Raw genomic sequence first — 57,183 nt, 5'->3', positions numbered from 1 at the left:
GGACGGATTCGGAAAGCCCGGCATCGACATACCGGCGCGCGCCGATCCGCACCGGCCGTCCGGCCAGGATCGGCAGGCAGGTCGAGGCCCGCAGCGCCGTCTGCACCGAGCGCACATCGCTGAGCTCCGGATGCAGATCGACGGCCGCGCCGGTGTCGGCGTCGGTGGCGATGGGGTGGAAGGTGATCGAATTGGCCAGGATCGCAGGGAAATCCATGGGCACGATGCGCTCGTACACGGTGTGCACCAGGTACTCGGTATCGACCACGCGGCCGCCGCGCAGGGCGCGCGCCGGATTGATCACGCGGTTGATCACCTCGGGATTCCAGGCCCGCCGCGAATCCACCGCGCGCCCGCACAGCAGCCAGGCGGCGTTCAGCGCGCCCGCCGACGCCCCGTACACCGCGTCGAAGCAGGGCAGGATGCCCAATTCCTCGATGGCCATGGCCATGCCGTGCGAGTACGCGCCGCGCGAGGAGCCGCCCTCGATGACGAGGGCCAGCCGATGTGAGTCCGTGCGCTGCCCGGGCGCGCTGCCCTCGCGATGCCGGTGGGCGATGAGCTCGCCGACGCCGAGTGTGCGGTCGTGGTCGGGCACGGAGGGCTCCCTGGGATGTCGGTGGTGTGCGCGGCCGTTCGAGTATACGACCCTATTTGAGACAATGGTGTCTCTGTGTATCATATCCGGCGATGGCGTGGGTAGCCATGAACCTGGAGGTCAACGCATGCAACTAGCGCTCACCGACGACGAGCTCGCCTTCCGCGACGAGCTGCGCGCGTTCTATCGGAGCGAGATCCCGGCCGACATCCGCAACCGGCAGCGGCACGGCCAGGAACTGAGCAAGGACGACATCGTCACCACCCAGCGCATCCTCAACGCGCACGGGCTGGCCACCCCGAACTGGCCGGTGGAATGGGGCGGCAAGGACTGGACCCCCATCCAGCGTCATATCTGGCACGACGAGATGCAGCTGGCCTCGGTGCCCGAACCGCTCACCTTCAATGCCAATATGATCGGCCCGGTCATCGCGCACTTCGGCTCCCAGGAGCTCAAGGAGCGCTTCCTGCCGCCCACCGCCAATCTCGACATCTGGTGGTGCCAGGGCTTTTCCGAGCCCGAGGCGGGCTCGGACCTGGCCTCGCTGCGCACCGTCGCGGTCCGCGACGGCGACAGCTACGTGATCAACGGCCAGAAGACCTGGACCACCGCCGCCCAGTCCGCGGACTGGATGTTCTGCCTGGCGCGCACCAACCCGGACGCGCCCAAGAAGCAGGCCGGCATCTCCATGCTGCTGTTCCCGCTCGACACCCCCGGCGTGACCGTGCGGCCGATCAAGCTCATCGACGGCGGCCACGAGGTCAACGAGGTGTTCCTGGAGAACGTCCGGGTGCCCGCGAATCAGCTTGTCGGCGAGGAGAATCAGGGCTGGACCTACGCCAAGTTCCTGCTCGGCAACGAGCGCACCGGCATCGCCGCGGTCGGCCAGACCAAGGTGAAACTGTGGCTGGCCAAGGAGCACGCCAAGCAGACCCGCCTGGGCGAGAAGACCCTGCTCGAGGACCAGCTCTTCGCGACCCGCCTCGCAGAGCTCGAAAACGAGCTGCTGGCACTGGAACTGGTGCAGCTGCGGGTGGCGGCGGGCTCGGCCGACGGCAAGCCCAATCCGGTCTCCTCGATTCTCAAGCTGCGCGGCACCGAACTCCAGCAGGCCGTCACCGAACTGCTGGTCGACATCGCCGGACCGGATTCCGTTGCGCGCGAGGACGAGTCGGATCCCGACTGGGCACGCCGCAGCACGGCCACCTACCTGAACTACCGCAAGACATCGATCTACGGAGGATCCAACGAGGTGCAGCGCGGCATCATCGCCTCGACGATCCTCGGACTGTGAGGCAGCACCATGGATTTCGATCTCACCCCCGAACAGGACATGCTGCGCGACACCGTGCGTGACGTGCTGTCCCGCGGCTACACACCCGAGCGCCGCAACGACATCGTCGGCACCGAACTCGGCTGGGATACCGGGATCTGGGCCACCTTCGCCGAAATCGGCCTGCTCGGACTGACTTTCGCCGAGGAGGACGGCGGCATGGGCGCCGGGCCCATCGAGGCCATGCTGGTCATGACCGAGATCGGCCGCGCCCTGGCCCCCGAACCCGTGCTGGACTGCGCACTGCTGCCGGGCGGGCTCGTCTCCGCCGTCGGCGCCGACGCACAGCGCAAGGACCTGCTGCCGCGCATCGCCGAGGGGGAGCTCAAGCTCGCCTTCGCGCACGACGAGCCGGGGCTGCGCTGGCCCGCCACCGAGACCGCCACCCAAGCGGTGCGGCAGCCGGACGGCTGGCGCATCACCGGCCGCAAACACCCGGTCTCCCACGGTGATTGCGCCGATCTGCTCATCGTGAGCGCGGCACTCGACGACGGTATCGGGCTGTTTCTCGTCGATCCCGCCGACCCGGGCGTGCGGCGCACCGCCTACGCCACCCACGACGGGCAGCGCGGCGCGGACATCGCATTCGACGGTGCGGTGGCCGAACCGCTCGGCGAGCCGGTCGATGCCGCCGCCGCCATCCAGGCCGCCCTGGCCGGGGCGCAGGCCGCGCTGTGCGCCGAGGCCATCGGCGCGATGGAGGAGTCCCTGCGGCTCACCGCGGAATACCTGAAGACGCGCAAGCAGTTCGGGGTGCCGCTGCGCACCTTCCAGACGCTGACCCAGCGCGCCGCCGACATGTACGTGTCGCTGGAACTGGCCCGCGGCATGAGCATGTACGCGTCCATGTCGCTGGCCGACGGCATCGTCGATCCGGTCGTCGCCTCCCGCGCCAAACTGCGGATCGGGCGCTCCGCCCGGCACATCGGGCAGGAGGCCATCCAGATGCACGGGGGCATCGGCATGACCGACGAATACCCCGTCGGCCACTACACCGCGCGGCTCACCGCCATCGAGCACACCCTCGGTGACTCCACCGACCACCTGCGCTACCTCGGCGGGTACGTGGCCGATTACCAGATGGTCGAAATCTGATGCACATTCGCGGCGCGGTCCTCGAGGAGATCGGACGCGAGCGGCCCTACGCGCAGTCGCGGCCGATCAGCGTGTGCCGGCTCGAACTCGGCGATCCCGGGCCCACCGAGGTGCTGGTCGCCATCGAGGCGGCCGGGCTGTGCCACTCGGATCTGAGTGTGGTGGACGGCAATCGGCCCCGCCCGCTGCCCATGCTGCTCGGCCACGAGGCCGCGGGCACCGTGCTGGCGGTCGGCGAGCGGGTCGCCGATCTGCTCATCGGACAGCGAGTGGTCATGTCCTTCCTGCCGCGCTGCGAAGAGTGCGACGCGTGCGCGCGGGACGGGCAGCTGCCCTGCACCGCGGGCACCCGCGCCAATACCGCCGGTGAACTGCTGCACCATGCCGGGCACCTGTCGCGCGGCGGCGACCGGGTACGGCATCACCTGGGCGTCTCCGGCTTCGCCACACACGCCGTGGTGGACCGGGCCTCCCTGGTGCCGGTCGGCAACTCGGTGCCGCCGGAGATCGCGGCACTGTTCGGGTGCGCGGTGCTGACCGGCGGCGGGGCGGTACTGAACGTGGCCGATCCGCGTCCGCAGGACAGCCTCATGGTGGTCGGGCTCGGCGGCGTCGGGATGGCCGCCCTGCTGACCGCGAAAGCCATTGGCGTGGAACGGCTCATCGCGGTGGATCGGCTGGCGGACAAACTCGCCATGGCGAAAGAGCTCGGGGCCACCGAGACGTACACGCCGGAGCAGATCGCCGACCAGGGGATCCGGGCGCGGTACGTGGTGGAGTGCGCCGGGCATCCGGCCGCATTCGAAACCGCCTATACGGCAACCGAACCCGGCGGCATGACCATCACGGTCGGGCTGCCCGGGCCCAATTCGACGGTGACCCTGCCGCCGCTGAGCATCACCGCCGAGGCCCGCACCATCGTCGGCAGCTACCTGGGTTCCGCGGTACCGGCCCGGGATATTCCGCGCTACGAACAGATGTGGCGGGAAGGGCGGCTGCCGGTGGAGAAATTGATCACCTCTCGAATCGGGCTGGAGGAGATCAATGAAGCGTTGGATCTGCTGGCCGACGGAGCAGCGGTTCGCCAGATCATCGTGTTCGACCATTCCTGAATCGAGAGTGGCTGCACCGCAGTGAAAGACAGCGAAGACCCGGCGAGCCAACCTCTCGCCGGGTCTTCGCCCGGTTCCCACGTCGAATTCAGTTGGTCCGGGTCACGGCCGGCGGATTCCAGCTGCCGTCGACGATCTTCTGATCGGGCCAAGCCGATTGGCTTCCTTTTCCGGGCCCGGGTTCTCGCGCTGAACATAGATGTCGACCGACCCATCCGAGCTCTTGGTCAGGCGTTCGCCGCGCACCGCGTAGCGGTTCAACGGGTTGTCGACGAAGAAGCCACGCTGGTCGTACATGGTCAGCGACCAGAAGCCTTTCACCGGTGGGATCTGGTCGGCGGCGAAGTGCAGAACATAGGTGCTGTCCGCGTTCAACTGGGTCTTCTTGTCGTCGACGGTACTGGACGGGTGGATAGCGTCCTGGGGCAGAGTGGCGCCCAGACCTGCGTAGGCGATCATGGCGCGGGTGGCGTAATCGGTGCCGTAGTCGCCGATATCGCTGCGCGTGATCTTCCAGCCGTTGACCTCGTTCTTGCCGGGGACGGCTTCGATCTGTGAAAGCGCCTTGTGCCAGGCCTGCTCCCAGCGGGTGCGCTCGGTGTCGGACAAGGTGGTCAGGTCGAGCTTCTTGTCCGGCGTCCAGCCGATCCCTGCCGGCTTGTCGAGCAGGGCCTTGTCATCGGGGCGAGTCTCGTTGTGCGACAAGGCCGAGTAGTACAGGTCCCAATACTGCTGAGGAGTCAGGTTGTGAATGTATTGGGCGACCTGTCGATCCTTGGGCCAGTCCGGGTGCGGATCGGTGTTCTGCGGCGGGGTGTACGCGGTGCTGTGGGCACTGAGCGGGACTGCCGTCATCTGGTTCTGGATGGCGATCACATGGGGAACGTCCTCGGGGCCGTCGACTTCGATGCGGCCGAGCCGACACCGGTCCGCTTGGCGTAGTCGGTTACCCGGGTGACGCGATCGGTCCTGGGCCTGGCGTGGGGTTCTCGACAGAATGGCAGAGGTTCGAAACCGAAGAGAGAAAAGGGATTCGACTGATGTCGCAAGTCATCCGGGACCTCGAGGGCAAGGTCGCTCTGATCATCGGCGGCACTCGCAATCAGGGTGCGGAATTCGCCAAGAACATCGCTGGGCGCGGTGCCACCACGATCGTCACCTATCAGGGGGACGAGCAGGCCGCCAAGGCAACGCTCACGACGCTCGAGGCATTCGGCGCGACAGCGGAAGCGGTCCGCTCCGACGCCACCTCGGCCGCGGAGGTCGATGCACTGTTCGCGGATATCGTTGCGCGCCACGGCAAGCTGGATATCGTCGTGCACGTGCCGGGCCGGGTCATCAAGAAGCCGATCGCGGACACCACCGACGACGACTTCGATCAGCTGATCGTGCGCAATACCCGGACCGCGTTCAATACGCTGCGCGCCACGGCCCGGCACATTGCCGACAATGGTCGCTATGTCGTGTTGTCCACCACCCTCACCTCGATCATGACCGGCACCTACGGGCTGTATTCGGGATCGAAGGCGGCTGTCGAGCGGATGGTGGTCGCCGCGGCCAAGGAGCTGGGTGAGCGCGGTATCACGGTCAATGCCGTCGCGCCCGGTCCGGTCGACGACGACTTCTTCCGCGGCGCGGAGACGCCCGAATCCATTGCGGCCGCGGCACTGCACAATCCGCACGGGCGTCTCGGTCTCCCCACCGACACCGCACCGTTGGTCGGGTGGCTGGTCAGCGCCGAGGCGGGCTGGGTCTCCGGACAGACGATCCGGGCCAACGGCGCGATGTTCTGAGCGTGCCCACCTCAACTGTGGACACCGGCCGGGTGCGGTCGAATCGCACCTGGCTGCCATGGGCCACCGCGGTCTGCTGGTTGCTCACGCTGTCGTACTTTCCCGTATCGCTGGTGGTGGCTCACGGTTGGCCGGCGGGATACAGCATGTCGGGCAACTACATCAGCGACCTGGGCATCACGCGGTGTGGCGAATACACCGATCGCGATGGGGCCTCGCGATGGGTGTGCTCGCCCGATCACGCGGTGCAGAACGTGATGTTCGTGTCGACCGGCCTGCTGACCTTCGCCGGGGCACTGGGTTGGGCGCGGATGTGGCGCGGTCGTCGATTCCGGGCTGGGTGCGCGCTGGTGGCTGTCGCCGGTCTCGGGATCACGGGAATCGGGCTGGCGCCCTGGGATATTCGGCCGCAGGCACACGACACCATCGCATTGGCACAGTGGTTCGCGCAGTTGGCGGGTATGGTCCTGATCATGGCGGAGGTGGCGCGCAGGCGGCGCGGCCTGGCCGTCGGCACCATGCTGGCCGTGGCGATCTCGGTGATCGGCGGTGTGTTCCTGTTCGCCAGAAACCATTTCGGTCTCGGTGCGGGCGTGTCGGAACGCATCGCGTTCGACACGCTCACCGTGTGGAGCGGGCAGGTCGGATGCGTCCTGTTGCTCACCCCCGAAGGCGGTCGGCGCGGCGGTAGGCATCCGGAGACAGGCCGGTCCAACCGTCGAAGGCACGGCTGAGCGCGCGAGCATCGCTGTAGCCGACGCGCAGCGCGATGGCCTGCACGGTGAGCGTGGTGTGACGCAGCAGTCGGGTGGCCTGCGCACAGCGCACCGCGGCCAGCTCTTCGCTCCAGGAGGTGCCCGCCTCGGACAACCGCCGCTGCAGGGTGCGGTCACTGATCCGCAGCCGCGCGGCCACGGCGGCGACCCGCGGGCCCCGTTTCGGTGAGCTGTCCGTCGGCCCGGTGCTCTGCGTCAGTTCCGAATGTAGTGCCGCGCGGAAGGATTCGATCCATCCGGGAATCGGACGCGCCCCGTCGATGGCATGCTGGGCGGCGGTGTGCAGGATCCGGCGCAGTTCGGAATCATACGGCCGCGCCTCGGTTCGATTTCCAGAGATCCGATAGTGGATCAGGTCTGCCGGTTGGCCGAAATGAATCACCGTGGTGCCCAGGGCATCTTCGAGATATCGATGATGCCGGGGCGCAGGGTGTGCGAAGTCGACTCGCACGGGCACCGCTGCGTGGCCGAAGGCATCGCGGGCGCGCCGGACGGCCACGGTCACCGCGAACTCGTTGATGATGCCGCGGGTCTCGCCATAGGTGGTGCCGCGATAGCCGACCGTGAGCGCGGACCCGTTGTCGGTGACCTCCAACTGCGCCGCCGGATCGCAGATCACGACGCTGAACCGGGATGCGTCGTGGAATCCTTCGGCCAGTGTCGGAGCACTGCTGAACAGATAGTCCCAGATATGCAACCGCCCGCGATCGGCCATATCCGCGGCCCGCACGCCCGCCTCGTTGCCGACGACGTGCTCCATCAACGCCCACAGCCGATACTGGCTCTCCGAGGGAATGCGAATCCGGTCATCGGCCAGCAACTTCCGATCGAAGCTCCCGATTCGCGTGGCCTCCACCTCGTCGATACCGGACCTGACCGCGGTGTCCAGCACAATACGCACCACGTGCCCCGACACGGTCCGCTCGAGCGCGGGATTCGCGATATCCATCACCATCTCGATTCTGCGCCATGGTGAGGTTCGGTCGAATCAGTGTTCGCAGAGGGAGAATTCGCGCTCGTACAGCGAGTCCGACACGCCGCCGAACCCCGTCTCCGAGTTCCGCTCGACCCCCCGAGCGGCCCGCGCGACGGTCACTGGATATATAGGACGGGTCAGTGCGCCGTGGACAGTAGGCGGGCTCGCTGACGAGCCTCGTCCTCGGCGCAGGTGGTGGCCAGGGCGCGGCGGCGGTTGGTGCGGACGGCCGCGCTGAAGAGCTGGTATTCGGCCGAGGGGACGCAGACCTCGCGATAGGGATGTCGGTGCCCGACCCGGCGCTGCGGGCCCGGAATGACCACGCCGCGACGGGGATCGGGGCCGTCCTCCTGGGAGCGCACCCACTTCTGCAAGGTGCGGGAATCGATACTGGGCAGGTATTCCACCGCACGATCCCATTCCAGGCCCTCCACCTGCATCGGATCGGCGACCGCGGTGACGACAACGGCGTATGCCGTACCGACGGTGTTGTCCGCCATTGGATCTACCCCCTGTCCATGCTCGAGATCTCCGGCGTTGCGCGGGGAATGTTCAGGATACGTCGAAAGATCTTGCACTACTGAGTCTTTCGCTGTACCCACAGGTTGTTTGCGGGTACTCCACAGTCTCCGGTAGGCCGAATCGGCCAGGTGTCGGCGGAATTCCGGCGTTGTGGCTCCGGTTGCTCCGCGGGTGCGGTAGTGGCGCGAATCACGCCCCGCTTACACCCCGGAATACCCCCGCCACCCCCTATGTTCAAGTGGTTGCCATATCCACCAAAAATGGCAGCGACCCGAGGAGGACCCGTGCAGTTCGGAATTTTCAGCGTCGGTGACGTGACGATGGACCCCACCACCGGCCGTACCCCGACCGAGGCCGAGCGCATCCAGGCCATGGTCCGCATCGCCCTCAAGGCGGAAGAGGTCGGCCTCGACGTCTTCGCCACCGGCGAGCACCACAACCCGCCGTTCGTGCCGTCCTCGCCGACCACCATGCTCGGCTACATCGCGGCACAGACCGAGAAGCTCGTACTGTCCACCTCCACCACCCTCATCACCACCAACGACCCGGTGAAGATCGCCGAGGACTTCGCCATGCTGCAGCATCTGGCCGGCGGCCGGGTGGACCTCATGATGGGCCGCGGCAACACCGGACCCGTCTACCCGTGGTTCGGCAAGGACATTCGCGACGGCCTCCCGCTCGCGGTGGAGAACTACCACCTGCTGCGCCGGCTGTGGCGCGAACAGCGCGTGGACTGGGAAGGCAAGTTCCGCACCCCGCTGCAGGGCTTCACCGCCACCCCCGCCCCGCTCGACGGCACCCCGCCGTTCGTGTGGCACGGCTCCATCCGCTCGCCCGAAATCGCCGAGCAGGCCGCCTATTACGGTGACGGCTTCTTCCACAACAACATCTTCTGGGACCAGCAGCACACCCGGCAGATGGTGAACCTGTACCGCCGCCGCTTCGAGCACTACGGGCACGGCGCCGCCGAACAGGCCATCGTCGGACTCGGCGGCCAGGTCTTCATGGCCGAGACCGAGGCCGAGGCCAAGCGGATCTTCCGCCCCTACTTCGACAATGCGCCCGTGTACGGGCACGGCCCGTCGATGGAGGACTTCACCGAACTGACCCCGCTCACCGTCGGCACTCCCGAGCAGGTCATCGAGCGCACCCTGGGCTTCGCCGACAATATCGGCGACTACCAGCGGCAGCTGTTCCTCATGGACCACGCCGGCCTCCCGCTGGACCTGGTCCTCGAACAGCTCGAGATCCTCGGCAAGGAGGTCGTCCCGGTGCTGCGCAAGGAATTCGAGGCGCGCCGCCCCGCCGGAGTGCCCAGCGATCCGCCCACCCACGCGTCGCTGGTCGCCGCCGGACCGGACGCCCCGCACCACCTGGTCGAGCCCGCCCGCGAGCGCGTGCTCGCCGAAAAGAACTGAGGACGAGCATGAGTCGCAAACTCGTAGTGCTGACCGCCGGGCTCTCACAGCCCTCCTCCACCCGGCTGCTCGCCGACCAGCTCGCCGCCGCGGTCACCGCGGCGGTGGGCGGGCGCGGGGAGAGCCTCGAGGTCGAGATCATCGAACTGCGGGAACTGGCAAGCGATCTCGCCACCACCATGACCACCGGCGGGCTGCCCACGCCCGCGGTGGCCGCGGCCCGGCAGCAGGTCTCCGACGCCGACGGCATCATCGCGGTGACACCGGTGTTCACGGCCAGCTACAGCGGCCTGTTCAAGATGTTCATCGACGTGCTCGACACCGATGCGCTCAATGGCATGCCGGTCCTGATCGCCGCCACCGCGGGCACCGCCCGGCATTCGCTGGTGCTCGATCACGCCATGCGTCCGCTGTTCACCTACCTGCGGTCCGTGGTGGTACCGACCGGCGTCTTCGCCGCCACCGAGGACTTCGGCTCCACCGGACTGGCCGAGCGCATCCACCGCGCGGCCGCCGAACTGGCCCAGCTCATGGTCGCCGAACCCACAGGTGTCCAGGGCTTTCTGCAGGACGAGCCGGTCCACCGTCGCAGCTCGGGCAACGGCGTCGGTGCGGTGCGCCCGTTCAGCGAGCTGCTGGCCGGGCACGCCGGAGACGGGCGGTAGCTGATCGGCCGCTGGGTAGCATGAGCGCATGGCCGAGGAAATACTGCCCGCCATCCCGCTCGACTCGTGGCGGCCCACCAAGGAACTCCTGCACCGCTACGCCCAGGTCATCGGAAAGGTGGCGCTGGCCAAGGGCATCAGACGCAACCACTGGTGGCACCTGACCTACCGGCTGACCGCCCGCGGCTGGACCACCGTCCCGCTCGGCACCGCCACCGAGGGCCCGGTCTTCACCTGCTCCTTCGACTTCTTCGACCACGTGCTGCGGATCTGCAACGACCGCGGCACGGAGGAGGAGGTCCCGCTCGCGGGCCAGTCGGTGGCGAGCTTCTACGTCGAGGCCAGGAACGCGCTGCGCAACCTCGGCGTCGAGGTGGTCCTGGCCCACCCCACCCCCTTCGACCTGCCCGACCACGGCCGGCCCTTCGACGAGGACGAAGAACACCGCACCTACGACCCGGACGCCGCCCGGCACGCGTTCCACGTACACAGCCAGGTCGGGCGCATCCTGGAAGAATTCAGCGCCACCTACTCCGGCAAGATCAGCCCGGTCCAGCTGTTCTGGCACACCTTCGACCTGTCCGTGCAGCGCTTCTCCGACCGCAAGATCCCGATGCCCGACAGCGTGGATCCGGTCACCCGCGAGGCGTACTCCCGGGAGGTGATCAGCGCCGGATTCTGGTTCGGCGACGACAAGACCCCCGCCCCGACCTTCTACTCCTACACCGCGCCCGAGCCCGCCGGACTCAGCGATCGGCCGCTCCGGCCGGCCGAGGCCCGCTGGGTGGTCTCCGGGTCCGGCCACAACGCCTACCTGTCCTACGACGACGTCCGTACCAGCGCCGACCCCGTCGGCACCGCCCTGGACTTCTTCCAATCCCAATACGAGGCCGGATCGAGTCTCGCGGGCTGGGACGCGGTCGGTCTGGCCTGCGACAATGGCATCACCGACCCCGTGCTCACCTCGCCACGGCTGGGTTGGCCGGAATAACTCGGTGCCTCGAATCGTCTCTCCGACATAGTGTGTTGGAGAGGGAGATGCGGAGGACTCACCATGGGGAGAGGGCCCGTGAGACCTTCGCATGTGGAGAAAAGGGGTCCAGATGCGTGAGCAACGCATACCGAATCCGACGTTGACCGCGTATCGGGAAACCACCTTCACCGCCGGGCCCAGTACCCGTGTCGGCCTGATGGGCGCGCTGGTCCTGGGCAGCGTGATCCTGGTCTGGGCAGCCGAGCGGGCCTCCCGCGAGGGCAATGACCATGGCTGGTTCGTGGCGGTGTCCTTCGCCGGGCTGTTCGTCGCCCGCGGGCTGTACCTGCGCCGCCCCATCACCCTGCCGCACCTCACCTACGCGGCGCTGACCCTGGTGGTCTCGAACTTCAGCTATCGCACCGACCACCCGGTGGTCGGCTTCGTCTTCCTCGCCGCCAGCGGCGCCATCCTGGTGCTGCCGCAGGGCAGCAAACCGCAGCCCGAGCAGCTGCCCCGGGTGGCCGAACTGGTCCGGCGCAGCCAGGGCGATCCGCTGGCCCCCTTCGCGCTGCACTCGTCCAAGACCTACTACTTCAACGAGAACGGCTCCGCCGCCATCGCCTACCGGGCCCGGCTCGGAATCGCGGTCGTCTCCGGCGATCCGATCGGCGACCCCGGCCGGTTCCCCGAATTGCTCACCGAATTCTCGCTCTTCGCGGGCAGCCACGGCTGGCGCATCGCGGTCCTGGGCGCCAGCCCGGAGGTCACCGAGATCTGGCAGCGGCGGGCGGTGGACCACCGCGGGCTGCGTGCCATCGCCGTCGGCCGGGACGTGATCGTCGATGTCGACCGCTTCGACATGGTCGGCCGCAAGTACCGCAACCTGCGGCAGGCGGTGAGCCGCACCAAGAACTTCGGCGTCACCACCGAGATCCTCCCCGAGGTCGCACTCACCGAACCCCAGCGCGAAACGCTGCTGGCCATCGTCGACGAGTGGGGGAACGGGCGGCAGACCCGCGGCTTCTCCATGATCCTCGACCACCTGCTCGACGGCCGGCACCCCGGCATGCTGGTGGTGATCGCCCGCGACGCCGACGGCCAGGTGGTGGGATTCCAGCGCTACGGCGCCTCCGGCAACGGCCAGGACCTCAGCCTGGACGTGCCGTGGCGGCGGCGCGACGCACCCAACGGGCTCGACGAGCGCATGATCGTGGACCTGGTGGAGTACGCGCGCGAACACGGGATCAAGCGAATCTCGCTGGCCTTCGCGGCGTTTCCGGAGATCTTCGCCGACAAGCACCGGTCGCGGACCATGCAGACGGTGTATCTCGCGGTGCGGCTGGGCGATCCGCTCATCCGGCTGGAATCGCTGTACCGATTCCTGCGCAAGTTCAACGCCTTCGGCGATCAGCGCTACGTCCTGATCCGCTGGCGCGAGGTCCTGATCGCCGCGCTGGCATTGCTCACCCTGGAGTTCGTCCCCCACCGCAAGCAGTACTAGCCACCTCTCGGGCGTCTCACCGCAGGAAGTCGACCAGAGCCGCGGAGAAGGCGGGGTTGGCGACGGCGGCGAGGTGATCGCCGGGGACCACCACACAGGTGGCATCGGGCAGGGCGGCGGCGAGGCGTTCCGGTTCGGCCGCGAACGGATCGTTGTCGCCGGCCAGCACCAGGGTGGGAATGGTGACGCCCGACAGGGATTCGATCGGGGCCTCACGCAATCCGGCGGCGAGCATCGCGATCGCCTCGCGGTCCGCGCCCAGGGCGTCGGCCAGGATGCGGAACATGCGAGCCTGGGGGACCGCGCCGGAGCCGTCACCGGACATCGCGGTCGTGAGGTCCGCGGCGTCGATGACGCGCCAGTCGATTCCGCCGCAGTCCACTACACCGCTGCCGATGCCGCCGATGGCCAGCCGCTCCACCCGCTTGTCGGCGCCCGCGACCAGCAGTGAGATGATCGCGCCCATCGAATAGCCGGCCAGCGCGACGCGATCCAGCCCGAGTTCGTCGAACAGTGCGCGCAGGTCGTCGGCCATGGCCTGCCACGAGTAGCGGGCCGGGTCATGCGGCTTCTCGGAGCGGCCGTGGCCGCGCGCGTCCAGCGAGATGACGTGACGGCCCGCCCGCTGCAGCGCCGAGACCACGCCCACACTCATCCAATTGGCATTGGTGTCGGCCACGATTCCGTGCTGCAGCACCACCGGAACTCCCTCGCCCTCCCACACGCGGTAGTTGAGCTCCAAGCCGTCCCAGGTGGTGAATTTCGCCATGGCCGCGATGCTATCGGTGCGATTCGATCATGCGACAGTCTTCGCGCCGATCGCCCGCGCACCGCGCTCATCGACGAGGCGAGCACCAGGTGCCCGGCCTCCCCGAACCGTGGTCACCCGAACGAGCCCGTACTGGGCCGCGCGGGCTGCAGGTGCCAGGCGCCGCAGTTCTCGGTCGAGAACCCCACATCGGTCGCCTTGATCTCCACCGTGATCGGCTTCGTCCGGGTGAAGTCGCTGGCGATGATGTAGTAGTTCGGGTCCGGGTAGTCGCCCGGCTGCTGGATCTTCCACAGTCGCCGCCAGAAGCACGCGCCGGCGCCCGGATCCGGCGCCCCGTCGGCGATATAGGTGCCCGGCTCGATATCCACATTGACCAGATATGTCCCGTCCACCGTGATGTCGGTGGCCGGTTCGGCGGCCGCGATTCCGGTTGCGGCCATTGTCAGCGCGGAAGCGAATGCTCCCGCGACCATGAGCGCGCCTGCACGCACGGTGTTCCTCCCTGAGCAGATCTGCGCACCGCACGGTTCCCGGCGTGCGGTGTCGGGAGAGATCCCCGCATCTCCCGGGGGAGGGTCTATCAGAAGTTCCGGTCTGTTTGCGGGAAATCGGTTGGTTTCGGGGAATTCACAAACTCGGCGATGCCCTTTCGGCTCCCGCGACGATATTCAAACATGGGAAGTCTTCGCCCGGTCAGCACCGGCTGCGCCGACCACTGCGCCCGGCTGTGCACCGACACAGGCCTGGCGGCCGTCCTGGCCGCCGACCGCGGCCTGCTGCACTGGCGGGCCATGAGCCGCCTCGGCGACCCGGGCCTCGCCGAACACGCCGTGCAGGAGACCCTGTTGCGGGCATGGCGCGCCTGCGCCAGCTACGACCCGGATCGGGGCAGCGTGCGCACCTGGCTGCTCACCATCGAACGCAATGTGCTCATCGATACCGCCCGCTTCCGGGCCGCCCGCCCCGGCGACACCAGCTGGGACCAGATCGGGGAGCAGGCCGAGAACCGCTGCGCCCGCCCCGACTTCACCGAGGCGCTGGCCGATGGGCTGCTGGTCGCCGACCTGCTGGACCAGCTGCCGCCGCCGCAGCGCGACGCCATCGTGCAGGTGATCCTGCGTGATCGCGCCTACCAGGATGTGGCCGCCGACCTGGGCATACCGGTCGGCACCGTCAAGACCCGGGTGCACTACGCCCTGCGCTCGCTGCGCCGATTGCCGATCAGCGCGTGACCCTACGCCGGAGGAGGTAGTTTGCCGGCGGCCGCAGGCATGTCGCGGACAGGTGAACCCACAGACCCCCTCCACACGTCGAACAAGCAGCGGCCGATCCACATCGGCTCGGCCCTGAGCGAGGAGTTACCGATGACCGACACCACCCCGGCCCCCGGCGGGTTCCGCATGGACCGCCGGACCGCCCTGGCCACCACCGCGGTCGCCGCGACCGCGCTCACCGTGGCCGGTTGCAGCAGCACCTCCGACAAATCGGCTGCGGCCGCACCCAATCCGGCCGCCGCCAAGAACGATCCGGCCGCCGCCAAGAACGATCCGGCCGCCGCCAAGAAACAGGGCAATGTCCTGGCCAATACCAGCGACGTTCCGGTCGGCGGCGGCATCATCAGCGGTGACACGGTGATCACCCAGCCCGTCGCCGGCACCTTCGACGGGTTCTCGTCCACCTGTACCCATCTGGGCTGCAAGGTGAATGCCGTCGAGGGCGGCCTGATCAAGTGCCCGTGCCACGGCAGCACATTCAACCTGGACGGCACGGTCGCCGGCGGGCCCGCGCCGCGCGCGCTGGACCCCAGGGCCATCGCCGTCGACGGGGATCAGATCGTCTCGGCCTGATCCCACCCGTCACCGAGCTCGACGCCGGGGAGAGTGTCGAGCCGCCCCGAGCTCTGCTCGGGGCGTGTCGAGCTACCTGCTCTCAGCCCCGACCTGACCGCCCCCGCACGCCTCGAGCCGCGGGGGCGGGTTCTGTCCGGGCGCGTCGCCCGGGTAGGGGCTGCGAAGTGCGGGATAGTGGGCGCAGTGGTCTTTTGCCCATTGCGGCCGGTTGCGCCCAGGATGGTGATTTTCGGACGTCTGACCACTGGTAACGGTTCCATCACGAAGCTTGCCAGAAAGTAACTGGTGTTGCCAGAGTGAACAGCTGGGTCTGGTGTTACTAGTGGGAAGGGAGGGGCGCTCCGCCCCGAGCGCCGTCCGCTTATGAAGCCAAGCATCACTAAGGCCGGAATCTGCACCGCCGTCACCGCCGCGGCGATCACCACCGTGGCCGGGATCGTCCCGGTCGCCGCCCTGGCCGTTCCCGCGCTGCCGGAGCTGCCCCAGAAGCTCGCCGGGAAGACCATCTTCCTGGACCCGGGCCATCAGGGCGACAATCACACTCAGGATGAGAACAAGCAGGTCAGCGATGGTCGCGGTGGCACCAAGGCGTGCCAGACCACCGGCATGACCAGCCTGCACGGCATTGCCGAGCACACCATCAACTGGAATGTCGCGCAGCTGGTGCGCACCTCGCTCGAGGGCCTGGGCGCGCACGTGGTCATGAGTCGCCCCGACGACGCCGGCTGGGGTGGCTGCATCGACGATCGGGCCAAGGCCGCCAATGCCTCCGGCGCCGATATCGCCCTCAGCATCCACGCCGACAGCGGTCCCGCCGACGGGCACGGCTTCCACCTCATCGTGCCGGCGCTGCCCGTCGCCGACGCCAAGGTCAACGAGGTGCAGGGCGGCGCCGGGCTGACCGCCAGCAAGGCCATGCGAGATGCCTACGTGCAGAGCGGGTATCAGGTCGCCACCTACAACGGCGCGGTCGACGGACTCCAGACCCGCTCCGATATCGCCGGGCCCGCGCTGACCGCGGTGCCGGACGTATTCCTCGAAATGGGCAACGGCGCCAATGCCGAGGACGCGCAGCAGCTGGAATCCCCCGAGGGACAGCTCAAGCACGCCGTCACCATCACCACCGGGATCGCGTCCTACCTGCTCGGCGTGCCGGTGCCCGCCGATGCCGGGCCGGCGTCCGAGCCGGGAACGCAACCGGGACAACAGGCTCCGGCGCAGCCCGCCGAGCCGCAGCCGCAGCCCGCGCATGCCCCCGTCCCGGCGCCGGCGCCGCAGGCCGGTGCTCCTGTGGAACCGAATCCGGCGGCGGCACAACAGAATCCTGCTGCGGCGCAGACTCCGCAGGCGGTGGTTCCGCAGGCGCAGCCGGCCGTGGTGCCGGCGCAGGCACCCCAGGCCACCGTTCCGGCGACACCCGCCCAGCCCGGGCAGGCTCCGGCGCAGGTGGGACAGGCCCCGGCGCAACCGGAGCCGACGCCCGCCCAGCAGGGGCAGACGTCGACGTTCCCGGCGCAGCTTCCCGGGTATACGGCGGCTCCTGCACCGTTGCAACTGAATCCGGCTCCGGCGCCACAGAATCCGGCGCCGGCGCAGCAGCCGGGTGAAGCGGCGCTCGAGGGCAGTCTGCAGGTCGCCCAGCAGCTCGCCGATCAGTTCCTGAAGACCTGGCTGCAGTCGCAGACACCGGGTACCCAGCCGCAGTCCGCGCCGCAGCCGGGCACGCCGCCGCAGACCGGCGCCCAGCCGCAGGCGGTGCAGCCCGCACCGCCGGCGCAGACCAAGCCCGTCGCGCTGCCGATCGCGGATCAGCGTGCGCCGCAACGGCAATCGCCGGGCACTACGGGCGGTCAGGGGACTCCGGCCGCGCCGGCCGTCCCGGGTACGCAGTCGACCCCGGGCGTGCAGGCCCCGGGTGCGCAGGTTCCGGGCGCGCAGGCCCCGGCGACCGACAAGAATTCCAAAACCACTCGGCTGAACGGGATTTCCGTGAGTTCGCTGGTGCAGCTGGCGGTCAAGTTCCTGGGCCCGCTCGCCAAGATGCTCACGGGCGATTCCGGTCTCGCTTCCGACGTGGTCAACCTGGCCTACAGCCTGGTGTCGGTGCTGAGCAGCACGTTGCTGAGCACGGCCACGAAGTAGTCCGTATCAGTGCGGTACGAATCGCCTCCGCTCCGAATCCTCCGGAGCGGGGGCGATTTTCGTCCACATCGGCCCCATCCGAACCGCTCGGCATCCCATATCGGGCGAGCAGCCGACATCGGGCAAACATTCCGCGATCCGAAAGCGCGTGGGGCGACTCGCCATCGACTGCCTGGACAGCGTGGTCGTGGGAGCTCACCGGCGCATGAGCGGACAACCGCGTGTCCGGTGGTTGGCAAGCATCCGGCGCGGGAGTTGCATGAATTCGGGTCGGGTCGAACGGCCGGCGTAATCGACTCGTCGATCGAGGTGGATGATGGCGCTCGGTGTGGGTTTGAGTATCGGCACGGTGAATACGGTCTGCTCCACGGCGGCGGATCGATCCGGAAAGCTTCCGCACGGCCGTCGAGGTGCGCCTTCGGCCACCTGGCGTACCACCCTCACCTTCGACAGTTCGGGCACCGCCCGGGTCGGCCGCATTCCCCGGCACGGGCGGGTCATCACCGAATTCGCGGACCTCACCCAGCGGGGGGCTCCGGTCGCGCGGGTCGGGCATCGGGCGCTGTCGGCCGCGGATCTGGTGGCGACGGTGGCCTACAGCGTGGTGGCGGAGGTGCTGGGGCAGGCGCCGGCGGGGCCGCTGGGCGCCGGTGACACGGGAATCGCGGTGACCCATCCGGCCGGATACTCCGCCGCGCTGGTGGCCGAGCTGCGCACCGCCCTCGACGGTGTCGGCCTCACCCGGGCCACCCTGGTGGCCGAGCCGATCGCCGCCGCGTCCTGGCTGGCCGCCGAACGCGGGCCGCTCACACCGGGTTTGGCGCTGGTCTACGACCTCGGCGGGTCCGGGCTGGATGTCACGCTGCTGCGGGTGGGCATGGGCGCGCCGGGCAATCCCATCGTCGGATCGTCGCTGCACTCGGTCGAATACGGGGGCCGGGCCTTCGGGGATCTGGTGGCCCGCACACTGCGGCGCACGGCCGGATCGCAGGTGGTGCCGCGCGGGCTCTCGGACGCCGATTCGGGCGAGTTGCGCAGCGAGCACATTCGCCGTTCGCTGGCGCTGGTCTACCGGTGCCTGCGCATCGCGGACGTCACCATGGCCGATGTGGATCGGATCCTGGTGGTCGGCGGCGCGGCGCGGCCGCCGGAGGTGGCGCAGGTGCTCGCCGAGGAGCTGGCGCGTCCGGTGATGGTGGCCTCCGATCCGGAGCGGACGATCGCCGATGGCGCTGCCATCGCGGCCCGGCAGGCGCTGATCGCCCAGGATTCGGGGACCCATCGGCCTCGTTCGCTGACGGGTCTGTTCCGGCGCGTCACCAGGGCGGCAGCGCTCTGAAGTGATCATTTGTCCTGCTACTCGCCGGTTCGCCGCGGCCTCGCGTGCTAATCGGCGCTAACTCGTGCAAGCATCGTGCGAACGGGCTGTTGACGCCTCTCCTGTTTGGTGTAACTATGGGGTACACATAACGCCACTGACTGGAGAGGTGACGACGATGTCTCCGACCACGACCCCCCTTGACGACCCCGTGGTTGCCGAAGCTCAGGAGTATGCCAACAAGCTGCTGCTGCTCTCGGAAGGGTCGGTGAACAAGCACTTCGACCCCTACGAGGACATCGACTGGGACAACCCCGACTTCGACGCCAACGCCCGCCCCGAGCGCTGGATCCTGCCGGAGTCCGCGGACCCTCTCGGCCGCCACGACTGGTACCAGTCGCTCCCGGTGGAGCGGCAGATCGAGGTGGGCAAGTACCGGCAGGCCAATATCGCCAAGGTCGGCCTGCAGTTCGAGTCCATCCTGATCAGCGGCATGGTGAACCACACCTTCTCGCTGCCCAACGGTGACGCGGAGTTCCGCTACTGCACCCACGAGATGGCCGAGGAACTCAACCACACCCTGATGTTCCAGGAGATGGTGAACCGCATCGGCGTGGACGTCCCGGGCATGGGCCCGCTCGTCCGGCAGCTGCGCCTGTTCGGCGTGCCGGTCGCCATCGCGTTCCCCAATCTGTTCTTCATGGCCGTGCTCGCCGGCGAGGAGCCGATCGACCACATCCAGAAGCAGATCCTGCGCTCGGGTGAGGAGGTGCACCCGATCATGCGCGGCGTCATGAGCATTCACGTCGCCGAGGAGGCGCGGCACATCTCCTTCGCGCACGAGTTCCTCAAGCACCATGTGCCGGAGCAGAACGCGGCCAACCGGTTCATCCTCTCGATCGCCATGCCGATCGTCATGTTCATCCTGGGCCGCTCCATCGCGACCCCGCCGAAAAAGTTCTTCCAGGAGTTCGACATTCCGGAGCAGGTGCGCAAGGAGCTGTTCTACGGCTCCGAGGAGGCCAAGCAGGTCTTCAGCGACTACTTCATCGATGTGCGCGCGCTGGCCCACGAGATCGGCCTGATGAACCCGATCTCCAAGCGGGTCTGGAAGCTGCTCGGCATCGACGGCCGGGCCTCGCGCTACCGCTCGGAGCCGATCCGCTCCGGCAAGGCCGCGTAGGGGAGGGGGACGTACAGTGCCGTACGTTGTCACCCAATCCTGTTGCAGCGACGCGTCCTGCGTCTACGCCTGCCCGGTCAACTGCATCCATCCGACCCCGGACGAGCCGGACTTCCTGACCGCGGAGATGCTCTACGTCGACCCGCAGGCCTGCGTGGACTGCGGGGCGTGCGCCACCGCGTGCCCGGTGGACGCCATCACGTCGTCGAAGAAGCTGACTTCCGAGCAGCTGCCGTTCATCGAGATCAATGCCGACTTCTACCGGCAGGAGCGGCCGCGGCCGCTGCTGGCGCAGCCGATTCCGGCCGCGGAGGTCAAGCCCGGGCGGGAGCCGCTGCGGGTGGCGGTCATCGGCTCCGGGCCCTCGGCCATGTACGCGGCCGACGAACTGCTCACGCAGCCCGGTGTTTCCGTGACCGTGTTCGACAAGGTGACCACGCCCTACGGCCTGGCCCGCTTCGGTGTCGCGCCCGATCACACCAAGACCCGCAGGGTCGGGGACCTCTTCGGCGTGATCTCGGCGCAGCCGGGCTTCGGATCCTACCTGAATGTGAATGTGGGACAGCATGTCTCGCACGAGGAGCTGCTGGCGCACCACCACGCGGTGATCTACGCGGTCGGTGCGTCCTCGGACCGCAAGCTCGGGATTCCGGGGGAGGGCCTGCCGGGCAGTACCTCCGCCACCGACTTCGTGGCCTGGTACAACGGGCACCCGGATCAGGCGGGCCGGTTCTTCGACCTGTCGCACCGGCGCGCGGTGATCGTGGGCAACGGCAATGTGGCGCTGGACGTCGCGCGGATTCTCACCGCCGATCCGGAACTGCTGGCCGGCACGGATGTCTCGCAGCGAGCGCTGAATGCCCTGCGGCGCAGCAATATCGAGGAGGTCGTGATCCTCGGGCGGCGCGGTCCGGCCGAATCCGCCTTCACCGTACCGGAATTCGTGGGCCTGCTGGGCGCGGATGTCGACATCGTGGTCGAGGGCGAGATTCCCGAGATCGTCGAGGGCATGTCGCAGAAGGTCGAGCACAAGCTGAAGCTGTTGCGCGGCTTGGCCGATCGGCCCGTGAGCGGTCGCAAGCGGATCGTCCTCCGGTACCTGTCGGCACCGGCCGCGATCGCGGGCGTGGACCGGGTGACCGGGGTCGAGGTGGTGCGCAATGAGCTCGTCACCGGCGATGACGGTGCGGTGCACGCGGTCCCGGCCGGGGAGATCGAGACCCTCGACGCCGGGCTGGTGCTGACCTCGGTGGGCTACCGGGGCGTGGCCCTGCCGGGCGTGCCGTTCGACGAGCGGGCCGGGGTCATCCCGAATCTGGACGGCCGGGTGCTCGAGGAGTCCGGCGGCTCGGTGGTGCCGGGTGCCTATGTCACCGGCTGGATCAAGCGCGGTCCGACCGGCTTCATCGGCACCAACAAGTCCTGCGCGCAGCAGACCGTGCGTCAGCTGGTGGACGACTTCAATGCCGGCCGCCTGGCGCAACCGGCGCACGGCGCAGGCGATTTCGACCGACTGGTCGGTGAGCGTCAACCGCACGCCATCCGTGGTGGCGCGGTCAACCGCCCCCGCCGCAAGCTTTCCCTGATGGTGCGCCGCTGACCCACCCTTGTCAGCGCCGCCCATGAAGGCCGTCGCACGCCAACCCCCTGCGCGTGCGGCGGCCTTCGCCGTTTCGTCCCTTTTGCGGTTGGTATTCCTCTGCCTCGGTGGGGTTCTCGTGTAATGGGTAATGACTTTTTGTGCTGGGCAACGTATTCGGCCGCGCTTCGGCTGCGAATTTTCGGGGCGGTGCGGAGGCACTGTACCGATGTTGTTGTGCGAGTTGTAATGCTGTGTTTGCTCGCTGCGACATCTCAGGTAGTAGAGAAGATTTCATGGCGAATCACGGACGGTGAAACGGCTCGCGTGGGGTAATCCGAGGCAGCTACCGACCAGTGATCGGTAGTCCACACCCCCGTACTGATGTTGCGGTCTGATTTTCCGGACACTCTTCGCCTACCGGTCGGTATGAATTATTTGTTCGCTGGGTTGTAGCTACCCAGAAAGACTGTTCGGTTGCTTTCACTGTGCAGTTGGATTCGATCTTGTTCGGGCAGTTGCGTGACCAGTAGATTCGCTATCTTCGCTACTGGACGCGAAATCTTTTCTCCCAATCCGATATTCGAGTACCGCAATAGCCAGCTAACCTGAACGCGCTGTTTGGAAAACGACCGCGACCACATGGTTGGTACGCCCGTGGGCCGTGGTCTCGGTGCGTTGACGGGATGGCAATGACAGTTGGCTTTGGCATGAGCATCGGCACAGTGAACTCCGTCTGGGCGACCACGGCCGGTGATCGGAACCGGCCCGCGGTGCGTGTTCGCCGGACCGCTGTCACCTTCGACAGCGCCGGCGGCCCGCAGATCGGGGGCATTCCCCACTTCGTCCCGGTGGTCACCGACTTCGCCGATCTCACCAGCGAGCCGGACCCGGTGGTCATCGGCGGTCGCATCTGGTCCCCGGCGGACCTGGTGGCGGCCGTGGTGAACGGGCTCATCGAGACCAACGCCCCCGAGGCTCCCGCCGTAACCACCTATCCCGCTTGCTATTCGGACAAACACGTCACGCGATTGCGGCGGGCACTGGACTGGTCCGGCGCCGCCGATGTCATGCTCATGCCCGAGCCGGTGGCAGCCGTGGAATGGCTCGACGACGAATACGGCATTTCCGAATCCGGGCTCACCCTGGTCTACGACCTCGGCGGAAACGCCCTGGACGTCGCGGTCGTGCGCACCGAATCCGATCGCGACGAACGCGGCATCCTCGGGCGGGCCGAACGCTCGTACGACTACGGCGGACGGCCGCTGGGCGCCCTGCTGGCCCGCTACGCGCGCAGCATCGCGCCCGGCTCGACGCAGCCGGTCTCGGCCGTGGTGCCCGCCTCCGACACGAATCGCCTGCGCAGCTGGCACATTCGCAATTCGCTACGGTTGGTGCGCTCGGTCGTGCACAGGGCCGGGCTGCACATGGAGGAGATCGACCGGGTCCTGCTGATCGGCGGCGCGGCCCGCCCCGCCGAGGTGGCCCGCGTGCTGTCGGATCTGGGCTGCCCGGTCGTCATGTCACCCGATCCGGCCAATACCGTGGCGGTGGGTGCGTCCATCGCCGCCTTTCACAGCGCGGACACCGGCTCCGCCATCGCCCGGTACGCCCCCCGCGCCGCCGTGATCTCCGGCGCCGCAGTGGCTTCCGCGCTCGCCATGTCCGCCGCCACCGTACTCGGCGGGCCCGTCGCCGGACCGCCCGGACTCCAGGCCGCCCCCGAACCCGCCGACCCGTCCGCCGGGACCCCGGCCCTCGGCAGCCGTGACGTCATCGTCCTCGACGATGCCGGCGCGCCACCCGGCACCGGCACCCATGCCATCGCCACCGTGGCAGCCGTCCGCGCCTACTCCCCGGTGACCCCGACCGTCACCCCCACCTGGGTCGCCGGCCACCCCGTCGACTCCACCGGCGGCGGCACCCACTGCGAAACCCGCGCTGTCACAGGTACGGCCAGCACCTACGGCAACCCGGCGCAGTTCACCAACCCCCTCCCGTTCCAGAACCCTGCCCCAGGCGGCTGGACCGTCGGCTCGTACTCCGGCCACGTCCCCAAGGTCAGCGTCCCCGGCACCCTCCCCGGCGGAACCTTCCCCGGCGCAACGCAACCCGGAACCCAACCCGGCGCCGGTCAGCCTGGTTCCGGTCAGCCCGGTAGTGGCCAGCCCGGCGCGGGTCAGCCGGGTACCGGTCAGCCTGGTTCCGGTCAGCCCGGTAGTGGTCAGCCTGGCGCGGGTCAGCCGGGTACCGGTCAGCCTGGCGCAGGTCAGCCCGGTAGTGGTCAGCCCGGCGCTGGACAGCCCGGCACCGGTCAGCCCGGCGCAGGCCAGCCTGGTGGCACAACTCCCGGAAGTACTTCGGGCGGAACCCAACCCGGTACCCCAGGTGGAACACCCGGAGACGGAACCACGGGCGGTTCGAAACCAGGCGGTTCCGCCCCGGGCACCTCCACCGGCGGAACCAACACCGGCGGTAAGCCCGGCACCTCGACCCCCGGCAGCGGTACCCCAGCAGGCGGTGGCGGCAGCACTCCGGGCGGCGCAACCGGCGACCCGGCGGGAGCCAACACGGGCGGTTCTCAGGGTGGTTCCAACCCTGGTGGCTCGAACCCCGGTGGTTCCAACCCCGGTGGCTCCAACCCGGGCGGCTCGAACCCCGGCGGCTCCAACCCGGGCGGCTCCAAGCCTGGCGGAACCGGCGCGGGCGCAATCGCTCCCGGAGGCTCAACCCCCGGTGGCGGTTCCCCTGGTGGCTCGATCGGCGGCGGCACCCATACCGGCGGCGCCAACACCGGCGGTAACGCCTCCGGCGGCGGCTCCCCCAAGGGCGGCGGCCTCGGCGGCGGCTTCGGCAGCCCCGGCGGCTCCTCACCCGGCGGCAGCCACGGCGGCATGGGTGGCGGCGGTATGGGTGGCGGCGGCAAGGGCGGAGGTGGCGGCGGTGGCCACCACTGATCCCTTGCGGCACTGTGTATCCCGTCGGCCGGGGTCGTCTGGCCGCACCGCCGATCCGGCGGCGGTGGTCTTAGCGGCACTGATCTTCGGTGGGCGCCTGCATCGTTCGGATGCCGGACCTGTGGTGGCCACCACTGATCCCTTGCGGCACTGTGCATCCCATCGGCCGGGGTCGTGCGGCCGCACCGCCGATCCGGCGGCGGCGGTCTTAGCGGCACTGATCTTCGGTGGGCGCCTGCATCGTTTGGATGCCGGACCTGTGGTGGCCATCACTGATCCCTTGCGGCACTGTGTATCCCATCGGCCGGGGTCGTGCGGCCGCACCGCCGATCCGGCGGCGGCGGTCCTGGCGGCACTGATCTTCGCCGAGTGCCCGCGTTGTTCGGATGCTGGACCTGTGGTGGCCTCGCTTCGTTGTGGGCGAAGGCTTTTCGGCGAATCCTCCATCGGGCGTGTCCTCCCGCACGCCGGTGGGGGTTGCGGGGGAGATCGGGCGGTGGCGTCCCACCATCGGCCCGCTCCCCACGGTGACGTAGGTGGCCGGCGGGACTGACCAACCCGCCCCACCTCGTCCCCGGGCTCGGGCGAGCGGCAGCTCGCCCGCACGGACCGGCGATGGGGGAGTGGCGGACCTGCAACGTCCGCGTCCCATCGTCGAAAGTGACCGGCCCACCTCGCGTTTCCTGTGCCCGGGCGCGGTGGTGGGCCAGTCGCGGGTCAGCGGGCGGTGAAGCCGCCGTCGATGGCGAGGGCCGCGCCCGTGATGAAGCTCGCCTCGTCGCTGAGCAGGTAGGCGCAGAAGGCGGCGATTTCCGCGGGGCGCGCGATGCGGCCGAGGGGGTGCAGGGCGGCGATGGCGGCCTCCCCCTCCGGGGTGGCGCCCATGGAGGCGCGGAAGGCAGGGGTGTCGACCGCGCCGGAGACCAGGGCGTTGACCCGGATGGACCGGCCGGCCGCTTCCATGGCGACGGCCCGGGTCAGGCCCACCACACCGTGTTTGGCGGCGACATAGGGCGCGACCTGCGCCATGCCGACGACGCCGAGGTTGGAGGCATTGTTGAGGATCGCGCCGCCACCGCCGGCCGCGAGCGCCGGAACCTGGTGGCGCAGGCCGTAATAGACGGCTGTCAGGTTGAGTTCCAGATCCGCGCGCCACCCGGTCTCGTCGATGTCCTGCACCGGACCGAAGGCATTGACGGCACCCGCATTGTTGAAAGCCGCGTCCAGGCGACCGAATTCGGTGATGGCGGCCCCCGTCAGCCGTTCCACGTCGGCTTCGACGGTGACGTCGGTGGGCACGAACAGCGCGCGTCCGCCCGCGGCCCGGATCTCCGCCGCCATCCGGTCACCGGCGTCCTTGCCTCGTGCCCCGAGTACCACGGCCCCGCCCTCGGCGGCGATCCGCCGCGCCACGGCCGCACCGACCCCCGAGGTGGCGCCGGTGATCAGAACGACCTTGGATTCGAATCGAGCATCCGTCATGACCGCATTCCCCTTGTGGTAGAGCTGTTTTCGTTGACATGTCATAGTCAACGCCGCGAGGGGAGGGGTCGCTGGCGGAAAACGGCCGTCACACTTGATGTGTCATTTAACAGGAATCAAGCCGGTGCGAGGAGATCCGGCAGTTCGTCGAGTCCGTCGACGACCGTCGCCCGCGCGGCGTCGGGCTGCTCGGCGGTCAGGTAACCCCAGGGCCCGCGCCGGATGAGCACCGGCATCATGCCCGCCGCCAGTACCGGCAGCACGTCATTGTCGACCCGATCCCCGACGTAGCAGATCTCGCCGGGCATGACCCCCGCCACCTCCGCGACCCGCGCGAAGAACTCGGGATCCGGCTTCTCCAGCGCCCATTCGGCCGAGGTGTACACCGCGTCCACCGGCAGCTCCATCCGCTCCAGTGCCGATTTCGCCTGCGGCGGTTGGTTTCCCGCGATGATCACGCTGATGCCGCGCGCCCGCAGCTCGCCCAGCGCCCGCCGCACATCCGGATACAGGTCGTCCGCGTCGAAGTTGTTGCGCAGGCTCTCCGGCTCCTCGGCGGCCCACGCGACCTGCTCGGCCTCGATATCGATGCCCGGCCGCACCAATTCGAAGGCGTCGGCTAATGGCCGCCCGGTGGCCGCCATGCCGCCGATCACGCCCAGGAATGCGAAGCGCGGCACGCCGAGCCGGTCGGCCCACCGGCACCAGATGCGCGTCTCGTCGATCAGCGTCTCGCCCACATCGAATACCGCAGCCTTGATCATTCGCCCAGCGTATCGGGCGGTCGTTCAGCGTTGTGCGTTGAGGAAGCCGATGGCGGTCGCGCCCCACCAGCACAGCTGCGACACCAGTCCGGTGGCCGCGCCCCAGGCCAGCAGCCGCGGCGTCAGCGGGCGCTCGCCGCGGCCCTGCAGGCGGCGGTTGAGCGCGCACGCCTGAATCCCGTTGAGTGTCAGCACGAGTACCAGCGCCAGCTTGGTGCGGGTCATGGTGGAGGCGAGATTCGGTTCCAGCACGCAGCCGCTGGCGACCAGCCCGGCCAGGCCCAGCCAGATCGGCATGTGCAGGCGGCCGACCGCCCGCAGGGTCTCGGCCAGTCCGAGACGTCCTGCGGCCCACCGCAGGACGAAGGAATCGGCCATGAGCACCCCGCCGAAACCCACCACCAGCGAGGCCAGATGGATGAAGAGCCCGCCGGTGTGTACGGCCGGGCTGGTGGTGACGTGGGCGGCGATCCAGACGGCGGCCGCGAAGGCGCCGGTGGCCAGTAGCGCCGCGGCGGACACGATCCGCCACGAATCGTGCGGGAGTCCCGCCGTCCCGGTGTGATACCGGGCGTCACTGGTCTGGAGCATGGCCGAGCCTTCTGTTAGGTAAGGGAATCCTAAACTACTGAAAAGGACGTCCCGGTGGCAAGTCGGCAACGATCCCGCGGTGGCTCGCATCGAGGCACACTGGTGTGAGTTGTCGTGCGCGGGAGGGGAGAACCTGATGGACGCCAGGATTCGCGGAACCGTCATGCCGGTGCTCGAGGTCGCACTGGACCCCGGTGACCGGCTCATCGCCGAGGCCGGCCAGCTCTCCTGGATGACCGACTCCATCCGCCTGAGCACCTCCACCCGCGGCGCCGCGGGCGGCGTCTTCGGCGCGGTCCGCCGCGCCATGGCGGGCGCGGGCCTGTTCATGACCGAGTACACCGCCCACCGCGATCCCGGCCGAGTCTCCTTCGCCGCCAAACTCCCTGGCCAGATCCTGCCCGTGCAAATCGGCAAGGAGCGTGAATACCTGGTGCACCGGCACGGATTCCTCTGTGCCGCAGGCGATGTCCGTGTCGCCCTGAGCTTCCAGCGCCGCCTGGGCGCGGGCATCTTCGGCGGCACCGGCTTCACGCTGCAGCGCCTCAGCGGCGACGGCTACGCCTGGGTCGAGCTCTCCGGCGAGGTGGTCCAATACGATCTGGCCGCCGGCGAAACCCTCCGCGTCCACCCCGGCCACGTCGGATTGTTCGACGCCTCGGTGGATTTCGACATCACCATGGTCAAGGGCATCCGCAATGTGCTCTTCGGCGGTGACGGCCTCTTCCTCGCCGCCCTCACCGGCCCCGGCCGAGTCTGGTTGCAGTCCTTGACCATCACCAACCTCGCCCACTCCCTCATCCCGTATCTGCCAATCCCGGAAGTCGGCGCCCAGCAGCGCTGACGCAGCCGTGCGGCGTCAGGCCGAGAGTTCGAGGGGGAGGGCGGCGGTGGCGTAGCGGTCCAGGGCCACTTCGGCCAGGAGCGGGTGCGCGCCGATGGTTTCGGCGTGCGGCAGTTGCGGCAGGGCGTCGTGCAGCCGGTCGGTGAGCAGGCCCGGGGCCAGGAACCAGGGCGCGACCAGGACGCGGTCCGCGCCGCGGGCCCGGAGCCGGGCGAACGCCCGCTGCACCGTGGGTTCGGTCGTGGCGAAGCAGATTTCGGTGTCCCAGCCGGTCATCGCGGTCAGCAGCCGTGCCACGTCACCGGTGCGGGTATTGGCGGCCGCGGACGAGGAGCCCACGGCGGCAACGGCAATGCCCCAGCGTGGACCGGCGGGCCGGCTCGCGTCGTGGGCGACGTCGGTCAGGGTCGCGGGCGGGGCGTCCGCGGTCATGGCCGCGACGATGCGATCGCGCAAGGCGATGATCAGATGCGGATCGGGGCCGAGCACTTCGGCCTGGGTCAGCCGCAGCCGGGGATGCCGGGCGCGAGCGGCCTCCAGCATCCCGGGCAGGTCCACCCGGGCATGAAAGGCACTGCCCAGCAGCAGTGGAACCACGATGGCATGCGAATGTCTATCGGCCGCAACCTCATCCACGACCTGATCCACCGAGGGCGTGCTCAGATCCAGAAACGCCAGGCGCACATCGAGATCCGGCCGCTGGGCCGCGATCCGCGCGACCACGGCCCGCATGGTCGCGGCCGAGCGCGGATCCCGGCTGCCGTGCGCCACGGCGATGAGCGCGGGCGCGTGCTCGATCCGGAAGGGGCGGGCCGGGCCGCCGCACACCGTGGACAGCGTCCCCGGTGCGCGGTGCGCGGCCGCTTCGCCCGGCGAGACGGCCGGAACTGCGCCGTTGCCGGGCGGATTCATCTCAGGCCCCGACCTCGACCGCGGTCAGCGCGTCGCCGACCAGGCCCGCGGCCAGGGTGTTGCCGCCCGCGGGGTCGATCAGCAGGAACGAACCGGTGTGGCGGTTGACGCTGTAGTCGTCGGCCACGATCGGGTCGGCCACGCGCACCGAGATGCGGCCGATGTCGTTGAGCGACAGCGACTCCGGGTCGGGATCGGCGGCCAGGTGCTGCTCGTCGAAACGCTCCAGCAGCGCGCCGACAATGGCCTGCGTGGTGCGGGTGCCGTGCTTGAGCAGCAGGCGCGCGCCCGGGCGCAGCGGCTTGTCGCCGAGCCAGCAGACGGTGGCGTCGAAGGCCTCGATCGGCTCGGGAGCACCGGTGGCGGCGGCGATCACGTCACCGCGCGAGACATCCACGTCATCGGTCAGAATCAGGGTGACGCTGCGGCCGGGCTGGGCCGAACCCAGTTCACCGTTCGGGGTGTCGATGCGCTCGACCGTGGTGCGGGTGCCGGACGGCAGCACCACGACCTCGTCGCCCTTGGACACCACGCCCGCCGCGACCTGACCCGCGTAGCCGCGGTAGTCCGGGTACTCGGCGGTGCGCGGCCGGATCACGTACTGCACCGGGAAACGCAGCCCCACCTCGTGGCGGCCGTGCACGTCCGCGTCCACCGGCACCGACTCCAGGTGCTCGATGAGCGAGGGCCCGTTGTAGTACGGGGTGTTCTCCGAGCGCGAGGCGACATTGTCACCGTGCAGCGCGGAGACCGGGATCTCCTGCACATCGTCGGCCGACCAGCCGAGTTTGGCGGTCAGCTCGGCGAATTCGGAGGTGATCTTGTCGAACACGCCGGCCGGATCGTCCACCAGGTCGATCTTGTTGACGGCCAGCACCAGCTTCGGCACCCCCAGCAGCGCCATCACCGCGGCGTGCCGGCGGGTCTGCTCGATGACACCCTTGCGAGCGTCGACGAGCAGGATCACCAGCTGCGCGGTGGACGCGCCGGACACCGTGTTGCGGGTGTACTGGACGTGTCCCGGGGTGTCGGCGAGCACGAAAGACCGCTTGGGCGTGGCGAAGTAGCGGTACGCCACGTCGATGGTGATGCCCTGCTCGCGCTCGGCGCGCAGGCCGTCCACCAGCAGCGACAGGTCCGGCGTGGACAGACCCTTGTCGACCGAGGCGCGGGTCACCGCGTCGATCTGGTCCGCCAGCACGGACTTGGTGTCGTACAGCAGCCGTCCGACCAGGGTGGACTTGCCGTCGTCGACCGATCCGGCGGTGGCCAGTCTCAATAGGTCGGACATCAGAAGTAACCCTCTCGCTTGCGGTCTTCCATGGCGGCTTCGGAGACGCGGTCGTCGCCGCGCGTCGCGCCACGTTCGGTGAGCCGGGACGCGGCGACCTCGGCGAGAATCGCGTCATTGTCGGCGGCGTCGGAAATGATTGCGCCGGTGGTGGATCCGTCGCCGACGGTGCGGTAGCGCACCGACTTGATCAGCAGCTCCTCGTTGTCGGCCGGGCCGCCCCACACGCCGGGGGTCATCCACATGCCGTCGCGCTGGTACACCGGGCGCTCGTGGGCGTAGTAGATGCTGGCCAGCTCCACGTCCTCGCGGGCGATGTAGCGCCAGATGTCGAGCTCGGTCCAGTTCGAGATCGGGAACACGCGCACGTGCTCGCCCGGAGCGTGCCGGCCGTTGTACAGGTTCCACAGCTCGGGCCGCTGCCGCTTCGGGTCCCAGCGGCCGAAGGCGTCGCGCAGCGAGAAGATGCGCTCCTTGGCGCGCGACCGCTCCTCGTCGCGGCGGCCGCCACCGAAGACCGCGTCGAAGCGGTTCTCGTTGATGGCGTCCAGCAGCGGCACGGTCTGCAGCGGATTGCGGATGCCGTCCGGGCGCTCCTGCAGGCGGCCGTCCGCGAGGTAGTCCTCGACCGACGCGATGTGCAGTCGCAGGCCGTACTTCTCGACCACCTTGTCGCGAAAGTCGAGGACCTCGGGCAGGTTGTGCCCGGTGTCCACGTGCAGCAGCGCGAACGGCAGCGGCGCGGGCCAGAATGCCTTGATCGCCAGGTGCAGCAGCACCGTGGAGTCCTTACCGCCCGAGAAGAGGATGACGGGCCGTTCGAACTCGCCCGCTACCTCACGGAAGATATGGATGGACTCGGACTCCAGGGCGGCCAGAGTGTCGAAATCGGTCTCGATGGAAGTCATGATGCGTGCAACCCGCATTCGGTCTTGGCGAGCCCGGCCCAGCGGCCGGATCGCGGATCGGATCCAGGTTCCGGCTTCCGCGTGCACGGAGCGCAACCGATGGACGGATATCCCTCTTCGACAAGGGGATTCACGAGGATGCCGTTCGCCTCGATGTAGGCGGCCATCTCCTCGTCGGACCAGGCGGCGATCGGGTTGATCTTCACCAGGCCGAAGCCCTCGTCGAAGGAGATCAAGGGCGCATTGGCGCGGGTGGGCGCCTCCACCCGGCGGATGCCGGTGACCCAGGCGTTGTACCCGGTCAGCGACTTCTTCAGCGGCACCACCTTGCGCAGGCGGCAGCATTCGGCGGCGTCCCGCGCGAACAGGTCCTTGCCGAGCAGCTGATCCTGTTCGGCCACACTGTGTTCCGGCTGCACATTGACGATGTTCACGCCGTACACCAGCTCGACCGCGTCACGGGTGCCGATGGTCTCGGCGAAGTGGTAACCGGTGTCGAGGAACAGCACATCCACGCCCGGGCGCACCTGGGCGGCCAGCTGCACCAGCACCGCGTCCTGCATGTTCGACGCCACGATGTAATTCGCGCCGAAGGTGTCCTCGGTCCACTGCAGCAGTTCCTGCGCGGTCGCGTTCGGGCCGAGTTCGGCATTGCCCTTCTCGACCAGGGCGCGCAGCTCGGATTCCGCGAGTTTCGTTGTGGTCATTGACGTTTCTCCCAACTACCGCAGGTCTGCTTCATCGGCTCGGACCGCCCACTGCGCGAAACGCTCACCCTCATCACGGTTCTTGATGAAGTTGCGCACCACGCGCTCGATGTAGTCGCCCAGCTCTTCGCTGGTCACCTTGTGCTGCCGGAGCTTTCGGCCGAAGCCGGAGTCGAGGCCAAGGGAGCCGCCCAGGTGAACCTGGAAACCCTCCACTTGATTCCCGTCGCCGTCGTCGACCAGCTGGCCCTTGAAGCCGATGTCTGCGATCTGGGACCGGCCGCAGGAGTTGGGGCAGCCGTTGATGTTCACCGTGATCGGCACGTCCAGGTCGGCATTGATATCCGCGAGCCGGGTCTCCAGCTCGGGCGCCAGCACCTGCGACCGCTTGCGGGTCTCGGTGAACGACAACTTGCAGAACTCGATGCCACTGCACGCCAGCAGGTTCCGCCGCCAGTGCGACGGACGGCCGTGCAGGCCCAGCGGTTCCAGCTCCTCGATCAGCTGCTCGACCTTGTCGTCGGGGACGTCGAGCACGATGAGCTTCTGGTACGGGGTGAAACGGACCCGATCGGAGCCCGCGCGCTCGATCGCGTCGGCCGCCTGGCTCAGGATGGTGCCCGAGACGCGACCGGCGATGGGGGAGAAGCCGATCGCGTTCAGCCCGTTGCGCAGCTTCTGCACCCCGATGTGGTCGATGGGCCGCTTCGGCTGCTCCGGAGCCGGGCCGTCGATGAGCTTCCGCTTCAGGTACTCGGTCTCGAGCACCTCGCGGAACTTCTCGATGCCCCAGTCCTTCACGAGGAACTTGAGGCGGGCCTTGGTGCGCAGGCGGCGGTAGCCGTAGTCGCGGAACAGCGACACGACCGCCTCCCACACGTCGGGCACCTCGTTCAGCGGCACCCACACACCCACGCGCTGGGCCAGCATCGGGTTGGTCGACAGGCCGCCGCCCACCCACAGGTCCAGGCCCGGGCCGTGCTCGGGGTGCACGACGCCGACGAAGGCGACGTCGTTGATCTCGTGCACCACATCCTGCTGACCGGAGATGGCGGTCTTGAACTTGCGCGGCAGGTTGGAGTATTCCTTCTTGCCGATGTAGCGCTTGACGATCTCGTCGATGGCCCAGGTGGGATCGATGATCTCGGTGAGGGATTCACCCGCCAGCGGCGAGCCCAGCACCACGCGCGGGCAGTCGCCGCACGCCTCGGTGGTCTGCAGGCCGACCGCTTCGAGCCGCCGCCAGATCTCCGGCACGTTCTCGATCTCGATCCAGTGGTACTGGACGTTCTCGCGGTCGGACAGATCCGCGGTGTCGCGCGCGAACTCGGTGGAGATCTGCGCGAGGGTGCGCAGCTGCTTCAGATTCAGCGCACCGGCGTCGCAGCGCACCCGCATCATGAAGTAGCGGGCCTCGAGGATGTCGATGTTCTCGTCGCCGGTCCAGGTGCCGTCGTAGCCCTGCTCACGCTGGGTGTACAGACCCCACCAGCGCATGCGGCCGCGCAGATCGCTCTTGTCGATCGAGTCGAATCCGCCCTTGGCGTAGATGTTCTCGATGCGCGCCCGCACGTTGAGCGGGTTGTCGTCCTTCTTGCTCTGCTCGTTGGCATTGAGCGGCTCGCGGTACCCGAGCGCCCACTGTCCCTCGGACTTGCGCTTCACCGGTCGCGCGGTGCGCTCCCGCGGCGCGACGGGCGCTTCCGACCGCGGGCGATCCGGACGCACGCGTCGCTCCGCGGCGGGCTTGTCGGGCCGGGCGGATCGAGCGTTATCGGAACTGGTGGCGTCGGTGCTCGACGTCATGGGGGTCGCTCCTGAAGGGTCTTGCGGGCAGGCGGGAGGGGCTGGCTCACGCCTCCGATATCAGAGAACCGGCTCTTACGGCGTCAGGTGGACGCCGGATTCCGGGAGAATGGGAGCCGATCTACCGGAGGCTTCCCGGCAGACAGCTCGCGCTGCAGACACGCTTGAAGTCGACATGGCGACGCGCCACGAGTCGCACTCCAAGTCCAGTCATGCGGCTTATTGTGCCACGTCAGAAGGGTCGCTCCGACTGCCGGATCGAATTTTCCGCAGTTTCCCGGGAAATCCCCTGGATATATTGTCCGATTTGTGACGGGCATCATAGATCAACGCCCGGCATGCCTTTTGAACGGTTGACCTGAAGGGCTGTGCCGGCGAGGCTACGTCATCCGATCGGCGTCGGATGCCGCGAGGCGGGCCTTGGCCGCCGCCAGCCGGCCCAGCTCATCGGCCAGTTCGGGGGAGATCGCCCAGTCCGGGCGATCGATGAATCCGGCCGGTAGGTACGGCGAACGGATGGCCGTCCGATAGCCCAGATCCCGCGCCCAGCAGGCCAGAGCCAGCAGCGGCAGCGCGAAGACGCCCTCGGGATCGTTGCGCCAGGTGTCGTTGTCGAAGAAGGCGCGATGCAGCCGCAGCGCGTTCGTCATCTCCCAGTCGAAGCCCTCGGAATCGCCGTCCGCCAGGCGCAGGAACACCTCCACGGCCGGCCGGAACAGCAGGTCCGTCACCCGCTGCGCACCCACCCGGCTGGTGGTGTCCAGCGCCCAGGCCGCCTCGTACACGCTCTTCGGGCCGAACCGCCAGGCCGTCTGCAGCAGCCGCACCCACTCGTACTGGAAGTCGTCGAAGGCGCCGTCACCGAACTCGCGCAGCCGCTCGATCGGATATTCGACCAGCTCACCCATGGCCTCGGCATCGCGGGCGACGAGCGTCCACCAGAACGCCGCCCGCCAGCCCGCCACCCGGTCGTACCTGTCGAAGCCGGATTCGATACCGCTCGCCCGGAACCGCCGCGTCACCGTCTGCTCGGTCGAATGCGCGAAATACCAGGTCCGCGCCCGAAACGCCGGCGGATCCGACATCAGCATGGTGGCCAGCAGCACACCGTCCATCGACCGCGAGAAGTTCGGGCCCTCCGGCCGCACCGGCAGCCTCGACCGATAGACCACCGGGGCCACGGAGCCCTCGTCGACCTCCCTGATCGACCTGGCATCGACCCCGTGCCGCGGTACCTCGATCATCGGCCCGTCCCTGTCCGCACCTGGAGCCGATCGCCCGGCTCGCCGAAATCCCTTGGAATGTATCCGGATTCGAGGTGCCGCGCAGTCCGAGCAGCGTCCCCGCGCGGGCGGGTGCGCTGTGACCGGGGCAACCGGTCACACTGGATGAGTGACCTCGACTGCTCCCCGACAGACCTCCGGCACTGCCGCGGCGGCCGCCGCCGACGTGCCGGTGCTGCGCGATTTCGGGGGCGGGCCGTTCGGCATCTACATCCACGTGCCGTTCTGTGCGACGCGGTGCGGGTATTGCGACTTCAACACCTATACGGCGGGGGAGTTGGGGAGCTCGTCTTCGCCGCAATCCTGGTTCGAGGCGCTGAAGGGTGAACTCGCCACGGCGGCACGGGAATTCGACGGGCTGCCGTCCGCCACGCCGGCGGTGGAGACCGTGTTCGTGGGCGGTGGCACGCCGTCGCTGCTCGGTGGGGACGGGCTCGCGGGGGTGCTCGACGCCATTCGCGACAACTTCACGCTCGCGCCCGGGGCCGAGGTGACCACCGAGTCCAATCCGGAATCCACCTCGCCCGAATTCTTCGATCGCATCCGCGCGGCCGGGTACAACCGCGTCTCGCTGGGCATGCAGTCCGCCGCCCAGCACGTGCTGAAGATCCTGGACCGGACCCACACGCCCGGCCGGGCCGTGGCCGCCGCCAAGGAGGCTCGCGCCGCGGGCATCGAGCACGTCAATCTGGACCTCATCTACGGCACGCCCGGCGAAACCGACGCCGACCTCGACGCCAGCCTCGATGCCGTGCTGTCCGCCGGGGTCGACCATGTGTCGGCCTACTCCCTGATCGTCGAGGACGGCACCGCCCTGGCCCGCCGGGTCCGGCGCGGCGAACTTCCCGCTCCCGACGACGACGTGCTCGCCGCCCGCTACGAGCGCATCGACACCCGTCTGGCCGCGGCCGGTCTGGAGTGGTACGAGGTCTCCAACTGGGCCGCCTCCGACGCGGCCCGCTGCCGCCACAACCTCGGCTACTGGGACGGCGGCGACTGGCTCGGCGCGGGGCCGGGCGCGCACAGTCACGTCGGCGGCGTCCGCTGGTGGAACGTGAAACACCCGGCGCGCTACGCGGATCGGGTGACCACCGGCGCCCTCCCCGCCGCGGGCTGGGAGTCCCTCACGCCCGAGGAGCGCTACACCGAGCGCGTCATGCTCACCGTCCGGCTCCGGACGGGCCTCCCGCTGGCCGATCTCGATGCCGACGGCCGCGCCGCCGCTGACGGCGTCATCGCCGATGGCCTGGCCGAGCGGGTGAACGACCACCTGATTCTCACCGACCGCGGCCGACTGCTCGCGGACGGTGTTGTCCGCACCCTCCTGGGCTGACCTCGGCGCCTGCGCCCGATAGGGCCGGCCGGACTGATCGTTTCCGTTCCGGATCGCGGTCGGACTCGGGCTGTGACCTGCGGAGATCGGCGAACATCCGGTAGAACCGGTCGGTCCGGACTAGATTGACGGACGGAGATTTCGTACAGCCGGTCCGTATCGCGGTCGGAGCCTCGGCCGCGGCCCGCGCACTGAAGCGTCCCGAACTACGTCCGCAGCGTCCCGAACAACTTCCGCAGCGCCCCGAACAACCTTCGGCCCGAGGACATCTCATGGTGAAGCCACTGGTGCGACCCGTCGAACTCCTGCATCGCCTTCGCGCCCGCGCCGGTCACACCGCCGGCCGCGTGAGCGCCGCCGCGGTAGCGTCGGCGCTCGTCGTGACCCCACTCGCCGCGGCGCCGGCCACGGCTGCACCCATGCCCACGATCGTCCTGGTGCACGGCGCCTTCGCCGACTCCTCCAGCTGGGACGGCGTGGCAGTCCAGCTGCGCGCCGACGGCTATTCCGTTGTGACGCCGGAGAATCCATTGCGCGGTCCCGCCTACGACGCGGCGGCGATCCAGCGCACGATCGACGGCATCGCGGGTCCGATCGTGTTGGTCGGACACTCCTACGGCGGCACCGTGATCAGCAACGTGCACGACTCGAAGATCGAATCCCTGGTCTACATCTCGGCTTTCGCGCCGACCCAGGGCGAAGCCGCACTGCTGGAACTGAATCCGATCCAGTACCCCGGCTCGCAACTCACCCTCGCCCTGCGGCTGAAGGTGGTGACCGACCAGCAGGGGATCGCGGGCAGGAATGTGGACGCCTACATCGACCCCGCCAGTTTCCCCGACGTCTTCGCCCAGGACGTCGATCCGGCCACCGCCGCCGCCATGGCCGCCCGCCAGCGCTCCCTGGCCCTGTCCGCCAATCTCGAACCCTCGGGCTCGCCCGCCTGGGCCGCCACGCCGAGCTGGTATCTGGTCAGCACCGCCGACCGCGTGATTCCCCCTGCGTCCCAATGGGATATGGCCAAGCGCATGAACGCCCACACCTCCTCGATCGACGCCTCCCACGCCGGACTCGTCTCCCACCCGGCCGACGTGGCCGCAGTCGTGGAGGCCGCCGCCGGTCAGTGACAGCGGGCATCGCACGTGCGCCGACTCCGCGCAGGTGGCGGGCGGTCGCACAGCGACTTGCGCCGGGGACACTAAACTGGGGGAGATAATCCGGGAAATCCGCGTGGCCGGTGCCGAATGATCGGCTGCTTCCTGCCGCGGAGGGCTCGGGCGTGCACGAGGCGTACCCGAGGGCGAGCAAGGAGGTGGGGCCATCATGTCGAGCACCGAGCAACGACGGCTCGAGGTCCTACGGGCCATCGTCGCGGACTACATCGCGACGAAGGAGCCCATCGGGTCCAAGACCCTGGTCGAACGGCACAATCTGGGTGTCTCCAGCGCCACCGTCCGCAATGACATGGCGGTGCTCGAGGCCGAGGGCTACATCGCCCAGCCGCACACCTCCTCCGGCCGCATCCCCACCGACAAGGGCTACCGGCAGTTCGTCGACCACATCTCCGAGGTCAAGCCGCTGTCCGGCGCGGAACGCCGCGCGATCATGGAATTCCTGGAGAGCGGTGTCGATCTCGACGACGTGCTGCGCCGCGGCGTCCGCCTGCTGGCCCAGCTGACCCGGCAGGTCGCCATGGTCCAATACCCGACCGTGTCCGCGTCCACCGTGCGCCACATCGAGGTCGTCGCGCTCAACCCGGCCCGCCTGCTGCTGGTCGTGATCACCGACACCGGCCGCGTCGACCAGCGCCTGGTCGATCTGGGCGCCGTCGTCAGCGAGGACGATCTGGCCGCCTTGCGCGGCATGCTCGGCAAGGCCATGGAGGGCAAGCGCCTGGCCGCCGCGTCCGTGTCGGTCGCCGAACTCCCCGAGCATTCCCCGTCGCCCAAGCTCCGCGACGTGCTCATCCGCGTCTCCACCGTGCTGGTCGAGACGCTGGTCGAGCATCCGGAGGAGCGCCTGGTGCTGGGCGGCACCGCCAACCTCACCCGCAATGCCTCCGACTTCGCCGGGAACGGTTTCCCGGGTTCGCTGCGGTCGGTCCTGGAAGCCCTCGAGGAGCAGGTGATCGTGCTGAAGCTGCTGGCCGCGGCACAGGTCCCCGGTACCGTGACGGTCCAGATCGGCGAGGAGACCAAGGTCGAGCAGATGCGCGGGACGGCCGTGGTGTCCACCGGTTACGGGCTGACCGGTACGGTGCTCGGAGGTATGGGGGTGCTCGGACCGACCCGCATGGACTACCCGGGGACCATTGCCTCGGTGGCGGCTGTCGCCCGATACATCGGTGAGGTGCTCGCCGAACGGTGAGCAGCCTAAAAGGACGAAACAGGACTAGAGAGCGCACGTGGCACGGGACTATTACGCACTGCTCGGAGTCGCACGCGGTGCGACCGACCAGGAGATCAAGCGCGCCTACCGGAAGCTGGCGCGTGAACTGCATCCCGACGTCAATCCGGACCCGGAGGCCCAGGAGAAGTTCCGTGAGGTCTCCACGGCCTACGAGGTGCTGTCCGACGCGGAGAAGCGGCGCATCGTCGACCTCGGTGGTGATCCGCTGGAATCCGCCGGCGGCATGGGCGGCGGCTTCTCCGGCGCCGGATTCGGTGGCCTCGGCGACGTGTTCGAGGCGTTCTTCGGCGGCATGAACGCCTCCGGCGGCACCCGCAAGCCGCGCGGCCGCGTGCAGCCGGGCGCGGATTCGCTGCTGCGCACGCGATTGTCGTTGCAGGAGTGCGCGGTCGGTGTCACCAAGCACCTGACCGTCGACACCGCCATCCTCTGCGACCTGTGCCAGGGCTCCGGCACCAACGGCAATTCGAAGCCGGTGCGCTGTGAGACCTGTGGCGGCGCGGGCGAGGTGCAGACCGTGCAGCGGTCCTTCCTCGGCCAGGTCATGACCTCCCGGCCCTGCCCCACCTGCCGGGGCGCGGGCGAGACCATCCCCGACCCCTGCCGCAAGTGCGGCGGCGACGGCCGCGTGCGCTCGCGCCGCGAGATCGCCGCGCCCATCCCGGCCGGTGTCGCCAACGGCATGCGGGTGCGGCTGGCCGCGCAGGGCGAGGTCGGCCCCGGCGGCGGCCCGGCCGGCGACCTGTACGTGGAGATCGTCGAGCAGCCGCACGACACCTTCGTGCGCGACGCCGACGACCTGCACTGCACCATCCGCGTCCCCATGGTGGACGCCGCGCTCGGCACGACCGTCGTCATCGACACCATCCTCGACGGCCCGGTGGAGCTGACCATCCCGGCGGGCACCCAGCCCGGCGAGGCGTCGGTGCTGCGCGGCCACGGCATGCCCAAGCTGCGCGCCAACTCGCGCGGCGACCTGATCGCGCACCTCGACATCGTGGTGCCGAGCAAGCTCGACTCCAAGCAGGCCGACCTGCTGCGCAAGTACAAGGGCATGCGGGTGAACGAGCACACCGAGGTCCTCTCGGCGCAGTCCGAGCACAACTCGGGCCTGTTCGCACGCCTGCGCGCCTCCTTCAGCGGACGCTGATCCGTTGGCCGCCACCGTCTTCTACCTCGACGACATTCCCGAACCGGGTGCGACCGCGGTGCTGGACGGCCCCGAGGGCCGCCACGCCGCCACGGTGCGCCGCATCCGGGTCGGGGAACCCATCACCCTCTCCGACGGGCACGGGATCCTCGCCGACTCGGAAGTGGTTGCGGCCCAGAAGGATCGCCTCGAACTCGAGGTGCTGGCCAAACGGGTGGCACCGCCCTGGACCCCGCAGGTGACGGTGGTCCAGGCCCTGCCCAAGTCCGACCGTTCGGAACTGGCAGTCGAACTCATGACGGAGGCGGGCGCCGACGCCATCGTCCCCTGGCAGGCCCTGCGCTGCGTCTCCAACTGGGAAGCCAAGGCCCGCAAGGGCGTCGAGAAGTGGCGCGCCGCCGCCAAACAGGCCGCCCGCCAATCCCGCCGCGCCTACATCCCGGACGTCGCCGACCTCCACACCACCCGCGACCTCCTGGACCTGGTCCGCACCGCGAAGGCGAACGGCGCTATCGTCGCCGCCCTCCACGAGTCCGGCGAATCCCGCCTGACCGACCTTTCTTTCACCGGCGTCCCCGAAGTGGTCCTGATCGTCGGCCCCGAAGGCGGCCTCGACGACTCGGAACTGAAGGCCCTCGCCGATGCCGGCGCCGACGTGGTCCTGCTCGGCCCGACCGTGCTGCGCACCTCCACCGCGGCCGCCGTCGCCCTCGGTGCGCTGGGCGCGCTCACCCCGCGCTGGTAGGCCGCCTCGCGCCGTTCGCCACGGAATGGATTCGGGGGTGCGGCAGTTGGATGACACCGGTGTGTTACCCCTGCTGGTAGCCGTCTATTCACTGGGCGGTGTCGGTGGGCGGCGGTAAACTTCTGTCAACGAAAACGGCATCGAGACCGGAAAGCAGGCCATAGCCACTTTTGAGAACACCAGGCGAAATCGGCGATCAGAGCACACCCATTGCCGGCATCGGCGCCGGCGTCAACGGTTCCGGACCGGCGGGACGGACCGTTCGTTCCAGTATCGAATTGGCACCGGAATCGGTGTTCGGTTTCCTGGGTTCGGCTGACGAGAACCTGCGTGAGCTCGAGCGCCTCCTCGATGCCGACATCCACGTTCGTGGCAACTCCGTCACGCTGACCGGCAAACCGGCCGATGTCGCGCTGGCGGAACGAGTGGTGGCGCAGCTGGTCGCGCTCACCGCGCGCAATCGGGTGGTCTCGCCCGAGGCCGTGCGGCACACCTACTCCATGCTCACCGAGGGTTCCTCGGATTCTCCGGCGGAGGTGCTGAGCCTGGACATCCTGTCCCGGCGCGGCAGGACCATCCGGCCCAAGACGCTCAATCAGAAGCGCTATGTCGACGCCATCGACGCGCACACCATCGTGTTCGGGGTGGGCCCGGCCGGTACCGGCAAGACGTATCTGGCCATGGCCAAGGCCGTGCAGGCGTTGCAGACCAAGCAGGTCAACCGCATCATCCTGACCCGGCCCGCGGTCGAGGCGGGGGAGCGGCTGGGCTTCCTGCCGGGCACGCTGAACGAGAAGATCGACCCGTACCTACGCCCGCTCTACGACGCCCTGCACGACATGATGGATCCGGAGGCGATCCCGAAGCTCATGCAGGCCGGTGTCATCGAGGTCGCCCCGCTGGCCTACATGCGCGGTCGCACGCTCAACGACTCGTTCATCATTCTGGACGAGGCGCAGAACACCACGGCCGAGCAGATGAAGATGTTCCTCACCCGCCTGGGCTTCGGTTCCAAGATCGTGGTGACCGGTGACATCACCCAGGTCGATCTGCCGCACGGCGCGCGCTCGGGTCTGCGCGCGGCGACGGAGATCCTGCACGGCATCGACGACATCCATATCGCCGAGCTCACCAGCGCCGATGTGGTCCGTCACCGGCTGGTCGGGGAGATCGTCGACGCCTACGACCGGTTCGAGGCGGAGTCGCGGCCCCCGGCCGCGGTGCACTATCCCGGCAATCGGGCACAGCGACGTGCCGCGAGCCGAGGAGAGCGACGCTGACCTCTGCCTCTAGGCTGATCGGGTGAGTATCGAGATCGCCAACGAATCGGGTATCGAGGTATCCGAAGAAGAACTGGTCAGCGTCGCGCGGTTCGTCATCGCTCAGATGGATGTGCATCCGGCGGCCGAGCTGTCGATGGTGCTGGTCGATCTCGACACCATGGCGGATCTGCACATGCGCTGGATGGACCTACCGGGTCCCACCGATGTCATGTCCTTCCCCATGGACGAGCTGGAGCCGGGCGGGCGGCCCGATGCCGCCGAGCCCGGCCCCTCCATGCTCGGCGACATCGTGCTCTGCCCCGAGTTCGCGGCCCAGCAGGCCGAGAAGGCCGGGCACTCCATGGATCACGAGCTGGCGCTGCTGACCGTGCACGGCGTCCTGCACCTCCTCGGCTACGACCATGCCGAGCCGGAGGAGGAGAAGGAGATGTTCGCGTTGCAGGCCTCCCTGCTGGAGGGCTGGTACGAGAACGTGCGCCAGGAAATGCGCCGCGCGGAGCTCGCCGAGCGCGACCAGCGGCTGCTGGGCAAGACCGGATTCACCGATACCACCGGTGATCCGCTGGGCCCGGCGTGAATTCATTCGTTCTGCTCCTGCTGGCGATCGTCCTGGTCCCCGCCGGTGGCGTGTTCGCGGCGCTGGATTCGGCGCTGAACACGATTTCGCCTGCGCGCGTGGAGGATCTGGTGCGTGCCGATCGGACCGGCGCGGCGCGGCTGGCGCGCATCATCGCGGATCGGCCGCGCTATGTGAATCTCATGGTGCTGCTGCGTCTCACGTGCGAGATCACCGCGACGGTGCTGCTGGCGGCGGTGCTCATGGACTGGCTGGACGAGGGCCCGGCGCTGCTGATCACCGCGGCGGTCATGGTGCTGGTCGACTATCTGGTGATCGGTGTCGGGCCGCGCACGCTGGGCCGCCAGCACGCGTATTCGCTGGCGCTGGGCGCGTCGCTGCCGTTGCAGGCCATCGGCTCGCTGCTGGGCCCGGTCAGCCGGCTGCTGATTCTGATCGGTAATGCGATCACCCCCGGTAAGGGTTTCCGCAACGGCCCCTTCGCCTCCGAGATCGAGCTGCGCGAGGTGGTGGATCTGGCGGGGGAGCGCGGCGTGGTGGATGCCGACGAGCGCCGCATGATCCAGTCGGTTTTCGAGCTCGACACCACCCCGGCCCGCGAGGTCATGGTGCCGCGCACCGAGATGGTGTGGATCGAGGCGGAGAAGACTGCGGCGCAGGCCATGTCGCTGGCGGTGCGGTCGGGGCACTCGCGAATTCCGGTGGTGGGCGAGAACGTCGACGACATTCTGGGTGTCGTCTACCTGAAAGACCTGGTGCCGTACGCGGATCGGAGCCGGAAGGTGAAGGTGCGGCAGGTCATGCGGTCCGCCGTGTTCATGCCGGACTCCAAGCCGCTGGATGCGCTGCTGGACGAAATGCAGCGGCGCAGAAACCATATGGCGGTGCTGGTGGACGAGTACGGCGGCATCGCCGGGCTGGTCACCATCGAGGACATCCTCGAGGAGATCGTGGGCGAGATCGCCGACGAGTACGACAAGGACGAGATCGCGCCGATCGAGAAGATCGGCCCGGGCAAGTTCCGGGTCTCGGCGCGACTGCCGGTGGACGACCTGGGCGAGCTGTTCGACATGGAGATCGAGGACGAGGACGTCGACACCGTCGGCGGTCTGCTCGCCCACGCCCTGGGCCGCGTCCCGCTGCCCGGCTCCAAGGCCGTCATCCACGGCCTGCAACTGAAGGGGGAGGGCGCGGCCGACGCGCGCGGCCGCATGCGGATCCACACCGTGGTGGTGCGCAAGAGCCCGGAGCAGACGAGAACCGAACCGGCGGAACACGAACCGGCCGACGACGCACACGAGGATGGAGAGGCCGATGATTGAGTTGGATGCGGAGGACAACAAGCTGTTGGTCCTCGCCCGTGGCGCCATGGGCCGCACCGGCGGCAATGGCGGTGCGGCCGTGCGTGATTCGGACGGGCGCACCTACGCGGCCGGAACCGTGGCGCTGACCGCGCTGAAGCTGACCGCGTTGCAGTCGGCGGTGGCGGCCGCGATCTCCAGTGGCGCAGGCGGTTTCGAGGCGGCCGTGGTGGTCGCGGGCAAGCTGTCGGATCCCGGGGTGTCGGCCGTGCGTGAGGTTTCGCCGTCGGCGCGCATCATTTTCACCGATGCCAAGGGCGCGGTGTTCGACGTGCTGGAGGCCGGTACGCCCGCGGACTACGGCGTCGAGAATCCCATTGCGGCACAGCAGCCCATGGCGGGTGACGCGGCCGGTGAGCGCGAGGTCCCGGCGGGCTTCGACGTGGAGACCGAATCGGAGGTTTTCGAGTGAGCGGCCAGGGTCAGGACAGCGGTGAATTCCGGTCCGGCTTCGTGTGTTTCGTGGGCCGGCCGAACACCGGCAAGTCCACGCTCACCAATGCCATGGTGGGGCAGAAGATCGCCATCACCTCCTCGCGGCCGCAGACCACGCGGCACACCATTCGCGGCATCGTGCACCGCGATCACGCGCAGCTGATCCTGGTGGACACCCCCGGTCTGCACCGGCCGCGCACGCTGCTCGGCCAGCGCCTCAACGACCTGGTGCGCGATACGTATTCGGAAGTCGACGTCATCGCCGTCTGCATTCCGGCGGACGAGAAGATCGGCCCGGGTGACCGCTGGATCGTCGATCAGATCAAGACCATGGCGCCCAAGACGACCCTGCTCGGTGTGGTCACCAAGATCGACAAGGTGAGTCGCGACCAGGTCGCCCACCAGCTCATGGCGGTGTCCCAGCTGCTCGGCCCCGAGGCCGAGGTGGTCCCGGTCTCCGCGGTCAAGGGCGAGCAGGTCGAGGTGCTCGTCGACGTCATCGCCTCCCAGATGCCCGAGGGACCGGCCTTCTACCCCGACGGCGAACTCACCGATGAGCCCGAGGAAGTCCTGATGGCCGAGCTCATTCGCGAGGCGGCCCTCGAGGGCGTCCGCGACGAGCTCCCGCACTCGCTGGCGGTGGTGATCGAGGAGGTCCTCGAACGCGAGGAGAACGAGGACCAGGAGACCGACGGCCGCCGCTCCGCCGAGGGCATGCTCGACGTCCACGCCCTCCTCTACGTCGAACGCCCCAGCCAGAAGGCCATCATCATCGGCAAGGGCGGCGCCCGCCTGAAGGAGGTCGGCACCAACGCCCGCAAGCAGATCGAGCACATCCTCGGCACCCGCATCTACCTCCACCTGCACGTGAAGGTCGCCAAGGACTGGCAGCGCGACCCGAAGCAGCTCGGCAAGCTCGGCTTCTGACCCGCTGCCTGCCCGCGGCCACCTGAGCGGCCGCGGGCAGATTCAGCGGATCACCCTGTGCTGTCGGTGATTTCGGGGTCGCCGCGGCGCGGGACCAGGTGCCGGCTGGGCGTAACTCCCTGTGGGGCGGACGCGTCGGCGCGTAGTCCAGGCCATCAGGTGCATCGGACGGGTCGCCCCCTGGCCACGGGTCAGGGCTGGGGCCACCAGGGTGTCGGGCGGTTCTTGTGCCATTCCAGCTCCGATTCCAATTGGGCCGCAACCGAAACCAGGAGCGGTTCGGAGTTGGCGGGGCCCATGAGCTGGGAGCCGACGGGGAGACCGGTGGCGGTGAAGCCGGAGGGGATGTTGACGGCGGGCCAGCCGAGGACATTCCAGGGCCAGGTGTAGGGGCAGGCCGCGGTGATGAGTTCGTCGGTGGCCCAGCTGCCGATGTCGTCGATCTCGTGGACGCCCGGGGGCGGGGTGGCCGTGGTGGGGGCCAGCACCAGGTCGAAGTCGTCGAAGATGCGGCCGGTTCGCATGCGCAGCAGGGGTTCTGCGCGGCGGGCGGCGAACAGCAGCGGCGAGAGGATGCGGCCCACGGCGGCATTGTGGATGGTGCGCGGATCCACCTGCGCGCCGGGGAGGCGGTCCAGCGCCTCGCGAATGCCGACCATGGAGCGCGGGAGGAAGGTCGCACCCATCAGCACGCCGTAGTGGACGTCGGCGACGGTGACCTCGTGACCGAGGCGGCGCAGCGTGGCGGCGGTGGCGTGCACCCGGGCCTCCACCTCGCGGTCGAGCGTGGTCCTGGTGGCGGTGAACGGGATTCGCAGGGAGAGCGCGATGCGCAGGCGGCCGGGATCGCGGCCGACGGCGTCGGAGACACGCAGTGCGGGCGGGGTGTGCAGGTCGCCCGGATGAGGTCCGGCGGCGGCGTCCAGCAGGAGCGCCGCATCGGCGACGGTGCGGGCCAAGGGGCCGTTCACGGTGAGCCCGTAGAAGGCTTCCGGCAGCGGCCAGGTGGAGATGCGGCCCCGCTGTGGCTTGATGCCGACCAGGTTGTTCCAGGCCGCCGGGATGCGCACCGAGCCCGCGCCGTCGGATCCCAGTGCGGCGGGTACCAATCCGGCCGCCACCGCCGCGCCGGATCCGCCGGACGACCCGCCCGGCGTGTGGCCGGCGCTCCAGGGATTCGTGGTGTGCCCGAAGGCGTCTCCGCTGGTGAACGGCAGCTGCCCGAGCTCGCAGGTATTGGTCTTGCCGACGATGATCGCCCCGGCCGCGCGCAGCCGCCGCACCGACTCCGCGTCCTCGGTCTTGGCGGGGAATTCGCCGCCGCAGCCGAAAGCCGTTGGGGTGCCGGTCAAGTCGGTGTCGTCCTTGATGGCCAGCGGCACCCCGAGCAGGGGCTCGCGGTGTCCGGCGGCGAGTTTGCGGTCGGCGTCGGCGGCCTCGGCGAGCGCTTCGGCCCGTCGCACGATCCGGAAGGCATTGAGCGCTCCCTGGCTGGCCTCGATCCGGTCGAGCGCCGCGCTGGTCGCCTCGACCGAGGTGAGTGTGCCTGCCGCCAGTGCCGCCGCGAGTTCCGCCAGCCCGAGCTCGCCAACCGACGCCATTGTCATGTGAATCCCGTCTCTCCCGTACTCGGGAGTAACCTAGCGCGATTCTGGTCACACGTCCAACGTGTGGCGGCGTGATCGACCGGGCAGTGGTCGATCACGCCTCATCGGCGGCGAGGGCGCGGCCGATGTGTCCCACGGCGATCCACACCAGCGGCGTGCCGGTGTAGCGCATCCGACTCCTCGGTCCGAGGGTCGCGCTCAGCGTGCGTCGCGCGGCCAATCGCGGGCCAACGAAGTTCTAATCGGCACACACCCGGTAACTCGTCGTGGTCCGGTCGGTCGCGCGTGCGAGACTGTTGCGGTGCGGTTGTATCGGGATCAGGCGGTGGTGCTGCGCCAGCACAAGCTGGGCGAGGCGGACCGCATCGTCACGCTGCTGACCCGCCAGCACGGCCTGGTGCGCGCGGTCGCCAAGGGTGTGCGGCGCACCCGCTCCAAGTTCGGGGCCCGGCTGGAACCGTTCGCCTATGTGGATGTGCAGCTGCATCCGGGCCGCAATCTCGACACCGTCACCCAGGTGCACACGATCGAGACCTTCGCCGCCGACATCGTCGCCGACTACGGCCGCTACACCACCGCCTGCGCCGTGCTCGAGACCGCCGAGCGCCTGGCCGGCGAGGAGGGTGCACCCGCCACCCGCCTGCACACCCTCACCGCCGGCGCGCTGCGCGCCATCGCGCTGGGCCGCCGCCCCCACGAACTGATCCTGGACGCATACCTGTTGCGCGCCATGGCTTTCGCCGGTTGGGCGCCCGCCCTCGACGACTGCGCCCGGTGCGCCACCCCCGGCCCGCACCGCGCCTTCCATGTGGCCGCGGGCGGAGCGGTGTGCGTGCACTGCCGTCCGCCCGGCGCGGCTACGCCCATGGTCGGCGTTCTCGACCACATGAGCGCTCTCAATCGGGGCGACTGGTCCGGTGTCGACGCCGTCCCCGACGCCATGCGCCGCCAGGCCAGCGGTCTCATCGCCGCGCATCTGCAGTGGCACCTGGAGCGGCAGCTGCGCACGCTGCCGCTCATCGAGCGCACCCGCCCGCACGAGGCCGTCGAGCGCGACGCGGTGGCCGCGCGTCCCCGCGCCGCCATCGGCTGATCCTGGGGCGAATCACCCCGGGAGTCCCGGTGAGCGGCGCGGGAAAGCGGGTCCGGATCAGTGAGATTCGATGCAGCGCCATTGAACGTCAGGGAGCCTGAAGTTCACGGCGTGTCGGGTTCTCCTCAGCGCCCAGCCGACCGGCCGGGCACTCGGCGGCGGGGAAATGCCGGTTTCCCCGCCGCCGTACGTCGTCCGGTGGAGGAAATGTGGAGGTCCGGTGGCAATGGTGTGGGCGCCGTCCGGCCTCGCGGAGCGTCGGGCAGGATGGTGGGCGTGATCGGGAACCGGAAGTCATCGACTGAGCAGCGTGTTGTGCGGCCGCCGTCGCCGCATCCGTCGGGGGCGAAGCCGCCGGCGATTCCGGCGGAATTCGTGCCCAGGCATGTGGCGCTGGTGATGGACGGCAACGGCCGCTGGGCCCAGGAGCGCGGGCTGCCCCGCACCGCGGGCCACGAGCGCGGCGAGGCGGTGCTCATGGACACCGTCGAGGGCTGTATCGAGATGGGCGTGAAGTGGCTGTCGGCCTACGCCTTCTCCACCGAGAACTGGCGGCGCAGCCCCGACGAGGTGCGCTTCCTGATGGGCTTCAATCGCGATGTGATCCGCCGCCGCCGTGACGAGATGCACGAGATGGGTGTGCGGGTGCGCTGGGCCGGCCGCCGACCGCGCCTGTGGCGCAGCGTGATCAAGGAATTGGAGATCGCGGAGGAGCTCACCCGGGACAATACGGTGATGACCCTCACCATGTGCGTCAACTACGGCGGCCGTGCCGAGATCGCCGACGCCGCACGGGAAATCGCGCGCCGGGTGGCCGCCGGCGAACTCGACCCGGAGAAGATCACCGAGGCCACCGTGGCCCGCTACCTCGACGAACCCGATATGCCGGACGTGGACCTGTTCCTGCGTCCCTCGGGTGAACTGCGCACCTCCAACTTCCTGATCTGGCAGGCCGCGTACGCCGAATTCGTGTTCCAGGAAACGCTTTTCCCCGATTTCGACCGCCGCAACCTCTGGGACGCCTGCCTGGAGTACGCCAAGCGTGACCGTCGCTTCGGAGGCGTGAAATGACCGACCAGCTCACTCCGGCCGACGAACTCCAGCTACGCGCCAAGGCCCTGCTCATGCGCTACGGCGTCGACGTCCGCGAGGAGGAGGGCGGTCTCGGCTTCGAGTACGAGGGCGCGCTCTGCTCGCTGCGCGGTGTCAATTTGTCGCCCGGCCTGGACGTCCTGGCCCTCATGTGCATCCTGGCCTGGGACCGTCCGGTGAAACCGCAGCTGCACAAGCGGGTCGCCGAACGCAATGCCGCGCTCCAGTTCGGCACGCTCACCGTCGTGTCCCGCGAGAAGCTCGCGGACGTCATCCTGCGCTACACCTTCCCGGCCGCGGGGCTCGAGGACGAGCCCCTGGCGACCATCCTGCTGCTGACCCTCTCCGGCGCGGGCCGTGCCCGCCAGGGCCTGCTGCCCTGACGCTGGACCGGACCCGCGGGCTTCTCGATCCGTCGAGGGCTGCGCAGGCGCTGTGGGTTTCGGCCTGCGCTGAGCAGCCCTCGTCAGGTGGGTGCGATTTCAGGGATGCCGACCGCGGCGCTGCGCCGGTAGTCGGGGACGAGGAGTTCCACGCCGCGGTACAGGGTATCGGGATCGACGTCGCCCATGATCAGGTGCTGCAGGATGAAGCCGGGCAAGATGCCCAGCATGGTCTTGGCGACCGCGTCGGTGTCGGAATCAGGTGGTAGCCAGCCGATTTCGCGCATGCGCAGCGCGTATTCGTGCCAGAGGCGGCGGATGCCGCCGAGGGTGGTGCGGACGTAGTCGGCGATATTGGGGTCGGTCAGGGCCAGCGACCAGGCCTGGGGAATGAGACGAACCGGGCCGCCAGGGGCGCTGAGCCGGACGATGGCGTCCGCGACCGTGCTGATCAGCTCGGCGGGGCTGGGTAGCGGGTCGCTGTGCACCGCCTCGTACAGGGCCGCGTGTAGTTCGGTGCTCGCTTCGGAGGTGAGCGCTGCGATGATGTCGTCTTTGGACTTGAAGTACCGGTAGACCGCCCCGGCCGAGAGGCCGGATTCGGCGAAGACGTCCTGCATGGTGGTGGCGTGCAGGCCCTTACGGGCGAAGCAGGACTGTGCGGCGTCGAGAATCTGCTGCCGACGGCGTTCCAGGTGTTCCTCGCTGACTCTGGGCATGGGCCCAAAGTAAAACGAATATCCGTTCTTGACAAGGTGACATTGGGGTGTCAGCCTTGTCCTCAATAAAAGAACGAACCTTCGCTTTCTTTGGACGTGTCATGAACACAGTGCAGCGTTCCCTCGCCCTCGGTCTCGCCGCGGCCGCCATTCAGGCTCTGATGCTCATCGCCTTCGCCTGGCCCGCCGCCCGCGTCGCGCCCCGGGATCTGCCCATCGCCATCACCGGCCCGCAGGCCGCCGCGGTCGCGCAGCAGCTGACCGATCGTGAGCCCGGCGGCTTCGACATCCGCACCGTCGCGGACGAATCCACCGCTCGCGACGCGATCGAACATCGAGATGTGTACGGGGCCATCCTGACCGGCGGACAGCCCCGGGTGCTGATCGCCTCGGCCGCGAGTCCGATTGTGGCCCAGCAGCTCTCGGCCTTCGCGCAACAGCTGAACGGCGCGCAGGCCGCACCGGTGCAAGACGTGGTCGCCGCCGACGTCCACGATCCGCGCGGAAGCGGTTTCGGCGCAATGGTTCTCCCGCTGGTCATGTCCGGCCTGGCCGGTGGCGTGCTGCTGACCCTGCTGGTGCCGTCGCTGCGCGCCCGTGCTCTCGGCCTGGCCGTCTTCGCGATCGCCGGTGGGCTGCTGAGCATGTCGATCGTCCAGGGCTGGCTGCACCTGCTCCCCGGCGCGTACCTGGCCATGGCCTCGATCAGCGGCCTGGTCTCCCTCGCCGTCGCTGGCACCGTGGTCGGTCTGGCCGCCGTGCTCGGTCCGGCGGGCATCGGCCTGGGCGCGCTCACCATGCTGCTGGTCGGAAACCCCTTCTCTGGAGCCACCTCCGCGCCCGAGCTGCTGCCCAAGCCGTGGGGCGAGATCGGCCAGCTGCTGCCGCCCGGTGCCGCCGCCACGCTGCTCCGGTCGACTGCCTTCTTCGGTGACGCCGCCATCGCGGGCCCGCTGACGGTCCTGCTGTGCTGGGCCGCAGCCGGTCTCGCTCTCCTCGGTGTGGGGATCGCCCGCACTCGGCGGACCGTCCCGGCCCTCGCCCCGGACCTGGTGCCGGCGGCCTGAACTCGGTATCCGGACAGCAGAAGCCGCGCGCCTCCCGCCCGATGGGCAAGGGGCGCGCGGCTTCTCGCTGTCAGCTCTTGTGGCAGCAGTTCTGGCAGGTGCCGAAGATCTCCATGGTGTGGCTGATATCGGTGAACCCGTGCTCGGTGGCGATCGAGTCCGCCCAGGCCTCCACGGTCGGCCCCTCCACCTCGACGGTCCGGCCGCACTGGCGGCAGACCAGGTGATGGTGGTGCCCGGTGGAGCACTGCCGGTACACCGATTCGCCGGTGTCGGTGCGCAGCACGTCGACCATCCCGGCGTCGGCCAGCGACTGCAGGGTCCGGTACACCGTGGTCAGCCCGATGCCCTCACCGCGCTTGCGAAGTTCGTCGTGCAGCTCCTGTGCGGAGCGGAATTCGTCGATGTCCGCGAGCAGGGCGGCGATGGCACTGCGCTGACGGGTGCTGCGGACCCCCACGGTCTTCTCGCTTGTTCCCACGGATCACCCTTCCTCGGCGTGTGCGACCGCGTCGATGACTATGTGCGCGAGATGTTCGTCGACCAGTTCGTAGATGACCTCGCGGCCGGTGCGTTCACCGCGCACCACCCCGGCGGACTTGAGGATGCGCAGGTGCTGGCTGATCAGCGGCTGGGTCACTCCGAGGGTATCGACCAGTTCGTGCACGCAGCGCGGTGACTCGCGGAGCTGGAGCACGATGGCAATGCGGACGGGCGCCGCCAGTGCGCGCAATAGTTCTCCGGCGGAGTCCAGAATGGTGCGCGACGGCACGGCCGGTGGCTGGGGGGACCGGTAGGGGTACGGGTCGTGGGGGATCGCGGCCGGGGTCTCCGTCGCGACGTGCGAGCGCCGCAGGGGCGCGCCGCTGTCCGTGGTCATCGAACCAACTCCTTATTGGAAACCGATGCCATTCTTATATGCACGTGTACGCATGTCAAACGCGACACGGTGTCAAACCCGTAGCGCGCGGCAGATAGTCTGGACCGAATCCCTTGCAATCTTCCGGACACGGATGGAGAACTGTTCAGTGGCACCCAAGTCGAAGGTGGACACCGTCGCCAATCTCGCCAAGCGTCGGGGTCTCGTGTACCCGAGCGGTGAGATTTACGGCGGAACGAGGTCGGCCTGGGACTACGGTCCGCTGGGCGTCGAGCTCAAGGAGAACATCAAGCGGCAGTGGTGGCGGTCCATGGTGACCAGCCGTGACGACGTGGTCGGCCTGGACTCGTCGATCATCCTGCCGCGTCCGGTGTGGGTGGCCTCGGGCCACGTCGCGGTGTTCAACGACCCGCTGGTGGAATGCCTCAACTGCCACAAGCGGCACCGGCAGGACCACCTGCAGGAGGCGTACGCCGAGAAGAACAAGATCGACAACCCGGACTCGGTGTCCATGGAGCTCGTCGTGTGCCCCGACTGCGGCACCGTGGGCAAGTGGACCGAGCCCAAGGACTTCAACATGATGCTGAAGACCTACCTGGGCCCGGTCGAATCCGAAGAAGGCATGCACTACCTGCGCCCGGAGACCGCGCAGGGCATCTTCGTGAACTACAAGAACGTCGAGACCACCGCGCGCAAGAAGCCGCCGTTCGGCATCGCGCAGATCGGTAAGTCGTTCCGCAACGAGATCACCCCGGGCAACTTCATCTTCCGTACCCGCGAGTTCGAGCAGATGGAGATGGAGTTCTTCGTCAAGCCGGGCGAGGACGAGCAGTGGCACCAGTACTGGATCGACACCCGCCTGGCCTGGTACACCGACCTGGGCATCGACCCGGAGAACCTGCGGCTGTTCGAGCACCCGAAGGACAAGCTCTCGCACTACTCCACCCGCACGGTGGACATCGAGTACCGCTTCCGCTTCCAGGGCTCCGAGTGGGGTGAGCTCGAGGGCGTCGCCAACCGTACCGACTTCGACCTGAAGACCCATTCCGAGCATTCCGGCACGGATCTGAGCTTCTTCGATCAGAACACCAACGAGCGCTTCATCCCGTTCGTGATCGAGCCGGCGGCCGGTCTGACCCGCTCGCTGATGGCCTTCCTGGTCGACGCGTACCACGAGGAGCAGGTGCCGACGGCCAAGGGCACCATGGAGACTCGCACCACCCTGCGCCTGGACCCGCGCCTGGCGCCCGTCAAGGCCGCTGTCCTGCCGTTGTCGCGAAATGCGGACCTGTCGCCGAAGGCCAAGGACCTGGCCGCGCAGCTGCGCCGGAACTGGAACGTGGACTTCGACGACGCCGGGGCGATCGGCCGCCGCTACCGCCGTCAGGACGAGATCGGCACCCCGTTCTGCATCACGGTCGACTTCGACACGCTGGAGGACCAGGCCGTCACCGTGCGTGAGCGGGACTCGATGGCTCAGCAGCGCATCGCTCTCGACCAGGTGGAGGGCTACCTGGCGGCGCGCCTCATCGGCGCCTGACCTCAGGTTCACAGGAAAGACCGGTCAATGCCTGACCGGTCTTTTCTTTATTCATTGCCCCCGAAATTCGGGGCGGTGTCACGAAATTGGGTAACCGACTACTCACGTTAACGGCCCATGACCGGAGCACTATTTAAGGATGTGGGCAACGGCGCACCTCTGCCGTAGCTCGATCATCCGAGGTGAGTCATGAGCGAGCGTGTTATCGGCCCCCGCTCGGGGCTGCAATGGGTCTCATTGGGGGACACCGGATCATCGTGCCCTGCCGCCCGATCCACGGTGGCGGCATTTCGATCATGGGCCGACTCCTATCTGACCCAACCCAGTGACGAACTGGGCCGCGACGGACCGGTCTGCCCGTATGTACGACCGGCCATGCGGCGAGATCTGATGTGGCTGGCGCAGGTTCGAGCGGCGGAGCCGCGCCCGACGTGGGTGCGCGCGATCATTCGTGACGCGCTGGAGGCCTATTCCGGACTGCCCACGGGGAACGGCAGTTCCACCTCCGTGCTGCGCGCATTGATCACCGTATTCCCGAATTTGACGGATTGTTCGCTGATCGATGAGATCCACGATGAATTCAAGAGCAAATTCGTCGAACGCGGAATCATGCTCGGTCAGTTCTATCCGGGCTGTGACCAGGCGGGCCTGTGGAACAAGGATTTTCGGCCGCTGGACGCACCGATACCGATGTTGGTGGTGCGCAGCATGATGACGACCGATTTTCCGTTCCTGCTCGACAGACCGGAGTGGGCCGACGCCTTCGTGCGCAAGTTCGCGCCGGGGCTGCCCGCGCACGTGCGCTCGGTCATGGTGGAGCGCTTGACATCTCATCCGGCCTTCGTGCCCGCCTACGAGGTGGGCGCCGTCGACGACGCATCCTTCTCGGCCAGCAGTTAGGTAGTGGTTTATGACGCGTGAGATCGCGGCGGATCGGACCGCCACCGTCTTCCCGCTCTCCCCGGCTCAGCTGGGGATGTTCTATGCGCAGCAACTGGATCCGGCGGTACCGCTGTCGGAGGCCCAGTACATCGAGATGCACGGACCGCTGGATATGGCGGTGCTGCGGCTCGTGGGCGCGCAGGCAGCGCGGGAATTCGGTTCCGGTGTCCTGCGATTCGTCGAGATCGAGGATCGGCCGTATCAGGTGGTCGATACCGAACTGGACGCGACGGTCGGCTTCCTGGACTTCCAGGACCGGCCGGACCCGGTTGCGGACGCGTTGGAGTGGATGCGCGCGGATGTGGCGGCGCCGATCGAGCTGTTCGGTGCACAGGCTGGGATATCCACCGTGATCCGGGTCGGCGAGGCACATCACCTGTGGTACACCAGATCACACCACCTCCTCATCGATGGATTCGGCTCGATGACCACGCTGTATCGGGTCGCCGAGCTGTACAACGCCGCGGTGCGCGGGCAAACGGCGCCTCCCGGCACCGCGGCCTCGCTGCTGGATGTGCACGAGTCGGAGATGGCGTACCGGGAATCGAGCCGGTACGCCACCGACGAGCGCTACTGGCGCGAGGTCACCGCGGGCATGCCCGACCGGTGCAGCCTGGTCGGGGCCACCGCGCCCGCGAGCGCGCTGGCCCGCGAGGCGCGCGCCCAGCTGGGGGAGCGGACGGCCGAGCGGCTGGCGAGCGCGGCCCGCCGTTTCGACACCAGTGCGGCGGGCGTGGTGATGGCCGCGGTCGCGCTGTACTACGCCCGGCTCACGGCCACCGAGGACGTCGTCCTGAGCCTGCCCGTATCCGGCCGCACCACCGCGGTGCTGCGGCGTTCCGGCGGCATGATCGCCAATGTGGTGCCGCTGCGGGTTCCGGTGCCGCGCGCGGGACGGGTAGGGGATGTCCTGGATGCCGTGCGGGTGGCGGCGTCGGGGGCCTTGCGGCATCAGCGCTTCCGCCACGAGGACATGCGGGACGAGGGCGACCGGGACGAGTTCGGGCGCGGCATGACCGGGCCGGTCATCAACATCATGATGTTCCCGGCCGGGATCGACTTCGAGGGCGTGGAGTCGAGCCTGCACGTGGTCACCTCGGGCCCGATCGAGGACCTGTTCGTCAACTTCTACCAGCACGGTGCGGACGCGCCGATCCATGTCGACTTCGCCGCGAATCCGCGCCTGTACGATGAGGATTCGCTGAACCGGCATCACCGGCGATTCCTCGCCGTGCTCGATTCGCTGCTGGAGGCGGAGGCCGGAACACCGGTCGCCGCACTGGATTACACGGTGGCGGACGAGCAGCCGGTGCTGGCGGGCGCGCACGGGCCGGCGGCGCCGCAGCCGCGGCTACTGCCGGAGATCCTGGCGGACGGCCTGCGCCGCGCCGGACCCGAGACGGTCGCCGTCATGGGCCGCGACCGGCGGCTGACCTACGGCGAGCTGGACGCGCTGTCGAATCGGCTGGCGCGCCGGATCATACGGGCGGGCGCGATGCGGGCCGGCGCTGCCGACTCCGGTTCCGGGATACCGGACGCCGCGGCCGTCGGACCGGAATCGACCGTGCTGCTGGCGCTTCCCCGTTCGATCGAGGCGATGATCGCGCTGTGGGCGGTGGCCAAGACCGGCGCGGCGTTCGTGCCGCTGGGTACCGCGCTGCCCGCCGACCGCATGGCGCGCATTGCCGCCGACGCGGGCGCGACGATCGGCCTGACCCTCGCGGAAACGACTGCCGCGCTCCCGGATTCGGTCCACTGGATCACCCTCGACGACCTGCTCGACGAGGACGTGGCGCCGGCCGATCCGCCGCTCACCGCCGAGGAGGTGCGGGGGCGGCCGCGGGCCGGCAATCCGGCGTACGTGGTGTTCACCTCCGGATCGACCGGGGTGCCCAAGGGTGTGGCGGTAACCCATGCCGGATTGGCCGGGCTGGCCGCGGCGATCGTGGCGGCGTACCGGGTCGCGCCCGGTGCGCGGGTCCTACAGTGCCTGAACCCGAGTTTCGATGCGTCGGTGCTGGAATGGCTGATGGCGTTCGCATCGGGCACGACCCTGGTGGTGGCCGAATCGGATCCGGTGGTGGGCGCCGAATTGGCCGGGCTGGTCCGGGATTTCGGCATCACCCAGGTGTGTTCGACACCCGCGGTGCTGTCCACGCTGGAGCCGGACGCGCTCGACGGGGTGCGGGCGGTGTCGTCGGGCGGGGAGCCGACGCCGCCGGATATCGTGGCGCGCTTCGGGATCGGGCGGGAGCTGCTGAATTCGTACGGTCCCAGCGAGACCACGGTGGCCGTCACCTACACCCGGGGGCTGGTGCCGGGCGTGAATGCCGGGCTCGGCGACCCCATTCCGGGCGCCGGGATGCTGGTGCTGGATCGCTGGCTGCGGCCGGTGCCGATCGGGGTGGCCGGGGAGCTGTACGTGACCGGGCCGGGGGTGGCGCGCGGGTACGTCGGCCGTCCCGGGTTGACCGCCGAGAGTTTCG

At 68.8% G+C, this 57,183-nt stretch carries 52 protein-coding genes and 2 pseudogenes (2 of these 54 running past the window's edge); 33 read left to right on the top strand and 21 right to left on the bottom strand.

Features of this window, described 5'->3' with window-relative positions:
- Positions 1–598 carry the 5' portion of a patatin family protein gene (locus ABZV44_RS13280; RefSeq protein WP_354835526.1) on the bottom strand. 356 nt of this gene lie to the left of the window's left edge, so the window shows 598 of its 954 coding nt (coding positions 1–598); the start codon lies at positions 596–598; its stop codon lies off the left edge, out of view.
- Between the two features lie 127 nt (positions 599–725).
- Here ABZV44_RS13280 and ABZV44_RS13275 point away from each other — a divergent pair, with 127 nt between their 5' ends.
- The 3 genes from ABZV44_RS13275 to ABZV44_RS13265 are packed head-to-tail and all read left to right on the top strand — an operon-like array spanning position 726 to position 4,138.
- Entirely contained in the window at positions 726–1,892 is a 1,167-nt protein-coding gene (locus ABZV44_RS13275) for an acyl-CoA dehydrogenase family protein (RefSeq protein WP_354835524.1), read from the top strand.
- 9 nt (positions 1,893–1,901) lie between these two features.
- Positions 1,902–3,026, top strand: coding sequence for an acyl-CoA dehydrogenase family protein (locus ABZV44_RS13270; RefSeq protein WP_354835522.1), 1,125 nt, complete (start codon positions 1,902–1,904; stop codon positions 3,024–3,026).
- Positions 3,026–4,138 carry a zinc-binding dehydrogenase gene (locus tag ABZV44_RS13265; protein ID WP_354835519.1) on the top strand — a complete coding sequence of 371 codons (1,113 nt, stop codon included), beginning with the start codon at positions 3,026–3,028 and terminating at the stop codon, positions 4,136–4,138. The genes ABZV44_RS13270 and ABZV44_RS13265 overlap by 1 nt, the downstream gene beginning before the upstream one ends.
- A 102-nt stretch (positions 4,139–4,240) precedes the next feature.
- Here the strand turns inward: ABZV44_RS13265 and ABZV44_RS13260 are convergent, their stop codons facing one another.
- On the bottom strand, positions 4,241–5,014 hold the full coding sequence (locus ABZV44_RS13260) for a DUF1214 domain-containing protein (RefSeq protein WP_354835517.1): 774 nt from the start codon (positions 5,012–5,014) through the stop codon (positions 4,241–4,243).
- 164 nt (positions 5,015–5,178) lie between these two features.
- Here ABZV44_RS13260 and ABZV44_RS13255 point away from each other — a divergent pair, with 164 nt between their 5' ends.
- Positions 5,179–5,931, top strand: coding sequence for an SDR family oxidoreductase (locus tag ABZV44_RS13255; RefSeq protein WP_354835515.1), 753 nt, complete (start codon positions 5,179–5,181; stop codon positions 5,929–5,931).
- A gap of 2 nt (positions 5,932–5,933) precedes the next feature.
- On the top strand, positions 5,934–6,665 hold the full coding sequence (locus ABZV44_RS13250; protein ID WP_354835513.1) for a DUF998 domain-containing protein: 732 nt from the start codon (positions 5,934–5,936) through the stop codon (positions 6,663–6,665).
- Here ABZV44_RS13250 and ABZV44_RS13245 read toward each other — a convergent pair.
- Positions 6,592–7,656: an AraC family transcriptional regulator ligand-binding domain-containing protein gene (locus ABZV44_RS13245; protein WP_354835511.1), complete on the bottom strand. Its 1,065-nt coding sequence runs from the start codon at positions 7,654–7,656 to the stop codon at positions 6,592–6,594. The genes ABZV44_RS13250 and ABZV44_RS13245 overlap by 74 nt on opposite strands.
- A 164-nt stretch (positions 7,657–7,820) precedes the next feature.
- Positions 7,821–8,183, bottom strand: coding sequence for a hypothetical protein (locus tag ABZV44_RS13240; protein ID WP_354835509.1), 363 nt, complete (start codon positions 8,181–8,183; stop codon positions 7,821–7,823).
- A gap of 306 nt (positions 8,184–8,489) precedes the next feature.
- Between ABZV44_RS13240 and ABZV44_RS13235 the strand changes: the two genes are divergently transcribed.
- From ABZV44_RS13235 to ABZV44_RS13220, 4 genes are all read left to right on the top strand, one after another.
- On the top strand, positions 8,490–9,623 hold the full coding sequence (locus ABZV44_RS13235) for an LLM class flavin-dependent oxidoreductase (RefSeq protein WP_354835507.1): 1,134 nt from the start codon (positions 8,490–8,492) through the stop codon (positions 9,621–9,623).
- Between the two features lie 8 nt (positions 9,624–9,631).
- Entirely contained in the window at positions 9,632–10,288 is a 657-nt protein-coding gene (locus tag ABZV44_RS13230) for an FMN reductase (RefSeq protein ID WP_354835505.1), read from the top strand.
- Positions 10,289–10,316: 28 nt separating this feature from the next.
- A complete protein-coding gene (locus tag ABZV44_RS13225) occupies positions 10,317–11,279 on the top strand; it encodes a DUF5996 family protein (RefSeq protein WP_354835503.1) in 963 nt (320 codons plus the stop codon).
- Between the two features lie 112 nt (positions 11,280–11,391).
- Positions 11,392–12,765, top strand: a complete 1,374-nt coding sequence (locus tag ABZV44_RS13220) for a phosphatidylglycerol lysyltransferase domain-containing protein (protein ID WP_354835501.1) — start codon at positions 11,392–11,394, stop codon at positions 12,763–12,765.
- 16 nt (positions 12,766–12,781) lie between these two features.
- Here ABZV44_RS13220 and ABZV44_RS13215 read toward each other — a convergent pair whose 3' ends face one another.
- Positions 12,782–13,534, bottom strand: coding sequence for an alpha/beta fold hydrolase (locus tag ABZV44_RS13215; RefSeq protein WP_354835499.1), 753 nt, complete (start codon positions 13,532–13,534; stop codon positions 12,782–12,784).
- Between the two features lie 113 nt (positions 13,535–13,647).
- Positions 13,648–14,028 (bottom strand): hypothetical protein, encoded by a 381-nt coding sequence (locus ABZV44_RS13210; RefSeq protein ID WP_354835497.1) that lies wholly within the window; start codon positions 14,026–14,028, stop codon positions 13,648–13,650.
- Positions 14,029–14,211: 183 nt separating this feature from the next.
- On the opposite strand from ABZV44_RS13210, the gene ABZV44_RS13205 reads away from it, so the two are divergent.
- From ABZV44_RS13205 to ABZV44_RS13180, 6 genes and pseudogenes are all read left to right on the top strand, one after another.
- A complete protein-coding gene (locus ABZV44_RS13205; protein ID WP_354835495.1) occupies positions 14,212–14,769 on the top strand; it encodes a sigma-70 family RNA polymerase sigma factor in 558 nt (185 codons plus the stop codon).
- A gap of 132 nt (positions 14,770–14,901) precedes the next feature.
- Entirely contained in the window at positions 14,902–15,384 is a 483-nt protein-coding gene (locus ABZV44_RS13200; RefSeq protein ID WP_354835493.1) for a Rieske (2Fe-2S) protein, read from the top strand.
- A 366-nt stretch (positions 15,385–15,750) separates the two neighbouring features.
- A pseudogene (locus tag ABZV44_RS13195) lies at positions 15,751–16,533 on the top strand (N-acetylmuramoyl-L-alanine amidase); the annotation flags it as partial.
- A 1,312-nt stretch (positions 16,534–17,845) separates the two neighbouring features.
- On the top strand, positions 17,846–18,868 hold the full coding sequence (locus ABZV44_RS13190) for an Hsp70 family protein (protein WP_354835491.1): 1,023 nt from the start codon (positions 17,846–17,848) through the stop codon (positions 18,866–18,868).
- A gap of 157 nt (positions 18,869–19,025) precedes the next feature.
- Positions 19,026–20,030: a diiron oxygenase gene (locus ABZV44_RS13185; RefSeq protein WP_354835489.1), complete on the top strand. Its 1,005-nt coding sequence runs from the start codon at positions 19,026–19,028 to the stop codon at positions 20,028–20,030.
- Between the two features lie 16 nt (positions 20,031–20,046).
- Positions 20,047–21,630: an FAD-dependent oxidoreductase gene (locus ABZV44_RS13180; protein WP_354835487.1), complete on the top strand. Its 1,584-nt coding sequence runs from the start codon at positions 20,047–20,049 to the stop codon at positions 21,628–21,630.
- A 1,502-nt stretch (positions 21,631–23,132) separates the two neighbouring features.
- Here the strand turns inward: ABZV44_RS13180 and ABZV44_RS13175 are convergent.
- The 4 genes from ABZV44_RS13175 to ABZV44_RS13160 all read right to left on the bottom strand — a co-directional run bounded on the left by ABZV44_RS13175 (position 23,133) and on the right by ABZV44_RS13160 (position 27,403).
- Complete coding sequence (locus ABZV44_RS13175; protein ID WP_354836000.1) at positions 23,133–23,984, bottom strand: pentapeptide repeat-containing protein; 852 nt, start codon at positions 23,982–23,984, stop codon at positions 23,133–23,135.
- Positions 23,985–25,283: 1,299 nt separating this feature from the next.
- Entirely contained in the window at positions 25,284–26,048 is a 765-nt protein-coding gene (locus tag ABZV44_RS13170) for a glucose 1-dehydrogenase (RefSeq protein ID WP_354835485.1), read from the bottom strand.
- A 116-nt stretch (positions 26,049–26,164) separates the two neighbouring features.
- A complete protein-coding gene (locus tag ABZV44_RS13165) occupies positions 26,165–26,812 on the bottom strand; it encodes an HAD family hydrolase (RefSeq protein WP_354835483.1) in 648 nt (215 codons plus the stop codon).
- 24 nt (positions 26,813–26,836) lie between these two features.
- The gene (locus tag ABZV44_RS13160; protein WP_354835481.1) at positions 26,837–27,403 is read right to left on the bottom strand and encodes a hypothetical protein; all 567 of its coding nucleotides are present in this window, start codon (positions 27,401–27,403) and stop codon (positions 26,837–26,839) included.
- Between the two features lie 136 nt (positions 27,404–27,539).
- Between ABZV44_RS13160 and ABZV44_RS13155 the strand changes: the two genes are divergently transcribed.
- On the top strand, positions 27,540–28,247 hold the full coding sequence (locus ABZV44_RS13155; RefSeq protein ID WP_354835479.1) for a TIGR00266 family protein: 708 nt from the start codon (positions 27,540–27,542) through the stop codon (positions 28,245–28,247).
- 15 nt (positions 28,248–28,262) lie between these two features.
- Here the strand turns inward: ABZV44_RS13155 and ABZV44_RS13150 are convergent, their stop codons facing one another.
- From ABZV44_RS13150 to ABZV44_RS13120, 7 genes are all read right to left on the bottom strand, one after another.
- Positions 28,263–29,159, bottom strand: coding sequence for a CbiX/SirB N-terminal domain-containing protein (locus tag ABZV44_RS13150; protein WP_354835477.1), 897 nt, complete (start codon positions 29,157–29,159; stop codon positions 28,263–28,265).
- A 1-nt stretch (position 29,160) separates the two neighbouring features.
- Positions 29,161–30,450 carry a GTP-binding protein gene (locus tag ABZV44_RS13145; protein WP_354835475.1) on the bottom strand — a complete coding sequence of 430 codons (1,290 nt, stop codon included), beginning with the start codon at positions 30,448–30,450 and terminating at the stop codon, positions 29,161–29,163.
- Positions 30,450–31,376: a sulfate adenylyltransferase subunit CysD gene (gene cysD, locus ABZV44_RS13140; protein ID WP_354835473.1), complete on the bottom strand. Its 927-nt coding sequence runs from the start codon at positions 31,374–31,376 to the stop codon at positions 30,450–30,452. The genes ABZV44_RS13145 and cysD overlap by 1 nt, the downstream gene beginning before the upstream one ends.
- A complete protein-coding gene (locus tag ABZV44_RS13135; RefSeq protein ID WP_354835471.1) occupies positions 31,355–32,065 on the bottom strand; it encodes a phosphoadenylyl-sulfate reductase in 711 nt (236 codons plus the stop codon). The genes cysD and ABZV44_RS13135 overlap by 22 nt, the downstream gene beginning before the upstream one ends.
- A gap of 15 nt (positions 32,066–32,080) precedes the next feature.
- Positions 32,081–33,871 carry a nitrite/sulfite reductase gene (locus tag ABZV44_RS13130; protein WP_354835469.1) on the bottom strand — a complete coding sequence of 597 codons (1,791 nt, stop codon included), beginning with the start codon at positions 33,869–33,871 and terminating at the stop codon, positions 32,081–32,083.
- A 121-nt stretch (positions 33,872–33,992) separates the two neighbouring features.
- Positions 33,993–34,085, bottom strand: a complete 93-nt coding sequence (locus ABZV44_RS13125) for an Ms4527A family Cys-rich leader peptide (protein WP_354835468.1) — start codon at positions 34,083–34,085, stop codon at positions 33,993–33,995.
- Between the two features lie 166 nt (positions 34,086–34,251).
- Positions 34,252–35,115: an immunity 49 family protein gene (locus ABZV44_RS13120; protein WP_354835467.1), complete on the bottom strand. Its 864-nt coding sequence runs from the start codon at positions 35,113–35,115 to the stop codon at positions 34,252–34,254.
- Positions 35,116–35,326: 211 nt separating this feature from the next.
- Here ABZV44_RS13120 and hemW point away from each other — a divergent pair, with 211 nt between their 5' ends.
- The 10 genes and pseudogenes from hemW (at position 35,327) to era (ending at position 45,374) form a co-directional block, all read left to right on the top strand.
- Positions 35,327–36,487: a radical SAM family heme chaperone HemW gene (gene hemW / locus ABZV44_RS13115; RefSeq protein ID WP_354835998.1), complete on the top strand. Its 1,161-nt coding sequence runs from the start codon at positions 35,327–35,329 to the stop codon at positions 36,485–36,487.
- A gap of 272 nt (positions 36,488–36,759) precedes the next feature.
- Positions 36,760–37,614 (top strand): alpha/beta hydrolase, encoded by an 855-nt coding sequence (locus ABZV44_RS13110; RefSeq protein ID WP_354835466.1) that lies wholly within the window; start codon positions 36,760–36,762, stop codon positions 37,612–37,614.
- A gap of 196 nt (positions 37,615–37,810) precedes the next feature.
- On the top strand, positions 37,811–38,854 hold the full coding sequence (gene hrcA / locus ABZV44_RS13105; RefSeq protein WP_354835465.1) for a heat-inducible transcriptional repressor HrcA: 1,044 nt from the start codon (positions 37,811–37,813) through the stop codon (positions 38,852–38,854).
- 37 nt (positions 38,855–38,891) lie between these two features.
- On the top strand, positions 38,892–40,046 hold the full coding sequence (gene dnaJ / locus ABZV44_RS13100) for a molecular chaperone DnaJ (RefSeq protein ID WP_354835464.1): 1,155 nt from the start codon (positions 38,892–38,894) through the stop codon (positions 40,044–40,046).
- A 4-nt stretch (positions 40,047–40,050) separates the two neighbouring features.
- On the top strand, positions 40,051–40,791 hold the full coding sequence (locus tag ABZV44_RS13095; RefSeq protein ID WP_354835463.1) for a 16S rRNA (uracil(1498)-N(3))-methyltransferase: 741 nt from the start codon (positions 40,051–40,053) through the stop codon (positions 40,789–40,791).
- Positions 40,792–41,000: 209 nt separating this feature from the next.
- On the top strand, positions 41,001–42,071 hold the full coding sequence (locus ABZV44_RS13090; protein ID WP_354835996.1) for a PhoH family protein: 1,071 nt from the start codon (positions 41,001–41,003) through the stop codon (positions 42,069–42,071).
- A gap of 22 nt (positions 42,072–42,093) precedes the next feature.
- Entirely contained in the window at positions 42,094–42,651 is a 558-nt protein-coding gene (ybeY, locus tag ABZV44_RS13085) for an rRNA maturation RNase YbeY (RefSeq protein ID WP_354835462.1), read from the top strand.
- Positions 42,648–43,973 carry a hemolysin family protein gene (locus ABZV44_RS13080; protein ID WP_354835461.1) on the top strand — a complete coding sequence of 442 codons (1,326 nt, stop codon included), beginning with the start codon at positions 42,648–42,650 and terminating at the stop codon, positions 43,971–43,973. Before ybeY ends, ABZV44_RS13080 begins: the two co-directional genes overlap by 4 nt.
- Positions 43,966–44,256, top strand: a pseudogene (locus tag ABZV44_RS13075) (cytidine deaminase); the annotation flags it as partial. The gene ABZV44_RS13080 and the pseudogene ABZV44_RS13075, both read left to right, overlap by 8 nt.
- Positions 44,257–44,420: 164 nt before the next feature.
- A complete protein-coding gene (gene era, locus ABZV44_RS13070) occupies positions 44,421–45,374 on the top strand; it encodes a GTPase Era (protein ID WP_354835460.1) in 954 nt (317 codons plus the stop codon).
- Between the two features lie 191 nt (positions 45,375–45,565).
- Here era and ABZV44_RS13065 read toward each other — a convergent pair whose 3' ends face one another.
- Positions 45,566–46,975 (bottom strand): amidase, encoded by a 1,410-nt coding sequence (locus tag ABZV44_RS13065; RefSeq protein ID WP_354835458.1) that lies wholly within the window; start codon positions 46,973–46,975, stop codon positions 45,566–45,568.
- Between the two features lie 307 nt (positions 46,976–47,282).
- Here ABZV44_RS13065 and recO point away from each other — a divergent pair, with 307 nt between their 5' ends.
- The 3 genes from recO to ABZV44_RS13050 all read left to right on the top strand — a co-directional run bounded on the left by recO (position 47,283) and on the right by ABZV44_RS13050 (position 49,549).
- Positions 47,283–48,074 carry a DNA repair protein RecO gene (gene recO, locus ABZV44_RS13060; protein ID WP_354835456.1) on the top strand — a complete coding sequence of 264 codons (792 nt, stop codon included), beginning with the start codon at positions 47,283–47,285 and terminating at the stop codon, positions 48,072–48,074.
- A gap of 267 nt (positions 48,075–48,341) precedes the next feature.
- Positions 48,342–49,145 carry an isoprenyl transferase gene (locus ABZV44_RS13055; RefSeq protein WP_354835454.1) on the top strand — a complete coding sequence of 268 codons (804 nt, stop codon included), beginning with the start codon at positions 48,342–48,344 and terminating at the stop codon, positions 49,143–49,145.
- A 53-nt stretch (positions 49,146–49,198) separates the two neighbouring features.
- A complete protein-coding gene (locus ABZV44_RS13050) occupies positions 49,199–49,549 on the top strand; it encodes a hypothetical protein (RefSeq protein WP_354835994.1) in 351 nt (116 codons plus the stop codon).
- Between the two features lie 83 nt (positions 49,550–49,632).
- Here the strand turns inward: ABZV44_RS13050 and ABZV44_RS13045 are convergent, their stop codons facing one another.
- Entirely contained in the window at positions 49,633–50,268 is a 636-nt protein-coding gene (locus ABZV44_RS13045) for a TetR/AcrR family transcriptional regulator (RefSeq protein ID WP_354835452.1), read from the bottom strand.
- Between the two features lie 101 nt (positions 50,269–50,369).
- On the opposite strand from ABZV44_RS13045, the gene ABZV44_RS13040 reads away from it, so the two are divergent.
- Positions 50,370–51,335 carry a hypothetical protein gene (locus tag ABZV44_RS13040; protein ID WP_354835450.1) on the top strand — a complete coding sequence of 322 codons (966 nt, stop codon included), beginning with the start codon at positions 50,370–50,372 and terminating at the stop codon, positions 51,333–51,335.
- A 70-nt stretch (positions 51,336–51,405) separates the two neighbouring features.
- On the opposite strand, the gene ABZV44_RS13035 is transcribed toward ABZV44_RS13040, so the two are convergent.
- Complete coding sequence (locus tag ABZV44_RS13035) at positions 51,406–51,816, bottom strand: Fur family transcriptional regulator (protein ID WP_354835448.1); 411 nt, start codon at positions 51,814–51,816, stop codon at positions 51,406–51,408.
- 3 nt (positions 51,817–51,819) lie between these two features.
- Entirely contained in the window at positions 51,820–52,215 is a 396-nt protein-coding gene (locus ABZV44_RS13030) for a metalloregulator ArsR/SmtB family transcription factor (protein ID WP_040861788.1), read from the bottom strand.
- 148 nt (positions 52,216–52,363) lie between these two features.
- Between ABZV44_RS13030 and ABZV44_RS13025 the strand changes: the two genes are divergently transcribed.
- The 3 genes from ABZV44_RS13025 to ABZV44_RS13015 form a co-directional block, all read left to right on the top strand.
- Complete coding sequence (locus ABZV44_RS13025) at positions 52,364–53,755, top strand: glycine--tRNA ligase (protein WP_354835445.1); 1,392 nt, start codon at positions 52,364–52,366, stop codon at positions 53,753–53,755.
- A gap of 189 nt (positions 53,756–53,944) precedes the next feature.
- Positions 53,945–54,655, top strand: coding sequence for a DUF6875 domain-containing protein (locus ABZV44_RS13020; protein ID WP_354835443.1), 711 nt, complete (start codon positions 53,945–53,947; stop codon positions 54,653–54,655).
- 10 nt (positions 54,656–54,665) lie between these two features.
- On the top strand, positions 54,666–57,183 hold the 5' end (the start) of the coding sequence (locus tag ABZV44_RS13015; RefSeq protein WP_354835441.1) for an amino acid adenylation domain-containing protein. 10,904 nt of this gene lie beyond the right edge of the window; the window shows 2,518 of its 13,422 coding nt (coding positions 1–2,518); the start codon lies at positions 54,666–54,668; its stop codon lies off the right edge, out of view.

The sequence above is a fragment of the Nocardia sp. NPDC004860 genome, assembly GCF_040609015.1.
Taxonomy (GTDB): Bacteria; Actinomycetota; Actinomycetes; order Mycobacteriales; family Mycobacteriaceae; genus Nocardia.
This window is presented reverse-complemented; position numbering and strand designations above follow the sequence as displayed.

Excerpts from the sequence above, each read along its gene's own strand:
- ABZV44_RS13155 (WP_354835479.1), top strand. The coding sequence starts at position 27,540 with ATGGACGCCAGGATTCGCGGAACCGTCATGCCGGTGCTCGAGGTCGCA.
- ABZV44_RS13220 (WP_354835501.1), top strand. The coding sequence starts at position 11,392 with ATGCGTGAGCAACGCATACCGAATCCGACGTTGACCGCGTATCGGGAA.
- ABZV44_RS13135 (WP_354835471.1), bottom strand. The coding sequence starts at position 32,065 with ATGACCACAACGAAACTCGCGGAATCCGAGCTGCGCGCCCTGGTCGAG.
- ABZV44_RS13065 (WP_354835458.1), bottom strand. The coding sequence starts at position 46,975 with ATGGCGTCGGTTGGCGAGCTCGGGCTGGCGGAACTCGCGGCGGCACTG.
- ABZV44_RS13055 (WP_354835454.1), top strand. The coding sequence starts at position 48,342 with ATGGTGGGCGTGATCGGGAACCGGAAGTCATCGACTGAGCAGCGTGTT.
- ABZV44_RS13110 (WP_354835466.1), top strand. The coding sequence starts at position 36,760 with ATGGTGAAGCCACTGGTGCGACCCGTCGAACTCCTGCATCGCCTTCGC.
- hrcA (WP_354835465.1), top strand. The coding sequence starts at position 37,811 with ATGTCGAGCACCGAGCAACGACGGCTCGAGGTCCTACGGGCCATCGTC.
- ABZV44_RS13275 (WP_354835524.1), top strand. The coding sequence starts at position 726 with ATGCAACTAGCGCTCACCGACGACGAGCTCGCCTTCCGCGACGAGCTG.
- ABZV44_RS13165 (WP_354835483.1), bottom strand. The coding sequence starts at position 26,812 with ATGATCAAGGCTGCGGTATTCGATGTGGGCGAGACGCTGATCGACGAG.
- cysD (WP_354835473.1), bottom strand. The coding sequence starts at position 31,376 with ATGCGGGTTGCACGCATCATGACTTCCATCGAGACCGATTTCGACACT.
- ABZV44_RS13185 (WP_354835489.1), top strand. The coding sequence starts at position 19,026 with ATGTCTCCGACCACGACCCCCCTTGACGACCCCGTGGTTGCCGAAGCT.
- ABZV44_RS13270 (WP_354835522.1), top strand. The coding sequence starts at position 1,902 with ATGGATTTCGATCTCACCCCCGAACAGGACATGCTGCGCGACACCGTG.
- ABZV44_RS13150 (WP_354835477.1), bottom strand. The coding sequence starts at position 29,159 with ATGAATCCGCCCGGCAACGGCGCAGTTCCGGCCGTCTCGCCGGGCGAA.
- ABZV44_RS13240 (WP_354835509.1), bottom strand. The coding sequence starts at position 8,183 with ATGGCGGACAACACCGTCGGTACGGCATACGCCGTTGTCGTCACCGCG.
- ABZV44_RS13230 (WP_354835505.1), top strand. The coding sequence starts at position 9,632 with ATGAGTCGCAAACTCGTAGTGCTGACCGCCGGGCTCTCACAGCCCTCC.
- ABZV44_RS13050 (WP_354835994.1), top strand. The coding sequence starts at position 49,199 with ATGCGCTACGGCGTCGACGTCCGCGAGGAGGAGGGCGGTCTCGGCTTC.
- ABZV44_RS13225 (WP_354835503.1), top strand. The coding sequence starts at position 10,317 with ATGGCCGAGGAAATACTGCCCGCCATCCCGCTCGACTCGTGGCGGCCC.
- ABZV44_RS13020 (WP_354835443.1), top strand. The coding sequence starts at position 53,945 with ATGAGCGAGCGTGTTATCGGCCCCCGCTCGGGGCTGCAATGGGTCTCA.
- ABZV44_RS13125 (WP_354835468.1), bottom strand. The coding sequence starts at position 34,085 with ATGACTGGACTTGGAGTGCGACTCGTGGCGCGTCGCCATGTCGACTTC.
- ABZV44_RS13030 (WP_040861788.1), bottom strand. The coding sequence starts at position 52,215 with ATGACCACGGACAGCGGCGCGCCCCTGCGGCGCTCGCACGTCGCGACG.
- ABZV44_RS13245 (WP_354835511.1), bottom strand. The coding sequence starts at position 7,656 with ATGGATATCGCGAATCCCGCGCTCGAGCGGACCGTGTCGGGGCACGTG.
- ABZV44_RS13190 (WP_354835491.1), top strand. The coding sequence starts at position 17,846 with ATGGCGCTCGGTGTGGGTTTGAGTATCGGCACGGTGAATACGGTCTGC.
- ABZV44_RS13160 (WP_354835481.1), bottom strand. The coding sequence starts at position 27,403 with ATGCTCCAGACCAGTGACGCCCGGTATCACACCGGGACGGCGGGACTC.
- ABZV44_RS13215 (WP_354835499.1), bottom strand. The coding sequence starts at position 13,534 with ATGGCGAAATTCACCACCTGGGACGGCTTGGAGCTCAACTACCGCGTG.
- ABZV44_RS13045 (WP_354835452.1), bottom strand. The coding sequence starts at position 50,268 with ATGCCCAGAGTCAGCGAGGAACACCTGGAACGCCGTCGGCAGCAGATT.
- ABZV44_RS13265 (WP_354835519.1), top strand. The coding sequence starts at position 3,026 with ATGCACATTCGCGGCGCGGTCCTCGAGGAGATCGGACGCGAGCGGCCC.
- ABZV44_RS13200 (WP_354835493.1), top strand. The coding sequence starts at position 14,902 with ATGACCGACACCACCCCGGCCCCCGGCGGGTTCCGCATGGACCGCCGG.
- ABZV44_RS13130 (WP_354835469.1), bottom strand. The coding sequence starts at position 33,871 with ATGACGTCGAGCACCGACGCCACCAGTTCCGATAACGCTCGATCCGCC.
- ABZV44_RS13170 (WP_354835485.1), bottom strand. The coding sequence starts at position 26,048 with ATGACGGATGCTCGATTCGAATCCAAGGTCGTTCTGATCACCGGCGCC.
- ABZV44_RS13040 (WP_354835450.1), top strand. The coding sequence starts at position 50,370 with ATGAACACAGTGCAGCGTTCCCTCGCCCTCGGTCTCGCCGCGGCCGCC.
- ABZV44_RS13205 (WP_354835495.1), top strand. The coding sequence starts at position 14,212 with ATGGGAAGTCTTCGCCCGGTCAGCACCGGCTGCGCCGACCACTGCGCC.
- ABZV44_RS13255 (WP_354835515.1), top strand. The coding sequence starts at position 5,179 with ATGTCGCAAGTCATCCGGGACCTCGAGGGCAAGGTCGCTCTGATCATC.
- ABZV44_RS13120 (WP_354835467.1), bottom strand. The coding sequence starts at position 35,115 with ATGATCGAGGTACCGCGGCACGGGGTCGATGCCAGGTCGATCAGGGAG.
- ABZV44_RS13145 (WP_354835475.1), bottom strand. The coding sequence starts at position 30,450 with ATGTCCGACCTATTGAGACTGGCCACCGCCGGATCGGTCGACGACGGC.